At 34.0% G+C, this 57,671-nt stretch carries 60 protein-coding genes and 3 pseudogenes (2 of these 63 cut by a window edge); 22 read left to right on the top strand and 41 right to left on the bottom strand.

The window, feature by feature from the left end:
* Positions 1-222: the start of a BcII family subclass B1 metallo-beta-lactamase gene (bla2, locus tag ACUN0F_RS15840; protein WP_088122730.1), read on the bottom strand. 552 nt of this gene lie to the left of the window's left edge; only the first 222 of its 774 coding nucleotides appear in the window; its start codon is at positions 220-222; the stop codon falls past the left edge of the window.
* 196 nt (positions 223-418) lie between these two features.
* Between bla2 and ACUN0F_RS15835 the strand changes: the two genes are divergently transcribed.
* Entirely contained in the window at positions 419-709 is a 291-nt protein-coding gene (locus tag ACUN0F_RS15835; RefSeq protein ID WP_016118360.1) for a DUF3784 domain-containing protein, read from the top strand.
* A gap of 29 nt (positions 710-738) precedes the next feature.
* Here ACUN0F_RS15835 and ACUN0F_RS15830 read toward each other — a convergent pair whose 3' ends face one another.
* Positions 739-1,020, bottom strand: a complete 282-nt coding sequence (locus ACUN0F_RS15830; RefSeq protein ID WP_088122733.1) for a hypothetical protein — start codon at positions 1,018-1,020, stop codon at positions 739-741.
* A 133-nt stretch (positions 1,021-1,153) separates the two neighbouring features.
* Between ACUN0F_RS15830 and ACUN0F_RS15825 the strand changes: the two genes are divergently transcribed.
* Both ACUN0F_RS15825 and ACUN0F_RS15820 read left to right on the top strand, forming a co-directional pair.
* A complete protein-coding gene (locus ACUN0F_RS15825) occupies positions 1,154-1,348 on the top strand; it encodes a hypothetical protein (RefSeq protein ID WP_088122734.1) in 195 nt (64 codons plus the stop codon).
* A gap of 115 nt (positions 1,349-1,463) precedes the next feature.
* Positions 1,464-2,501, top strand: a complete 1,038-nt coding sequence (locus tag ACUN0F_RS15820) for a serine hydrolase domain-containing protein (protein WP_264460952.1) — start codon at positions 1,464-1,466, stop codon at positions 2,499-2,501.
* A gap of 35 nt (positions 2,502-2,536) precedes the next feature.
* Here the strand turns inward: ACUN0F_RS15820 and ACUN0F_RS15815 are convergent, their stop codons facing one another.
* The 4 genes from ACUN0F_RS15815 to ACUN0F_RS15800 form a co-directional block, all read right to left on the bottom strand.
* Positions 2,537-2,785 (bottom strand): hypothetical protein, encoded by a 249-nt coding sequence (locus ACUN0F_RS15815; RefSeq protein WP_000666938.1) that lies wholly within the window; start codon positions 2,783-2,785, stop codon positions 2,537-2,539.
* A 265-nt stretch (positions 2,786-3,050) separates the two neighbouring features.
* Positions 3,051-4,094: a flavin-containing monooxygenase gene (locus tag ACUN0F_RS15810; RefSeq protein WP_264460951.1), complete on the bottom strand. Its 1,044-nt coding sequence runs from the start codon at positions 4,092-4,094 to the stop codon at positions 3,051-3,053.
* 205 nt (positions 4,095-4,299) lie between these two features.
* Positions 4,300-4,653 carry a glyoxalase superfamily protein gene (locus tag ACUN0F_RS15805; protein ID WP_060487815.1) on the bottom strand — a complete coding sequence of 118 codons (354 nt, stop codon included), beginning with the start codon at positions 4,651-4,653 and terminating at the stop codon, positions 4,300-4,302.
* 12 nt (positions 4,654-4,665) lie between these two features.
* Positions 4,666-5,358, bottom strand: coding sequence for a cyclic nucleotide-binding domain-containing protein (locus ACUN0F_RS15800; protein ID WP_060487889.1), 693 nt, complete (start codon positions 5,356-5,358; stop codon positions 4,666-4,668).
* 109 nt (positions 5,359-5,467) lie between these two features.
* Here ACUN0F_RS15800 and ACUN0F_RS15795 point away from each other — a divergent pair, with 109 nt between their 5' ends.
* The 3 genes from ACUN0F_RS15795 to ACUN0F_RS15785 all read left to right on the top strand — a co-directional run bounded on the left by ACUN0F_RS15795 (position 5,468) and on the right by ACUN0F_RS15785 (position 6,976).
* A complete protein-coding gene (locus ACUN0F_RS15795; RefSeq protein WP_016118365.1) occupies positions 5,468-5,914 on the top strand; it encodes a DMT family transporter in 447 nt (148 codons plus the stop codon).
* A gap of 13 nt (positions 5,915-5,927) precedes the next feature.
* The gene (locus tag ACUN0F_RS15790) at positions 5,928-6,392 is read left to right on the top strand and encodes a DMT family transporter (protein ID WP_264460949.1); all 465 of its coding nucleotides are present in this window, start codon (positions 5,928-5,930) and stop codon (positions 6,390-6,392) included.
* Positions 6,393-6,496: 104 nt separating this feature from the next.
* A complete protein-coding gene (locus tag ACUN0F_RS15785; protein ID WP_445539668.1) occupies positions 6,497-6,976 on the top strand; it encodes a hypothetical protein in 480 nt (159 codons plus the stop codon).
* Positions 6,977-7,016: 40 nt separating this feature from the next.
* Here the strand turns inward: ACUN0F_RS15785 and aiiA are convergent, their stop codons facing one another.
* Positions 7,017-7,769, bottom strand: coding sequence for a quorum-quenching N-acyl homoserine lactonase AiiA (gene aiiA / locus ACUN0F_RS15780; RefSeq protein WP_445539667.1), 753 nt, complete (start codon positions 7,767-7,769; stop codon positions 7,017-7,019).
* A gap of 187 nt (positions 7,770-7,956) precedes the next feature.
* Here aiiA and ACUN0F_RS15775 point away from each other — a divergent pair, with 187 nt between their 5' ends.
* Positions 7,957-8,976, top strand: a complete 1,020-nt coding sequence (locus ACUN0F_RS15775) for a zinc-binding alcohol dehydrogenase family protein (RefSeq protein WP_070168991.1) — start codon at positions 7,957-7,959, stop codon at positions 8,974-8,976.
* Positions 8,977-9,024: 48 nt separating this feature from the next.
* On the opposite strand, the gene ACUN0F_RS15770 is transcribed toward ACUN0F_RS15775, so the two are convergent.
* Both ACUN0F_RS15770 and ACUN0F_RS15765 read right to left on the bottom strand, forming a co-directional pair.
* A complete protein-coding gene (locus ACUN0F_RS15770; protein WP_060487822.1) occupies positions 9,025-10,416 on the bottom strand; it encodes an amino acid permease in 1,392 nt (463 codons plus the stop codon).
* 722 nt (positions 10,417-11,138) lie between these two features.
* A complete protein-coding gene (locus ACUN0F_RS15765) occupies positions 11,139-12,338 on the bottom strand; it encodes a multidrug effflux MFS transporter (RefSeq protein WP_097858365.1) in 1,200 nt (399 codons plus the stop codon).
* Positions 12,339-12,703: 365 nt separating this feature from the next.
* Between ACUN0F_RS15765 and ACUN0F_RS15760 the strand changes: the two genes are divergently transcribed.
* Complete coding sequence (locus tag ACUN0F_RS15760; RefSeq protein ID WP_088081874.1) at positions 12,704-13,270, top strand: DUF5823 family protein; 567 nt, start codon at positions 12,704-12,706, stop codon at positions 13,268-13,270.
* A gap of 66 nt (positions 13,271-13,336) precedes the next feature.
* Here the strand turns inward: ACUN0F_RS15760 and ACUN0F_RS15755 are convergent, their stop codons facing one another.
* The 5 genes from ACUN0F_RS15755 to ACUN0F_RS15735 all read right to left on the bottom strand — a co-directional run bounded on the left by ACUN0F_RS15755 (position 13,337) and on the right by ACUN0F_RS15735 (position 16,623).
* Positions 13,337-13,507 (bottom strand): hypothetical protein, encoded by a 171-nt coding sequence (locus ACUN0F_RS15755; protein ID WP_060487825.1) that lies wholly within the window; start codon positions 13,505-13,507, stop codon positions 13,337-13,339.
* Between the two features lie 387 nt (positions 13,508-13,894).
* Complete coding sequence (locus ACUN0F_RS15750) at positions 13,895-14,173, bottom strand: hypothetical protein (RefSeq protein ID WP_000865003.1); 279 nt, start codon at positions 14,171-14,173, stop codon at positions 13,895-13,897.
* Between the two features lie 621 nt (positions 14,174-14,794).
* Positions 14,795-15,175: a hypothetical protein gene (locus tag ACUN0F_RS15745; RefSeq protein ID WP_000608947.1), complete on the bottom strand. Its 381-nt coding sequence runs from the start codon at positions 15,173-15,175 to the stop codon at positions 14,795-14,797.
* 419 nt (positions 15,176-15,594) lie between these two features.
* Positions 15,595-16,257 (bottom strand): bacillithiol biosynthesis deacetylase BshB2, encoded by a 663-nt coding sequence (gene bshB2 / locus ACUN0F_RS15740; protein WP_000439468.1) that lies wholly within the window; start codon positions 16,255-16,257, stop codon positions 15,595-15,597.
* Between the two features lie 15 nt (positions 16,258-16,272).
* On the bottom strand, positions 16,273-16,623 hold the full coding sequence (locus tag ACUN0F_RS15735; protein ID WP_000407039.1) for a YojF family protein: 351 nt from the start codon (positions 16,621-16,623) through the stop codon (positions 16,273-16,275).
* Between the two features lie 262 nt (positions 16,624-16,885).
* Between ACUN0F_RS15735 and ACUN0F_RS15730 the strand changes: the two genes are divergently transcribed.
* Positions 16,886-18,211, top strand: coding sequence for an ArsB/NhaD family transporter (locus ACUN0F_RS15730; protein ID WP_445539666.1), 1,326 nt, complete (start codon positions 16,886-16,888; stop codon positions 18,209-18,211).
* 171 nt (positions 18,212-18,382) lie between these two features.
* On the opposite strand, the gene ACUN0F_RS15725 is transcribed toward ACUN0F_RS15730, so the two are convergent.
* The 5 genes from ACUN0F_RS15725 to ACUN0F_RS15705 all read right to left on the bottom strand — a co-directional run bounded on the left by ACUN0F_RS15725 (position 18,383) and on the right by ACUN0F_RS15705 (position 22,458).
* Positions 18,383-18,610: a hypothetical protein gene (locus ACUN0F_RS15725; protein ID WP_001047523.1), complete on the bottom strand. Its 228-nt coding sequence runs from the start codon at positions 18,608-18,610 to the stop codon at positions 18,383-18,385.
* A gap of 98 nt (positions 18,611-18,708) precedes the next feature.
* Positions 18,709-19,260 carry a GNAT family N-acetyltransferase gene (locus ACUN0F_RS15720; RefSeq protein WP_046957845.1) on the bottom strand — a complete coding sequence of 184 codons (552 nt, stop codon included), beginning with the start codon at positions 19,258-19,260 and terminating at the stop codon, positions 18,709-18,711.
* A 216-nt stretch (positions 19,261-19,476) separates the two neighbouring features.
* A complete protein-coding gene (locus ACUN0F_RS15715; RefSeq protein ID WP_060487827.1) occupies positions 19,477-20,385 on the bottom strand; it encodes an iron-hydroxamate ABC transporter substrate-binding protein in 909 nt (302 codons plus the stop codon).
* A 21-nt stretch (positions 20,386-20,406) separates the two neighbouring features.
* Positions 20,407-21,423, bottom strand: a complete 1,017-nt coding sequence (locus tag ACUN0F_RS15710) for a FecCD family ABC transporter permease (RefSeq protein ID WP_445539665.1) — start codon at positions 21,421-21,423, stop codon at positions 20,407-20,409.
* Entirely contained in the window at positions 21,424-22,458 is a 1,035-nt protein-coding gene (locus ACUN0F_RS15705) for a FecCD family ABC transporter permease (RefSeq protein WP_445539664.1), read from the bottom strand. It lies immediately after the preceding gene.
* Positions 22,459-22,733: 275 nt separating this feature from the next.
* Between ACUN0F_RS15705 and ACUN0F_RS15700 the strand changes: the two genes are divergently transcribed.
* The gene (locus ACUN0F_RS15700) at positions 22,734-23,498 is read left to right on the top strand and encodes a DUF817 domain-containing protein (protein WP_264460941.1); all 765 of its coding nucleotides are present in this window, start codon (positions 22,734-22,736) and stop codon (positions 23,496-23,498) included.
* Positions 23,499-23,582: 84 nt separating this feature from the next.
* Here the strand turns inward: ACUN0F_RS15700 and ACUN0F_RS15695 are convergent, their stop codons facing one another.
* Positions 23,583-24,620, bottom strand: coding sequence for a DUF4003 domain-containing protein (locus ACUN0F_RS15695; protein ID WP_445539663.1), 1,038 nt, complete (start codon positions 24,618-24,620; stop codon positions 23,583-23,585).
* Between the two features lie 251 nt (positions 24,621-24,871).
* Positions 24,872-25,348, bottom strand: a complete 477-nt coding sequence (locus ACUN0F_RS15690; RefSeq protein ID WP_264462035.1) for a DinB family protein — start codon at positions 25,346-25,348, stop codon at positions 24,872-24,874.
* A 184-nt stretch (positions 25,349-25,532) separates the two neighbouring features.
* On the opposite strand from ACUN0F_RS15690, the gene ACUN0F_RS15685 reads away from it, so the two are divergent.
* The gene (locus ACUN0F_RS15685; protein ID WP_137013334.1) at positions 25,533-26,021 is read left to right on the top strand and encodes a DinB family protein; all 489 of its coding nucleotides are present in this window, start codon (positions 25,533-25,535) and stop codon (positions 26,019-26,021) included.
* 214 nt (positions 26,022-26,235) lie between these two features.
* On the opposite strand, the gene ACUN0F_RS15680 is transcribed toward ACUN0F_RS15685, so the two are convergent.
* The 4 genes from ACUN0F_RS15680 to ACUN0F_RS15665 all read right to left on the bottom strand — a co-directional run bounded on the left by ACUN0F_RS15680 (position 26,236) and on the right by ACUN0F_RS15665 (position 29,461).
* Complete coding sequence (locus ACUN0F_RS15680) at positions 26,236-26,997, bottom strand: CPBP family intramembrane glutamic endopeptidase (protein ID WP_264462034.1); 762 nt, start codon at positions 26,995-26,997, stop codon at positions 26,236-26,238.
* Positions 26,998-27,263: 266 nt separating this feature from the next.
* Positions 27,264-27,740: a DUF2690 domain-containing protein gene (locus ACUN0F_RS15675; RefSeq protein WP_445539662.1), complete on the bottom strand. Its 477-nt coding sequence runs from the start codon at positions 27,738-27,740 to the stop codon at positions 27,264-27,266.
* Positions 27,741-27,756: 16 nt separating this feature from the next.
* Positions 27,757-28,269 carry a YjfA family protein gene (locus ACUN0F_RS15670; RefSeq protein WP_264462032.1) on the bottom strand — a complete coding sequence of 171 codons (513 nt, stop codon included), beginning with the start codon at positions 28,267-28,269 and terminating at the stop codon, positions 27,757-27,759.
* Between the two features lie 298 nt (positions 28,270-28,567).
* The gene (locus tag ACUN0F_RS15665) at positions 28,568-29,461 is read right to left on the bottom strand and encodes a LysR family transcriptional regulator (RefSeq protein WP_264462031.1); all 894 of its coding nucleotides are present in this window, start codon (positions 29,459-29,461) and stop codon (positions 28,568-28,570) included.
* Between the two features lie 123 nt (positions 29,462-29,584).
* Between ACUN0F_RS15665 and ACUN0F_RS15660 the strand changes: the two genes are divergently transcribed.
* A complete protein-coding gene (locus ACUN0F_RS15660) occupies positions 29,585-30,550 on the top strand; it encodes a quinone oxidoreductase family protein (protein ID WP_445539661.1) in 966 nt (321 codons plus the stop codon).
* A 112-nt stretch (positions 30,551-30,662) separates the two neighbouring features.
* Here ACUN0F_RS15660 and ACUN0F_RS15655 read toward each other — a convergent pair whose 3' ends face one another.
* The 6 genes from ACUN0F_RS15655 to ACUN0F_RS15630 all read right to left on the bottom strand — a co-directional run bounded on the left by ACUN0F_RS15655 (position 30,663) and on the right by ACUN0F_RS15630 (position 36,542).
* On the bottom strand, positions 30,663-30,920 hold the full coding sequence (locus tag ACUN0F_RS15655) for a hypothetical protein (RefSeq protein WP_088064113.1): 258 nt from the start codon (positions 30,918-30,920) through the stop codon (positions 30,663-30,665).
* A gap of 160 nt (positions 30,921-31,080) precedes the next feature.
* Positions 31,081-31,782, bottom strand: a complete 702-nt coding sequence (locus tag ACUN0F_RS15650; RefSeq protein ID WP_264462029.1) for a hypothetical protein — start codon at positions 31,780-31,782, stop codon at positions 31,081-31,083.
* 245 nt (positions 31,783-32,027) lie between these two features.
* Positions 32,028-32,738 carry a histidine phosphatase family protein gene (locus ACUN0F_RS15645; protein WP_445539660.1) on the bottom strand — a complete coding sequence of 237 codons (711 nt, stop codon included), beginning with the start codon at positions 32,736-32,738 and terminating at the stop codon, positions 32,028-32,030.
* A 160-nt stretch (positions 32,739-32,898) separates the two neighbouring features.
* Positions 32,899-33,423 carry a GNAT family N-acetyltransferase gene (locus tag ACUN0F_RS15640; protein WP_445539659.1) on the bottom strand — a complete coding sequence of 175 codons (525 nt, stop codon included), beginning with the start codon at positions 33,421-33,423 and terminating at the stop codon, positions 32,899-32,901.
* A 6-nt stretch (positions 33,424-33,429) separates the two neighbouring features.
* Positions 33,430-35,331, bottom strand: coding sequence for an endonuclease MutS2 (locus tag ACUN0F_RS15635; protein WP_445539658.1), 1,902 nt, complete (start codon positions 35,329-35,331; stop codon positions 33,430-33,432).
* Positions 35,332-35,825: 494 nt separating this feature from the next.
* On the bottom strand, positions 35,826-36,542 hold the full coding sequence (locus ACUN0F_RS15630; protein ID WP_147786436.1) for a hypothetical protein: 717 nt from the start codon (positions 36,540-36,542) through the stop codon (positions 35,826-35,828).
* A 235-nt stretch (positions 36,543-36,777) separates the two neighbouring features.
* Here ACUN0F_RS15630 and ACUN0F_RS15625 point away from each other — a divergent pair.
* Positions 36,778-36,864 (top strand): annotated as a pseudogene (locus ACUN0F_RS15625) (exosporium leader peptide); the annotation flags it as partial.
* A 94-nt stretch (positions 36,865-36,958) separates the two neighbouring features.
* On the opposite strand, the gene amyS reads toward ACUN0F_RS15625, so the two are convergent.
* Positions 36,959-38,500, bottom strand: a complete 1,542-nt coding sequence (amyS, locus tag ACUN0F_RS15620; protein WP_264462024.1) for an alpha-amylase — start codon at positions 38,498-38,500, stop codon at positions 36,959-36,961.
* Positions 38,501-38,716: 216 nt separating this feature from the next.
* Here amyS and ACUN0F_RS15615 point away from each other — a divergent pair, with 216 nt between their 5' ends.
* Both ACUN0F_RS15615 and pepF read left to right on the top strand, forming a co-directional pair.
* On the top strand, positions 38,717-39,508 hold the full coding sequence (locus ACUN0F_RS15615) for an arylamine N-acetyltransferase family protein (RefSeq protein ID WP_264462023.1): 792 nt from the start codon (positions 38,717-38,719) through the stop codon (positions 39,506-39,508).
* A gap of 117 nt (positions 39,509-39,625) precedes the next feature.
* Complete coding sequence (gene pepF / locus ACUN0F_RS15610) at positions 39,626-41,413, top strand: oligoendopeptidase F (protein WP_193674029.1); 1,788 nt, start codon at positions 39,626-39,628, stop codon at positions 41,411-41,413.
* A gap of 35 nt (positions 41,414-41,448) precedes the next feature.
* Here the strand turns inward: pepF and ACUN0F_RS15605 are convergent, their stop codons facing one another.
* Complete coding sequence (locus ACUN0F_RS15605) at positions 41,449-42,582, bottom strand: serine hydrolase domain-containing protein (RefSeq protein WP_327988307.1); 1,134 nt, start codon at positions 42,580-42,582, stop codon at positions 41,449-41,451.
* A 253-nt stretch (positions 42,583-42,835) separates the two neighbouring features.
* Between ACUN0F_RS15605 and ACUN0F_RS15600 the strand changes: the two are divergent.
* Positions 42,836-43,045: pseudogene (locus ACUN0F_RS15600) on the top strand (hypothetical protein).
* Positions 43,046-43,144: 99 nt separating this feature from the next.
* Here ACUN0F_RS15600 and ACUN0F_RS15595 read toward each other — a convergent pair.
* The gene (locus ACUN0F_RS15595; RefSeq protein ID WP_445539657.1) at positions 43,145-44,386 is read right to left on the bottom strand and encodes an MFS transporter; all 1,242 of its coding nucleotides are present in this window, start codon (positions 44,384-44,386) and stop codon (positions 43,145-43,147) included.
* Positions 44,387-44,470: 84 nt separating this feature from the next.
* Between ACUN0F_RS15595 and ACUN0F_RS15590 the strand changes: the two genes are divergently transcribed.
* Together ACUN0F_RS15590 and ACUN0F_RS15585 are read left to right on the top strand one after the other, a co-directional pair.
* The gene (locus ACUN0F_RS15590; RefSeq protein WP_445539656.1) at positions 44,471-45,313 is read left to right on the top strand and encodes a LysR family transcriptional regulator; all 843 of its coding nucleotides are present in this window, start codon (positions 44,471-44,473) and stop codon (positions 45,311-45,313) included.
* Between the two features lie 2 nt (positions 45,314-45,315).
* On the top strand, positions 45,316-45,825 hold the full coding sequence (locus ACUN0F_RS15585; protein ID WP_445539655.1) for a DUF3916 domain-containing protein: 510 nt from the start codon (positions 45,316-45,318) through the stop codon (positions 45,823-45,825).
* A 228-nt stretch (positions 45,826-46,053) separates the two neighbouring features.
* Here ACUN0F_RS15585 and ACUN0F_RS15580 read toward each other — a convergent pair whose 3' ends face one another.
* Together ACUN0F_RS15580 and ACUN0F_RS15575 are read right to left on the bottom strand one after the other, a co-directional pair.
* Complete coding sequence (locus ACUN0F_RS15580) at positions 46,054-46,998, bottom strand: glycerophosphodiester phosphodiesterase (protein ID WP_445539654.1); 945 nt, start codon at positions 46,996-46,998, stop codon at positions 46,054-46,056.
* Positions 46,999-47,379: 381 nt separating this feature from the next.
* Positions 47,380-48,999, bottom strand: a complete 1,620-nt coding sequence (locus tag ACUN0F_RS15575) for an FAD-dependent oxidoreductase (RefSeq protein ID WP_445539653.1) — start codon at positions 48,997-48,999, stop codon at positions 47,380-47,382.
* A gap of 472 nt (positions 49,000-49,471) precedes the next feature.
* Here ACUN0F_RS15575 and ACUN0F_RS15570 point away from each other — a divergent pair.
* The 3 genes and pseudogenes from ACUN0F_RS15570 to ACUN0F_RS15560 all read left to right on the top strand — a co-directional run.
* Positions 49,472-49,813 (top strand): annotated as a pseudogene (locus tag ACUN0F_RS15570) (ArsR/SmtB family transcription factor); the annotation flags it as partial.
* 173 nt (positions 49,814-49,986) lie between these two features.
* Positions 49,987-50,985: an NADP-dependent oxidoreductase gene (locus ACUN0F_RS15565; RefSeq protein ID WP_445539652.1), complete on the top strand. Its 999-nt coding sequence runs from the start codon at positions 49,987-49,989 to the stop codon at positions 50,983-50,985.
* Positions 50,986-51,161: 176 nt separating this feature from the next.
* Positions 51,162-52,628 (top strand): protein adenylyltransferase SelO, encoded by a 1,467-nt coding sequence (locus ACUN0F_RS15560; protein ID WP_445539651.1) that lies wholly within the window; start codon positions 51,162-51,164, stop codon positions 52,626-52,628.
* Positions 52,629-52,787: 159 nt separating this feature from the next.
* Here the strand turns inward: ACUN0F_RS15560 and ACUN0F_RS15555 are convergent, their stop codons facing one another.
* The 5 genes from ACUN0F_RS15555 to ACUN0F_RS15535 form a co-directional block, all read right to left on the bottom strand.
* The gene (locus ACUN0F_RS15555; protein ID WP_445539650.1) at positions 52,788-52,988 is read right to left on the bottom strand and encodes a hypothetical protein; all 201 of its coding nucleotides are present in this window, start codon (positions 52,986-52,988) and stop codon (positions 52,788-52,790) included.
* Positions 52,988-54,082 carry a response regulator aspartate phosphatase gene (locus ACUN0F_RS15550; RefSeq protein ID WP_426966407.1) on the bottom strand — a complete coding sequence of 365 codons (1,095 nt, stop codon included), beginning with the start codon at positions 54,080-54,082 and terminating at the stop codon, positions 52,988-52,990. Before ACUN0F_RS15550 ends, ACUN0F_RS15555 begins: the two co-directional genes overlap by 1 nt.
* A gap of 137 nt (positions 54,083-54,219) precedes the next feature.
* Positions 54,220-54,567, bottom strand: coding sequence for a DUF4260 domain-containing protein (locus ACUN0F_RS15545; protein WP_431141776.1), 348 nt, complete (start codon positions 54,565-54,567; stop codon positions 54,220-54,222).
* Positions 54,568-54,579: 12 nt separating this feature from the next.
* Complete coding sequence (locus ACUN0F_RS15540) at positions 54,580-55,548, bottom strand: bile acid:sodium symporter family protein (RefSeq protein WP_445539649.1); 969 nt, start codon at positions 55,546-55,548, stop codon at positions 54,580-54,582.
* A gap of 4 nt (positions 55,549-55,552) precedes the next feature.
* Positions 55,553-56,944, bottom strand: a complete 1,392-nt coding sequence (locus ACUN0F_RS15535; RefSeq protein ID WP_445539648.1) for an FAD-binding oxidoreductase — start codon at positions 56,942-56,944, stop codon at positions 55,553-55,555.
* 624 nt (positions 56,945-57,568) lie between these two features.
* On the opposite strand from ACUN0F_RS15535, the gene ACUN0F_RS15530 reads away from it, so the two are divergent.
* Positions 57,569-57,671: the 5' portion of a MarR family winged helix-turn-helix transcriptional regulator gene (locus ACUN0F_RS15530; protein ID WP_000817662.1), read on the top strand. It continues 344 nt past the right edge of the window; 103 of the gene's 447 nt are visible here — the first part of the coding sequence; it begins with the start codon at positions 57,569-57,571; its stop codon lies off the right edge, out of view.

Raw genomic sequence — 57,671 nt, 5'->3', positions numbered from 1 at the left:
TAGACCGTTCGAAGGAACTGCTTCTCCGTTAAAATAACCTAACTCCGTATGAACCCATACATTTTTGTTTAACTGAGAAATTGAAATAGTTCCTGTCTCATTTTTTATTACTTTTTGCTCTAGCTTTTGTTCCGCTTTCACAGAAGAAACTGTACTAACAAATTGAGTTGTTCCTAGCAAACTAACACATACCCCTAATTTTAATAATGTATCCTTTTTCATTTTCTCCACCCTTTCTTTCAAACGAAATAGTTATTACCTATAATAGACAATTCCTCTCAAATATTTGTTCCATCTTTTCTTACATACTTTTCATACCATTAATAAAAAGTGCACAAAATTTTGTGCGCTTTAATTTTGTTAAACGTTAACATTCATACTATAATTTATTTATAACCCTTTAACGGAGGTGTTTTCAGTGACTCTCTTCGCTTCCCCATCATTATTCATACTAGCAATTATTTCATTTGCACTAGCCTATTTCATCGGAGTTAAACAATACACTTGGCTCTTATCAGGATTCAACGAACGCCGTGTGCCAGATAAAGGTAAGTTATCAAAAATAGTTGGTCTTTATAATTTAACTGCCGGTGCTATTGCCACAATTGGTAGTGTCTTCACTACCCCTAATGTCAAAATCTTATTTCCTATCATTATAATTGGCCACGTTATAATCGCTGCTTATGTAAATACACGCATGGTGCAATGAAAAAAGACCATCCAATCGGATGATCTTTTTTATAATTTATCGACATATTGCTTTGCTTCTAGTATCGAAAACCCAAAAGCCTCTCTTACTCTCTTAATTGCTGTAACTGTTTTTCCTTCTTCCATAAGCTGACGCAACTGTTTATTAATTTCAGGTTCTCTATCTACAATTCCCATTTCTTTCGAAATTAGCTGTAATCTATCTTCCATCCTCTTTAAACGGGCATCCGTTTTCTTTTCGATTTTATTTATTTTTTCAGCAATATAAATAAATCCAAAGACCGCTATCGGTATGATCATCCAAAATTCCATGACTATTCCTCCTCATTAGCTTTCATTTGTTTTATTTCACTAACTTATGTAAATTTTACCACAGGACACATTTAATGTATAATAGTAATATACAACACTGTTGATAAAACCTTTTATTTTAGGGGGACACTTTATGAAAAGATTTTTTAAGACGTTACTACAATTTGTAGTTCTTTCAATGGCACTACATTTATTATTTGATATCGTTGGCTGGCTTGTTTTCAATGCGCCAATTCAAAACAAACAAATCATTATTTCTTTACTAACAACCTCATGGCTAATGTACATGTACCGAGACAAATTTTTTAAAACATTCACTTCGAATTAACTAAAAGAACTTCATCGATAAAAGATGAAGTTTTTTCTTTTTCTCTCATTCTCTCTATTAATTAACTACTGTATAATAGAACTAACATTCTGTCTTTCATAAGAAAGGAGTCACTATGAACTTAAAAAGTAACAATATATACGAGAAAATGAACCAATATTCCGTTGCAGGTTTAAGCCTTGCCGTTATACGTGATGGTACACTAGACAAAGTCGCTGCTTTTGGAACACTTGAATCTGGAACAACTAGAACTGTCACTACGAATTCTATATTCAACTCTTGTTCAATTAGTAAATTCATCACTACAATGCTCGTACTAACGTTATCAGATCAAGAAATCATACATTTAGATGAAGACGTAAATGATAGACTTACATCTTGGAACATACCTACCAATCTATTTACCTCACAGAAAAAAGTCACATTACGAAATTTATTAAGTCACCAATCTGGAATTATTGATCCTCCTAATAGTTTTGAGCATTATACACTTGCACAAGGGCGACCAAACATGTCCGAAATCCTTGCTGGTAAAACATCATATTGTTCAGTACCGATAGAAATAACTTATAAACCAGAAAGTGAATTTCACTACTCTGATGCAAACTTTTGTATTATCGAATTACTACTTGAAGATATAACTGGAAAACCATTTAACCTTTTACTTGAAGAATATATCTTTCAGCCACTGCAACTGAAAAATAGTATGCTATTCCCTCCTGAAGATATAAATAAAATGGAGGCCTTTGCTTGTGGGCATAATAAAGATGGTACTGTTACAAATGAGAAGTATCCATTTTATCCATTCGCAGCTTCTTCAGGTATTTGGACAACACCAACAGACTTATCAACTTTAGTAATTGAAATCATTCATTCCTTACAAGGAAAGGGCAAACTAAAACTTTCTCAAAAATTAGTACAAGACATGATTTCTCCTCAAGGTTGCTCAAAATGGACTGGATTAGGTGTTTTTCTAGATGATTCGGATGAGGACTTACAAATTTATTCACTTGGATGGGGCGTGAGATTTCAATGTATAATGGTATGCTATCCATACCGAGGTAATGGTGCTGTTATAATGACGAACACTGACTTAGGTGTTCATCAAATGGAAGGGATTATTGGTGACGTGTTAAAAACGTTATCCTTATAATGAAAAGAAAGAAGCTGTTCTTCCAGCTCCTTTCTCTATATAACATTTTTCGCAACAATTTTTATATGTTCCGGCGCGATAATCTCCGTTATACTTTCTTGGAAATCTTCCTGCAACATTTCTTCAATATGTTCTAGCTGCACTTCAACATGTGTGCATTCTAAATTATGTATATTTAAAAGTGCATAATGATCTTTTTTCTTAATTACTAAATATTGATTCTCCTCTGTTACAAGTATAGAACCTAATCGTACTCCTAGTAGGCGTTGATCATCAAACTTCACAACCATCCCCCCTTACTTTATATGTAATAAAATAACATTTTATGTAATCTGTTCTTTATAAACTATATCACAATTTATTAAAATATAAATATCATATTTCTTTTTACTAAAAACCCCTATTCTTTTATATATTTCGATACAAAAAACTTTCTCAACACAAAATTAGAATTTTCAGTTTTTATTCTCATGAAAATCAATTATAATGAAGTTAATAAATGTTTGACCTCTCCTAATTCATGTACATATGGATGATCAGTAGTCGCTGCTACTGATCTATTTTTTTGATTTCAGAAAGTATATACGCTGCATCCTTTCCTATACCACAAATAAGTGCAGATCCCCTTTGAGATTGCCACGGCAAACCGATATAATATAATCCTTTTACTGGACTTGTTCCTCTTACATGATTAGGAAATCCATTCTCATTCACTGCCTTTTCTAGTTCAATCCACTTATAGTTCTGAATAAAACCAGTTGACCATATAATGCTTTCTGCACTATACGTGCCACCATTTTGAAACATAATATTATTTTCTGATGCACTAACCACTTTTTCCTCTAGTTTAATTGCTCCATTACGAATAAGTTCTTTGCCTTCAAAACCAAAAATAGGATCCTTTCTCTTCTGAAACCATTTTCCCCTCTTAGTATTTACTTCGGCGTACAATAAACCCAATTTTTCTAACCAATAAAAAATGCTTTTTCTAAAAAGACGTAACGGTAAAAATGTTAAAGGATGACTGATAGACATTGTAACTTCATGAGTTTTTGCAAGTTCTACTGCAATTTGCATTCCTGAATTCCCGCCACCTACTACTAGTACATTCCCCTTAGGAATTTGTGATGGTGATTTATATTGTGATGAATGTATTTGAAAAACATGCGATGAAAGATGTTGTGAAAATGAGGGGATGTATGGTTGCTGAAAACCACCTGTTGCGATAACAACCTTTTTTGCTTGTAAAATTTCTGTAGGAGTATGTAATTTGAATATCTCTTTTTCTTTCTTTATTTTTAAAACTTCGGTTTGCAATTGGACCGGTAATTTAAAGTACCTTGCATATTCTTCTAAATAAGTTGCCATTTCATCTTTATGTGGAAATCCATTTCCTTCTCCTTTTACTATCATACCTGGTAAACTACTATATTCCCTCGGTGTGAAGAGTTGCAAAGAATCATATCTGTTTCTCCATGAATCCCCGATTCGGTTTCCTGCCTCGAGTAATAAAAAATTATAACCTTCTTGCTTCAAGTAATATCCCATTGTTAATCCAGCTTGACCAGCTCCAATAATAATTACATCTAGCATCTTTTTCCTCCTTCTCATAACGTATGAATACATGCTCATTCGTTCATATGTTTTATGATACAATTTATTTATCAATAATTCAATTTGTTTAACAAAAGGAAAAAGAGTAGTTCGCTACTTTATGAACTACTCTTCATTACATTTATTTAATACCCAATTACACTGCACTATCTCTAAAAAATTTATATATTAATCCCTTCCGACTCTACCATCTCTCCTCATAAAATACGATTCTATTTGAAAACGGATCAATTACAGTTAATTCGATTGTATCCCAAGGTGTTTCTTCTATATTTGGCTTCGAATAAGCATATTCTTTATTCAATAATATAGAATGATAATCCTCTACATTATCTATTTTGACCCGAATCGCACCGCCTGGCGAAGCATCCCCATGATGTTCTGATAAATGTATTACAGCATCATGTAACGAAATTTGCATATATAATGGCATATGTTCCTCATACCGATGTTCCCAATCCATTTTAAACCCTAAAAAATCTATGTAAAATAGCTTTGCTTTTTCAACATCAAAAATTCTAAATATAGGTGTAATCATTCTAATCTCCTCCTATTTATAAACATCTGCTGCCAATTCCCTCAAAACATCCACATTTACTACTTCGAAGCAACCATTGTTCTTTTTTATTATCTCTTTATCACAAAAAATATTTAATGTACGTAATAGATGACGATAACTCGTTCCTAACAATTCCGCTGTTTCCGTTAAATTCCCACTAAATACAATTCTATTTCCATGCTGCACCGCTCGTTCCCCTGCTGCTAACATGTAACTCGCAAGTCTATTTTCAAGTGGATATAGTAAATTAATTGTACTGTTTTTTGAAAGCCGATTTAACTTATGTGCTAATGATCCGCAAATACACCGTAAAAATTTCGCATCATGAAATAATTGATTTCTCACTTTACCTAAAGGTAAACCAACACAATATGAATCTGCCATTACTTGTACGTTTGAAGCAGTCTTTTGAGAATGAATTAACTCCACATCTCCTAACAGCTGCAAACTATCATAAAAGCATAATAATACAGATTTACCGTTACTTAATGTATTAAACGCTTTCGCTTTTCCTTCAACAAAGAAAAATAAATAATCTATCTCTTCATTTTCTCTACAAATAAACTCATTCTTTTTAAAAAATATGAGTTCCATATTCGGTTTCATATCATTACTAAAAAATGAATCAATATTATTTTGTTTCATATACTCTGCTAATTTAATTGAATTACATACTTTCTTCATAGTTCCCCCGCCTTTACAACTCATCCCCATTGTAATCAAAATTTTCTTCTTCCACTATGACATATGTCATAGTAATACACAATTTCAGCATGATACAGTCATTACAAATATGAAAATTAAAGGGGATATTACATTGTATAACTTTCTTTCTGTCTTTATTGGTGTGCTCATCGCCGTTATGCTTCCACTCAATGGGATTTTATCTGAGTTAATTGGCAAGTATACAGCGAGCGTTGTCATTCACCTTGTCGGTTTACTTGCAGTTATTTTCGTTTTAATCATAAACAAAAATAAAATTCGTTTCGATAAAGGTATTCCACTTTTTCTATATAGTGCTGGAGCGATTGGGGTATTCACTGTTCTTTTTAATAATATAAGTTTCTCCGTCCTTGGTGCCTCTATTACGATCGCATTAAGTTTACTTGGTCAATCCATTGCTTCCATCGTTATTGATCATTTCGGCTTATTAGGAATGAAAGTTGCAAAGTTTGAAAAGAAAAAACTAATTGGATTATGTTTCATCTCTTCCGGAATTATTATCATGACAATTTATTAATGGAGGCAGAAAAATGTTATATATTACGATCGCTATTTTAGCTGGTGTTTCTATCGTTGTTGCTAGAATTATTAACGCGAATTTAGCAAAGGAAATTGGAAATTGGGAAGGCACGTTTTTTAATTATATTACTGGATTATTTTTCTCTACATTATTTTTAATTTTCAGTTCAGATTCATTGTATATTCCAATGCAGACGTTACAATCTATTCCTATCGCTGTGTACTTAGGCGGATTAGTAGGCGTTATCGTCATCTCTTTATCGAACTATATTACTCCTAAAATATCAGCATTTTATTTAACGTTACTCATCTTTATTGGACAATTATTTGCGGGGACTATCATTGATTTCATCTTGTCACACCAACTCTCAATGGGCAAAGTTGTCGGTGGCATTTTCGTACTAATCGGGCTTACTTACAATTTACTCATGGATCGTCCGATAAAAACTGTGAAGCATAACCAAGTTCAACTATAATACTTTATGCTTACCTATCATATATTAATAGAAAAGCTCTTCATATGAAGTAATAGAGAGGAGAATATTCTATTAAGAAAATCATTTTACTACTAGGTAGCACATTGATTATTTTTGGTATCGTATGGTTTTTCAACTCTGGAAAATCAATTCAAGACTTCTATACAGCAAATAAACCAAAGAAGAAAGCTACAATCATTTCAACTCAAAGAGACCCAAATGAACCCCCTGTCTTTTTAGGAAAACAGGAAATAAAAGATATACATGTCGAGTCAATTAAAACAAAAAAGGATATGTTTCTCACGAAAACAGATGAATTAAAAACATTCATTAATAGTATGGATACAGCCAAAAAAGGAAAATTAACATTAGATGAAGAAGGATCAGATTTAATAGATTGTGACATGTGGATTACTTTCGAGGATGGAACTTATAAAAAATATTTCATATGGGTAGTTGACCATCACAATAACGAAGTGATGATTGCCCAGCAAGATACTCCTGATGATGTAAACCTTACGTACTATCAATTAAATGAAGATAGTTCTAAAAAAGTTTATAACTTATTTAAAAAAATTATTTAAGAGAAAAAGTCATGAGCACGTAAGCTCATGACTTTTTGCACTATATATATTCAGGGAACACTTTACATCCCTTTTCCTGCTCTATATCATGCCCAAAGAAAACAATCGGCTTCTCTTTTATCACAATTTCTTTTAAACGTTTAATTGAAGATAAAGCTAATTCTGGATCAAATCCAGCAAACGGCACTTCATCTTCAAAATTCTCTTTCGTATAAGATGCATCAATCGTTAATAATACAGGACCGGATTTTTCTGTCTCAATTAATAGCGATTGATGCCCTGGAGTATGGCCTGGTGTATGCAATAATTGAACTCCTGGTACGACTTCATAATCACCTTCAATGATTTTGTAGTTTAAATTCGGCAATATACATTCTTTCAAATATTCTTCGCTATGCTGCGCCGCCTCATATTCAGCACGCTGTACAATGATTGGTGTATTTATAAAAGCGCCATTTCCTCCTGCATGATCAAAATGCAAGTGAGAACTAATAATATAAAGAAGGTCTTCCGGCTCATAACCAACCCGTTTTAAAATATTCACGATTCTATCTTCTTCAGTCATTTTCGGTAAAACCTGCCCTTCGACAAATGTACCGTTAAAAAGACCTTCATTATTAACTGCACTTTCTGGCATACCTGTATCTACTAAAATAGGTCCTTCTTCCGTCTCCAAAAGATAACACCATACAGGTAAGTTCAATAAGTTCCCCGGCGTGAGCCTACTATTAACTGAAGAATGATCTAACATACAACGACCTGCTGGGACGAAATAAAGCTTCTTTACTGTCATTATGTATCCACCTTTACATTTAGTTTTAGATAAAGTAACACAGTAAAAAATTCTGCTTTTTAGAAACAAACTCCTTCCACACTTTCATACCAGCATAAATAAAAAAGAGTGTACTTTTTTACATAATGGCATTTCACCATCTATAATAAAAGAGTAAATGACTCTTACTTTAATGGAGGGAATACAAATGAAAGCAATTGGTTTACATGAATACTTACCTATTGAAGAAGAAAACAGTTTAATTGATATTGAAGTTGAAAGACCTGTTGCTACAGGAAGAGATATACTTGTTAAAATTAACGCTATTTCCATTAATCCAGTTGATACTAAAGTTCGCTCTCCGAAAGATAAAAAAGAAGACGTAGCGAAAATACTTGGCTGGGATGCTAGTGGTGTTGTTGTACAAACTGGCGAAGGTTGTACATTATTTAAAGAAGGCGACGAAGTGTTTTACGCTGGAAGCATTACGAGACAAGGTACATATAGTGAATACCATTTAGTTGATGAAAGAATTGTTGGTAAAAAACCAAAAACGTTAAATGATGCTGAATCTGCAGCAATTCCTTTAACAGCTATCACGGCTTGGGAAGGTTTATTTGAACGTTTAGGTATTGATTATAATAAGAAAGATGAGAATACATTCAAAAACATTTTAATTATCGGCGGTGCTGGTGGTGTTGGCTCAATTGCCATTCAACTGGCGAAATGGGCTGGACTGAATGTAATCACAACTGCATCCCGTAATGAAACGATACACTGGGTTGAAAAATTTGGTGCCGATTATATCATTAACCATCACCAACCTTTACAAGAGCAAATATTAGAGTTTGGGCTAAAAGATGTAGATTATATTTTCTGCTTAAACAATACAGATCAACATTGGCAAGCAATTTGTGACCTCATTAAACCACAAGGAAAAATTTGCTCCATCGTAGAAAATGAACACCCTCTTGAAATGGGTATTTTAAAAAGTAAAAGTGCTACATTCGTTTGGGAGTTTATGTTTACAAAAGCTATGTATGAAACTGGCGACATGATCACGCAGCACGAACTATTAAATAAAGTAAGCGAACTATTAGATGAAGGTATTTTAAAGACTACTCTAAATGAAACATTCACACCAATTAACGCTGAAAACGTAAAGAAAGCACATGCACTGCTTGAAAGCGGAAGTACCATTGGGAAAATCGTTTTAGAGAAATTTTAATAGTAAAAAATCCGATTTTCATATGAGAAATCGGATTTTTTACTTTCTTTATTTACTTGAAATCTCTTGATCATTTTGAACATCTAACGGAGGTCTTTTCCCTATTCCGAAAGCATAGAAACTAATTGTGACGATAGCTAAGAAAACAATACCTACAACTAATGAAATACGTGTATCATCGTTAAACCACATTCCGATTAATACCATAATTAAAAAGGCAATTGTCAAATAGTTTGTAACAGGAGCAAATGGCATTTTGAATGGATGATCTTTCATCTCTGCTCCCTTTTCTTTTCTAAAATTAATTTGACTAATTAAAATGACGAACCATGGTACCATACCAGGAAGTACGCTCGCACTATATACGTATACGAATAAGTTTTTCGGTGCGATATAACTTAAAACAACCCCAACCGCTAAACCGATAATTACGCCAACTGTACCGAATAAAGGTACACCATTTCCAGAAAGTTTCGTGAAATATTTCGGCGCTTGTCCATTTACACCTAACGTATAAAGCATACGGCCCGCACTATAAATACCACTATTACAACCCGACATTGCCGCTGTAATAACAACGAAGTTAATCAGTCCAGCTGCTGCCGTAATACCAACCTTCGCAAAAGTTGCTACGAACGGACTACCAATTGTACTTAATTGATCCCACGGATATACAGTTACAATAACGAAAATAGCACCAATATAGAAAATTAAAATACGCCAAATTGTACTTTGAATCGCTCTTGTAAGTGTCTTCTTCGGGTTTTTCGCTTCACCAGCAGTAATACCAATTAATTCCACACCTTGGTATGCACCAACTACAAGTGATAATGCAAAGAAGAATCCTGAAAAACCACCTGTAAAGAAACCGCCATTTGACCAAAGATTAGATATGCCAATCGCTTCTCCACCGTTACCAATTCCAAAGAAAATAAGTCCAAATCCCGCAATAATCATTAATAGAATCGTAACGATTTTAATCATCGCAAACCAAAATTCAAATTCACCAAATGACTTAACAGAAATTAAGTTAGCTGCGCCAAGAATAACCATTGCGATTACGCCTGGTATCCAAGCTGGTAATTCCGGGAACCAATATTTCATATATGCTCCAACCGCAATAATTTCTGACATCCCAACGATAACCCACTGGAACCAGTTACTCCACGCTGTCATATAGCCAGCTAGCGGATGAATATACTTATGACCGAACGTCGCAAATGAACCTGTACTCGGCTCCATATACAACATTTCACCCATCGCACGCATAATGAAGAAGATAAAAATACCTGCAATTGCATAAGCAAGCATTACTGACGGACCTGTCCATTTAATCGTGCTGGCCGACCCCATAAACAAACCAACACCAATCGTTCCGCCTAAAGCGATCATTTGAATATGACGTGCTTCTAAGCCCCTTTTCAATTCCTTGTTTGCCACTTCACTTCCCCCTCTTAGATGATTCATAGCCGCATTTTAAAACAAGATGCTTTCCCCTAATTCCTTTCGGCCCTGAAAATGATGAAGCAAACGTCATTTTACACTAGCTTTAAAGCTATCCTAAAATCGTTTTTTGCCTCTTACAAAATTCTCAAAACCTTTCATCTTCCAATATTCTATAAATCTTAAAATTACTTACCTTATATTAATTCATTTATCTGAAAAGTTCAATTATTTTTTCAATAAATTATTATACATAAGTCTGATTAATTTTTAACTAAATTAACAATAAAATACATCTATTCAATATGATTCCGGTATGAATATTATTACAATATAAATAACCGAGGAGATTTTATCTTCCTCGGTTTCATACCACATATACTTAAGTAATTATAGTTTGTACTATGATTACTTACACATACAATTAACACATCACGCAAAAATTTAATATATTAGTAGAACTACAAAGTCACTAGCTTCTATATCTCTTATTTATCCCGTTCTCACAGCTAAAAATTCTCTATCCCATCTCCTACCTTAAGAAAAATATAACTACACTTAAATCAATCAACAATACACCAGAAAGAGGAAAACTTTTCTCTTCAGCTTTTATCTTTTCCTCAACAATACCTTTAATTTTTGTTCGTATATCCACTAATCATTTTCATAAAATATAAAAGAGTCTCATTAGAAAATGAGACTCTTTTACCATTTCATATTTAAATCATTTTTGAAGTTTGTTTACCTACAATAAACACTTTAGTAAACACCATCATGATAACTACAATAGCCAGAAAATAAAGTGGCATCACCAGTAACGAGCCCGTATGAAGTTGACTCATTCCCCAAACTGTCATCGTCACAATTACATAGTACCCTAAGCTAAACAATGCTCCGGCTGTACCAATGACATCTTGAAAATCTACTAATGCTAAACTTAAGCAGTTAGGTAACGCTATCCCAATTCCTAATAGTAATATAAACATCGCTACTAAAAATACACTCATATATATTACATTCGGATTTGATCCAACAAACGTAATAACAGATAAAAGGATAGCTCCTCCTGTCATTACAAGACAACCAATATATATAATCTTCTCTGGTTTATACGTGGCAAGCAATCGTCTCGAAACTTTCGCTCCAATAATAGAAGCGGAAGCAACAACAATTCCTAGAAGTCCATACATACTAGGCGATAACTGAAAGTATTCAATAAAGATAAACGGCGCTTCTGCATAATAGCTAAATAAAACACCATTTGCTCCTCCAATTAATAACCCATATGTTACTACTTTCGGATTTGTAATTAACCTCTTCAAGACTAAGAATACATTTATTTTATTCGTTACTGAGTCCGTCTTTGTTTCGGGAAGAGAAACAAACGTATACAGAAAAATCCCGATACTCATAACTACTAAACTTAAAAATACGATTTTAAATCCAAACATTTGATCAAGAAAGCCACCAATTAACGGTCCTATCGCTGGTGTAAAAGCAATGACTGCCGAGATTTGAGCAAACATAACATGCCTCTTATGCCCTTCTACACTTTCACGTAAAATCGTTTGTGTCACAACTGAACCAGCACTTGCTCCAAACGCTTGAATAAAACGACTTAGCAATAAAACTTCAATGGAATTTGCAATAAAGCATAAGAAACTCCCAACGCCATATATGACAATTCCAAATAACATTGCCGGGCGACGGCCAATTATATCTGACAACCATCCAATAAAAAATACACCTAAAGCAAATCCAGCAAAATACACACTAAGTGTTAACTGTACCTCATTATTACTTACATGTAACGCCTTTGAAATATCAGGTAAAGACGGTGTGTAAATCGTTTCACTAATTTGCGGAAATGCGACAAGAATGATCATTAACAAAAGTGATGGTACTGAGACTTTTTTCATTTTTCATACCCTCCTATAACTTTGAAAATCTCAGAAATAAAAAGACTTTCCTTAGCTACGGAACAGGAGGGGCCATTATAGAAATTCGATCATAAAACAACAAAGAAAACACCTCAATTACGTATGTTAATACTTATAGGAGGGTAATATTAACATTGATTTTAAAATATGTTTTTTCAATTATATTACATATTGCGTTTCTTTTTCTAGTGTTTGGCCTTAGAGTATTTGTTAAAAAGATAACTTGATGCTACCACCTTTTTATGGAATAATTAGGAATAGTTTGAACTGATAGTTCTAATTATGAAACGACAGACTAGCATATTTTTAATATCTTAAAGCTTACAAACAGGAGGCCTTTCGTAATGATTGAAATTTTAAGGACAGTAATAAACTTCCTAATCTCTCTATTCTCAGGAGAATTACCAATTGTATATTATGTATGGATTATTACCCTATTCCTAATTCAAATAACCCAATCTACTCTGAACTATAAGCTCTTTAACAAGAAAGATAATTTCAGTACTTATATATCTGAAGGATTACTCGCTTTTATTATTTTATTGTTTGGAGGCATGTTAGTTTCTAAGTTACTTGCTTACATAATAGATGATCCTACTATTAGTATGACAAATGTAACACATTATTTTATTTCTCTTATCATATTAACTACATTTGTCGTAATAACCTGTATTAAAGACTTTATAGAGACATCTATAAAGAATAAAAATATATCACTTTTTAGCTTTTTAGTAATTTCCTTAATAACAAGTATACTTTCATTCAAGTTTTTATCACATTTAATTGAAGGTTCTTTTTCTCTTTCTAAATCTTTTATAACCACTTTAATCATTCTTGTAACTATATCAATTCCTCTATTAATTTCCTTAGAGGATAAATATGCAGATGAAAAAGAAACAGAAAATGTATAACTTCTCATTTACATAAAAGAAAGAGGGAGCTCCCCTCTTTCTTTTATATCGTCCTATTTCACAAGATTAAATAATCCCTTTTAATATCAATCCTAAAACTGACATTACTATCGCACTAATAATAATCCGCAAAATCCAAGTTGTGTTTGCACTTATTTTTTCTAATTGCTTATTGATTGTTGCTATGTCTTTCTCATTAATAATGGTACGCGTTTCTAAATTTCGAATGTCTCTCATAATTTCTTTTTACTCAGCCTTGAGACTGTCAATTTCAGCATAAACATCTTCCGTATATTCATAACATCTTTTTATCCCAATATACACACTATTAGCCAACCCTCTTACCCGTGAATACATGCCGTATATCCGCGCGCCAAATTATTTGTACAATCTAATTGAATTACTCACATGTTTCCTTTCTTATATATAAATCAGCGTTAAGATAATATGCAATTAAGATAAATTAAAATTGGAAAAGGAACCCCTTGTTTATTTAACAACAAACAAGGTGCAATCCAACATCCGGGAGCACCTACGATAATTTCTATTGTTTTAATCAACACTTTCACATTTACAACTCAATATAGTCAGTATGATTTTATGAAGAGTCTACTTTTTAGCTGCTTAATGTATACTAATATTAATACGAAACAGCTGTATTGATAAACTCTCTAAAACAATAAATATACTAGCTGAAACGAACCTATATCCCATAGTTTTCCCAGTAACATTAATGGTTATTTCTGATAAATTCATTTGTATATCATTGTTTTCAAAAATTTCATCCTCAACCTTTACAATATCTGCTTCACAATCTACTTCTTTAAAAGTTTTCAATAATTTTGTTTCCAATAAACTACAATCAAAGTTCTCATCTTTTATTACGGCAAATTTAACCTTCATATTGATTTCCCCATTTTTAACAAACTATAATCATTAAATCAATATAAATATATATTATTCTATTAAATAATTCAAAATATATGTTTCTCGCAAATCATTACTAAATATCAGTTCTAGGGATTGTAATGCCTTTTATGGATTTCCCATCAAAAATAGAACTTAATCCACGAATAATCACGTGTTTCAAATACAATATCTTTATCTGTTGAACGACCCTATCTCTCCTTAAAAAGTCTTGTTCTTACCCTATTTCTTAACAAGGACTTTAACTCAAGTTGTCTTTTCTTTATAAAAAATAGCCTACCTATTTCCGTAGGCAGACTATATCTTTATTACACCATACAAAAGTATACTCTCTACTCGAACTTTATGTAATGATACAGATTACAAATAAATTATTATCTTTTCTATATTCTTATCACTGATTTTTTGTTCATAAATTCGTAACACATATATATGAGTTATCATGCTAAAATTAGTTTATTCAAAAGAAGTTATTCTTAATGCATCGATAATTTTTAATACCCTGTTTAAAGCCTCGCCCCCCTGCGAGGCTTTTTCCTATTTAACTAGAATAGTAGTTATCAACCGTTACTATGCTGCTACACATCCTACTTTTAGCTATTCAGCATCAGCACACGTAAAATTCTTTCCTCCATCATTTGATTTACAAATATTATTTATAGATTTTTCGGTTATTCTTTCATTTTCATTAGAAACTCGATCTAAGTCCATTCGAAATACTTGTTCCGGATTCTCTTTTGAATTCCCTTCAATATGAATTGTACGATCGAACATCTCAGCCGTGAAGCTGCTAGATGTATTTATCATTTCTACTCCATTATTTTCACCTACATAGCGCTCAACTACTTTTTCGGCTTCTTTAAGTTGTTGAGATGTAGGATATGGTATAGATTCCGCTAATATGACTACACCTACTAAATATGTAATATACAAACCACCTGCAATCAAGATCACTTTCTTTACTGTTTTATTAATCATGCTCTAACTCCCTTTGCTTCTTTTGCTATTAAAATATATAACTTTCCTAATTTCTATCAATTTCTTTTTAGTACATAACATTTGTTTTACATTTTATAAAAAACACCTCTCTTACTAATTTCCAATTTGATATTAACATGTTATTTATTGTTTTTCAATAAATAATTATTATTAAACGATTTATTTTTGCTGTTTTTTAGTTCTAATTCAATCTAAAAACAACCGACTTATTTAATTCCACTACATGATGCTAGTTTTGTTAATGGTACAACACTTCTTGTTGATGGAGGCTATACTGCACATTAATTTTAAAACTTTAAAGCATATCTCTAAGAAATATATAGTCTTCAACAAAAAAAGCACCGTCACAAGTGACAGTGCTTTTTCTATGTAAGAGCAGCCAGAAGATATCTTCTAGCCTACTCCCATTTATAAGTCCAAAATTGTTCAAGTTGCAGCCATTTTAATGTTGCTGCATCTTTATTTTTGATTTTTGCATGTGTTTCTTCTAACATCGCTTCTGTTTGTGAACGATGCGCGCCTAGTGCAGCTAATTTATGCTCGAATACTTCACTAATATTATTTACAACATCCGGCTCACCTAATACAGCTTCGCGATTTCTCGTAATCGCAACGGCATGAATGACTGGACGCTCTTCTTTTTGCATACGTGATACAGCGCGAACAACTGCGCGGCCAAATGCATCATGATCTGGATGTACGCCGTGCTCTGGATAAAATGTAATAATTCGAGATGGATTTACTTCTTGAATGATTGCTTCAATTTTATCTGCAACGAAATCAACATCTTCAAATTCTAACGTTTTATCATGGAAACCAAGCATTCTTAAATCTTGAATTCCCATCGCTTCACATGCATCTTTTAATTCTTTTTCACGGATATTTGGAATCGTTTCACGGTTAGCGAATACGTTTTTCCCCATGTTACGTCCCATTTGTCCTAAAGTACCACATGCATACGTTACAGGTACTCCTTGATCTGTTAATAAGCGAATTGTTCCTCCAGCAGCAAATGCTTCGTCATCTGGATGCGGAAATACAACAAGTACATGTCTCTCCATAAGTTTCCCTCCTTCTTACTTAAATGGCGTTAAGCTTAACTCAAGTGCAACTGCTAAGCGACCTTGATTATCGTGCCCTGCAAGTAATAAACGCTCTTTATCGTCTACTTCCCAGTGCGTAATACCTTCTGCATATACCCAGCCATGATCCATTTTTAAACCAACTCGGTATGGATTTGTTCCAGTAATCTTCCCACGTTCAAAGCGAATAATTGCATTTCGAATGAATGCTCCAACTGTCATCATCTTTTCGTTAAAGTGTGACGCATACGCTCCGTTCGTTGTTTCTAAATGAATATATACATCTTTATTTACAAAACGTTCAATTTCATTTTGAATAAGAGAACTATCTTTTACTATTTCCATCGGAATTCACCTCTTTAAACCATTTTACGCAAAAATAATGTAAATTGCTATCTCTATATTAGAGGACAACACCCACTTTTCCTAATAATTTGCACTGTGTTTTTTATATTTTTTATATGATATGTAAAAAATATATTTTTTCCTTCACTTTGTTAAATAGTTTTCTTTCTTTTTTGAATTTGCTACAATATATTTTATCCCGTATTTATGCAGCGAGATACATTTTGACAATTGAATACATACTTTAAAGAAGGTGACATGATTGGAACAATCAGCACATGAAGTAGCAAATTGGCAATATTATTTTGCAATTGCCGTATTTTTAATCACGTACGGATTTATTATTTCTGAGAAATTGAATCGTGCTGTAATCGCACTATTCGGCGCTGCTATTATGATTATTTTTGGAGTTGTAGATTTACATACTGCTTTCACATCACATATTCAATGGGAAACGATCACCCTTTTAATTGGGATGATGATTCTCGTACATATTACGAGTCAATCAGGCGTATTTGAATTTGTGGCCATTAAAGCGGCAAAAGCAGCTGGCGGAAAACCAATCCGCATTTTATTATTACTATCCTTATTAACCGCAGTTGGTTCTGCATTTTTGGACAACGTAACAACCGTTTTACTAATCGTTCCTGTTACACTGTCCATTACACGTATTTTAAAAGTAAACCCTGTTCCTTATTTGATTTCAGAAGTGCTATTTTCAAATATAGGCGGAACAGCAACATTAATCGGTGACCCACCGAACATTATGATCGGATCAGCAAACAAGCATTTAGACTTTAATGCCTTTTTACTAAACTTAGCTCCAATCGTAATCATTATCTCTATCGTTACACTTGGTATTATTTACTTTATGTATCGCAACAAACTAAAAACAACACCTGAACAAATCGAAAAACTAATGGCGTTGAACGAAAAAGATTATATTAAAGATCAAAGCCTCCTTTTAAAATCCATTTCAATTTTAGGACTAACTATTTTAGGCTTTGTACTTCATTCTGTTATTCATGTAGACGCTGCCGTTATCGCGATGACAGGCGCTACACTTCTTATGCTAATTGGCGTGAAAGAACATGATATTGAAGATGTATTTGCCCACGTTGAATGGGTAACCATTTTCTTCTTCGCTGGATTATTCGTTCTCGTTGGCGGGTTAATTGATATCGGACTTATTTCTTCACTCGCAAAAGAAGTGCTCGACGTAACGAACGGTGATATCGGTTTCGCTGCGATACTTATCTTGTGGGTATCAGGCATTGCATCTGCAACAATTGACAATATCCCCTTTGTCGCAACGATGATCCCGCTCATTCAAGATTTAGCTACAGGACTCGGACTATCTGTCGACTCTCCGCAAATCGAAGTACTATGGTGGGCGTTATCACTTGGGGCATGCTTAGGAGGAAACGGAACATTAATCGGAGCATCCGCAAACGTAGTCGTTGCTGGTATTGCAAAACGTGAAGGACATGCTTTCTCATATATGGACTTCTTAAAAATTGGTTTACCGTTAACAATTATTGCGTTATTGTTATCACATGCTTACATATATTTACGTTATTTAATGTAAAAGTTGTATTGTGTGAAATTATATCGACGATTTTTAAAATATATCGATCGTTTCTTCGGATATATCAACGATTTTCTAAGTATATCGACGATTCGACAGAGAATATCGACTTACCGACAAATAACGACAACGAAAAAGGTATGCAGCTCTAAATTGCATACCTTTTTTTCATCACCAAAATATACCAATAATTGCTAATCCACCTAAAATCATACCACCAATTTGTCCAACGATTGCTGGCGATAATTGAACACCTTTCCTCACTTCAACAACTGGTCTTTCATGCCTTAGTTGCTGCACTTCACTTTGAAGCTGATGTACACTTCCGTGCAATTCTTTAATTAGTTCCTTCAATTCAGCGACCTCTTCATTTACTGGTTTACTTTTTTCTAAATTCATTTTTCATACTCCTTATAAATTCAATCAACACACTGTAAATTTTCGCCAATTATCATTATATCTCCTGCATACTACATATATAATTTCGAATGTACTTTCTAACCTTGCAGCTCCATCCATTCATCCCTTAATATCCCCATAATGATACGATCAAAACACTTCCCATCTCTTTGAACCGCTTCTCTCATACAACCTTCCATCTGAAACCCCATCTTTTTATACAACTCAATAGCAGCTTTGTTATAAGAAATAACATCAAGACCAACGCGGTGCAAATTCAATTCATAGAAAGCATATTTTAAGATAAGATGGATCGCTTCTCTTCCATATCCCTTCCCTCTATCATTTGCATCTCCTATACCAATGGCTAATAAACCCATTCTGTTATTCCACTCTATGCCATGAATTGCAACAAAACCAATTAAGTGATCATCTTGAACTGTCCTTACCATAAAAGAAACACTATTCGATCTTCGTCCCTTTAATAGCCCATCACTCGCTATTTCATGTAACGATTGCGGAAATGCTATATCTGTATCGACGTTTCTTAAATACTCACTATCTTCTTGCCATTTAGCCATTACTTCAGCGTCTGCTTCTCTCATAGCTGATAATTTAATCGTTTTATTTCGAAAAAGATTCATTGTCATTTCAAACTCCCCCTTTATTAAATAACGGGGATACTTATTTCAGCCTATTTATCCCCTTGTTCCATAAACTGTTTTTTAAATGGGATACTTACAATAAGCGCTAACATTGGCACATCTCCTCTGCATTAAATTACATTCATTGTATAATTTTTTATTTATTCTAACAATAAAAAAGACCCTCAAAATTTAGAGGATCTTCCTAACGACGAATCGATATTATTTCGTAAACATTTTCTCTGCTTCATCCATTGCCATTTTGTTACCTAAAGCAGAATAGTCAAGCCATGGTTGGTCATTAATAATGTATACGTGCTTTCCTTTAACAGCTTTTAAGTCTTTCCAAATTGGTGTTTCTTGAAGTTGTTTAAATGCAGCTTTTGCCTTATCGTCTCTATTTACAACAACGAAAATAGCATCTGCATCAAAGTCAGGTAATACTTCTTGTGAAATGACTTCGAAAGGACGATTTCCATCAATTTTCTCTACACCATTTGCAGGTTGTAATCCTAAGTCTTGGAATAAAATTGGTCCCATCGGTCTTTTCGTACTAAATACACGTAATTCTTTTGCAGTAACACGAATTGCCATTACTTTTTCGTTATTACCTAATTCTTTATCTATTAAACTTTTTACTCGTTTTGATTGCTCTTCGTAATCTTGAATATATGTATCCGCTTCTTTCTCACGGTTTACAAGTTTACCAACTTGTTTTAACTGATCTCTCCACGTACCTTCATCTAAATTGAAAGAATGTGTTTTTGCAATTTTTTCGTATTTCGCTAAATCTTTGCCCGCGTATTTTTCATCCACATAAATGTCAGTTGGCTTCAATTGAAGTAATGCTTCCATATTCGGATCCGTTACAACACCAAGTTTCTTCGTATCTTTCAACTGCTCTTTTGCATGCGGTAAGAAATCTTTTAAATCTCCACCAATAACGGAGCCTACAGGTGTAATTCCTAATGCCAGTAAATTATTCGTTAAATGAATGGACATAGAAGCGATTTTCGGCTCATTACTTTTTTCAGTTTTTTTCGTTGCCTCTTCATTAGATTTCGTTTGACCACATGCTGCTAATACTAAAATACACATCATGCTAAATAAAATAGTAAGTTTCTTTTTCATATGTTCTCCTCTTTGAAGTATTTATTTTGTTTTTGTAAGTAAATAAAGAAAATACGGTGCTCCTAAAGCTGCCACTACTACACCAGCTGGAATAGAATTTGGCTCGAATATAGAACGACCTATCGTATCTGCTAGTACTAAAACAATCATTCCGATAATGCCAGCTAGTGGAAGGAAATGTTGATACGTAGTACCTACTAACTTTCTTGCAATATGCGGAGCAACTAAACCGATAAAACCAATCCCTCCTGCCATCGATACACTCGCGCAAGATAATCCAACCGCTGTAGCTAAAAGGAGTAACCGTTCTTTTTGAACAGAAACACCAAGTCCCGCTGCCACACTATCACCTAGTGACAATGCATTTAACGTTTTAGATTTTAGCCATGCATACGGGGCTAGTATGCAAATCCAAGGTAATAATGCTAGGACATGAATCCAATCCCTTCCCCACACGTTACCAACTAACCATCTAGAAGCGAATGTATACGTCTCATCATTTAACTTGAGGGAGAAAAATAACGAAATCGCACTAAAGCCAGCTGAAACAGCAATACCAATGAGAATAATTCTAATAGGAAGTAAACCTTTTGATCGATCACTCGCAAGTATAATAATTAAAAATGCAGCTAGTACTCCCCCGCCAAATGTAAATAACGGTATTAAAATCGATGCATTCTCATCAATAGAATGAAAGAAAGTAACGAATATAATTAGCCCGAAAGATGCACCTGAATGTAATCCTAAAATACCAGGGTCTGCAAGTGCATTACGTGATAACCCTTGCAAAATCGCACCGGAAATCCCAAGGCCAATACCAGCTAACATTGTAATTATAATTCTTGGCATACGATAATCGTATAGCACGGTTGCACTCTCAAAATCACCATAGCCAAAAAGCGTTTGAATTACTTTGAATGGTGCAATACTCAGTGTACCTGTATTTAAGCTAATCAAAACTACAGCGATACTTATACATCCGAAAATTGTAGTTACAGTAATAGCCCTCTTTTTATCTGTGTTAAAAAGATTCTTCACTTATAGCTCACTCCCAACTTTACGTGCTATATAGAGGAAGAACGGAACTCCAACAAGAGCTACCATAATCCCTATCGCAAGTTCTTTAGGAGGATTTACTGTTCTTGCTCCTAAATCAGCTAAAACTAATAACATAGCTCCTAATAATGCTGACATAGGAATAATAAGCCGATAATTCACACCAACTAATTTTCTAGCGATGTGCGGAATAACAAGTCCTACAAATCCAATGGAACCAACAGTTGAAACAGATACACCGGCAAGAATGACTACTATAATCATCCCTAGTATTCTCGTTCGGTTCGTTTTTACTCCTAGATTTGTAGCGACGTCATCCCCCATTGATATGAGTGAAATAGACCGCCCTATCACTGTAGCAAAAAGAATTGTTATGAGAATAATAGGAACTAGAAATTTCAAGTGTTCCCACTTAACGCCTGCAACACCACCAGCGTACCAAAAAGCTAAATCTTGACTTAAGTCATAATAAATCGCGACACCTGAACTTAACGAATGCAAAAGTGCGGCCATAACTGCCCCTGCAATCGTTAACCTCATTGGTGTTAATCCGCCTGATGTTGCTGATCCGATAATAAAAATGAGTACTGTACTTAAAACCGCTCCAATAAAGGAAACAATCATTAAATAGGAATACGGCATATGCGGGAAAAAGGCAAAACTAAGTGCTACTACAAACATCGCACCTGCATTTATACCAAGCACACCTGCATCAGCTAAAGGATTTCGTGTTACCCCTTGCATTACAGCACCAGCGACTGCAAAAGCTGCTCCTACCACTGCTGCGCCAATTACCCTTGGGAGCCTTAATTCATAAATAATTTGGTGCTGCGTTAATTTCGGATTATAATCAAAAACCGCTGCCCATACGGTTTGCAAATGGATATCCTTTGCACCGAATGCAATAGCTAAAAATATAGATCCGATTAAACATAAAATTGTTAAGCTCATGAAACATATGAACTTAATATGTATCCAGCGATTATTGCCAGCATGTACAGCAAACTTATGTAACATGTTTCATTTCATCCTTTATATGCAGTTGTTTTTTATAATTATTTTTAATTTATAATCATTACTGATAATAATTATCATTTTCATTTAGATATTATATCCCCACTTTTTTTAAATAGCAAACTATTTTTTTACTTCGTTACATATTAAAATATTTATTACAATTCCTTTCTAAAACTTACAAATACATGAAAAATAGACTACTGGCTTATTTTTCAAATTGTAGTATACTTAGTCATTATTTTGAGTTTTCCAATACAAATATCGAAGGTGACACAATGGTCTATATAAAACAACTACTACACTTTACTTACGAGCAAGCATTATCTTGTTTATTCCCTGTCATTATTTTTTTAACATTAGCCCTTTCAAAAATCATTTCGATCCCAGGGTTGTACCGATATGATTTCATACTCATCGTATGTCTTCTTATGCAGTGGATCATGTACAAGACTGGACTTGAGACGAAAGACGAACTAAAAGTAATTACTGTCTTCCACCTTATCGGGCTTTTACTAGAAATATATAAAGTACATTTCGGTTCGTGGAGTTATCCGGAAGAAGCATATTCAAAAATTTTTGGAGTTCCACTTTACAGTGGTTTTATGTATGCAAGTGTCGCCAGTTACATATGCCAAGCGTGGAGAAGATTGCATTTACAAATGCATCATTGGCCAAGGGCTATTTTTGCAATACCTCTAGGAGCAATGATTTACTTTAATTTTTTCACACATCATTTTCTATATGACTTTAGATGGGTATTAACTTTACTATTATTCATCGTTTTCTTTCGGACATTTGTGGAATTTTCATTACGAGGCGTTACATATAAAATGCCACTCGTTCTTTCATTTTTCCTTATCGGGTTCTTCATTTGGATTGCGGAAAACATCGCAACATTTTTCGGAGCATGGCAATATCCAAATCAGCGGGAAGCGTGGAATCTCGTTCACTTAAGTAAAATTAGCTCATGGTTTTTACTCGTTGTTATTAGCATTATGATTGTTACACAACTCAAACATTTGAAGGAGTCAAAAAGATAATGCTGATTATGTAAAAAATAGTTAGCCCATCACTCATTAGAGAGTGATGGGCTTTTTTACCTTCCTTATTAAAGGAGTTACACATTATGAGCTACTACTAGCAGAAGATGTTGCTGCAGATGAAGCAGCAATCGTTGCCATCATAGCTGCCTGTTGTGCCTGTATCAGGACTTCTATCATTGTTTGTAAACCTGTGTTGGTAGTTTTACTTTCCTCACCTTTCTGACTTACGAACAGTTGAATAGCAATAAGAATATTCGCATCTGTATGCCAACGGAATAATTTCTCCCCCTGCAATTTTTCAATCAATGCTTTAATAGAATGAATCTCTTTTTCTCCATCCTCAAGTAATGCTAGTAGCCCGATTGCTGGATAATGCATCTGTTTCACTTTTACCTTTTCTTGTTTTAACAACTTCCATATGTTTGTACATGTTGCAACTAACATTTCTTCACGGACATCCTTCTTTAGCGAAAGAATGTGACTTAAAAACTGAAGATCATTCCCTTTACGCAAACCAGCTTTCGCTAGTTTCTGATACAGACGTTCCACTCGGTCCATAAGTGTTTCTACATTCTCTAATTGTCCTGCTAGTAAAACCGCGAGCGGATAATCATTTGTACCTGTAAGAAAAAGATGATCCTCTTTCATACGTTTATATACTTGCATCGAACGCTGAATGTGCGTGCCATGTTGTTCATTTTCTTCTGTTAAAAGCACAGCTGCTGCGAGATAAGTAAATATACTTCGGCTAAAACCACCAGCAACCAATTGTTCGTATAAATCTAAAAACTTCCGAAAAGCTTTCTTATAATCTGTAAAGTGAATATCTAAAGTTGCGGCCACCACAAAGCGATGATAAGACTTCAAGTATGAAAACATCCCTACCTGATTCTTAATATAACTACTAATTTCTAAAAAACGTCCAAGGTCAAACAATTTATCACTACCTGTATACATAGCAGCAATCATCATTCCTGTTCGAGAATCACTCGTTTTCCATTTTAGCTCTCCCTTTAATTGTCCATATGTATGTGTGTATTGCTCCAACTTTTGTTCTAATGTAATCATAGTATTCACCCCTATTTCTAGTTCTTCTCTACTATTATACTTATATACCATATAGATTCCGTAACCTTATTTCTGTATTTTCTTCAATATTTTTCTATTAAGTAATAACTATTCCTACTATGGTAAGCACTCATAATCCTTCAAGAAGTTCAACAACAAAAAAAGTAGATAATAAATTATCTACTTTTTTTGTTTATATATTATTTCACATTACACCTGTATTGTGAAAAATAAGGTTGTAACTACTTACACCTCAATTTTGACAAAACATCTGTACTTTCGTTTTTTAAATACAATTACAACTAAAGAACCTTAATAATACGTTCCATCGCCTTCATTTGTCCAATATGATCAGCTTCATGATAAAGCATCATACCGTAAAGCTCCCCTACTGTTTCCAATCCTAGGAATGGCTCTGGGAGTTTATTTTCAAATGCTTCTGCTGGAATTTCGTTAATACGTTTCGCTTGTTCTTTTAATTGAGCCGTTAACACTTCTAACGATGGTCCTTCTGTTTTCCATTTAGACGGTCTTGATCCATATCCAAACATACCTGGATATTCAGTTGGTAATTGTTTGAATTCTTTTCCAAACATGAAAACTTCTGCTGCCGTTAACACATGACCGATATGCCAGCGAATTGTATTGTTAAAACCTTCTGGCTGCGTATCCACAGTTTTATCGTCTAGCGTCTCCATAAATTTAAGCAATTCCCCACGCGTTATTTCAAATTGTTTTAAGCCAACTAGTCTATTCATTTGATCGTTCCCCTTCTTCATGTACCATTTATTATGAACTAAGAATGTTCAACACATTAAAGTTTTACCTTGTTTAATCTATCAGAAACGATTAAGAAAAACATCTAATATGCTTAGTCAAAATATTTAAAAGGTTCACCCCTAATAAATATAGAATTACTTACTACAAAGTTAGTTTAGTAAATAATAGAGGAGTGTTAATTACATGTTACATGTTTTAAAACAACAATATAATCTTATTAGCTCTACAAGAGAAACTCTATTTTCGTTTTTGGAAGAAATCCCACTAGAAAAATTACATAGTACTGTTCCGAATTTCGGTAGCGGTAGCATTATAAAGACGCATATTCATGTAGCCGATTGCTATCGATACTGGCTTGGATCATTCGCATTCAAGCAAAAGCGAGCAGATTTTTCATTTGCTAGTGATTATGAAATTGAGCATGCAGATATCACGAAAGTCCGTGCTAGATTTAAGTTAGTAGATGAGACTGTACAACGTTTTTTAGATGAATACAATGACCGCTGGCTCGAAAATATAGCAAATGAAGTAAAATGGCAAAAAGAACCTTGGAGTACAACTCCGCTATGGCTTTTAACTCATACAGAGACACATGAGTTTCATCATAAAGGACAAATTGTATCAATGGCTCGTCACCTTGGATACAATCCTCCTGATACAGATCTTAGTTAATTCGATTATTCTAACAAATGAACTACCAGAACTGTCGTTAACATTGTTTATGTATACGGAAAGGCTCTTCATTCTTTTTAATGTTGTTGATAGTTTACAAATTTTTTTGCGGCACAAACTTGTATTATATTTTAATTATGTTTGTGTCGTGTTCTTATTAATTAGTTTCATATCCATAAAAAATATATTAATATGTTTCCTTTTATTATTTCAATTACCTAATCAATAAGAGGTTCTTTCTTTTCATTACGACTTTATACAAAATAAACACGAAAATTCCGAAAACAAAAGTTGAAAATGCTGGTAACACTTTATCATTTGGCACGTACACACTCCAAAAAGAATTAAGAAGCGCATGGAAAATTAGACACATAAAAATACTTTTAGTTGCGTTAAAAATTGTAGTTAATAAGAACGATATGGCAATTGTCGTAATTATAAAGGCTATAAAATCCCTTTGAGTTTGATTCGTGCCTGGAATAAACCATAACGGCCAGTGCCAAATAGCCCATATAAAGCTCACAATAACCGTACTAAATAATTCCGAAAACCTTTTCTGAAGGGCAGGTTGTAAGAATCCTCTCCATCCAATTTCTTCAAGACCACCACCAACGATCATTATTGGAAAACTAAGCAATGCCACGTATAATGGTTTTTGCATCGTTGCTCCACCAAATATTATTGGCAGATAACAACTAATAAAAGCCAAAACAACGATTAGAATATACCATAAAAAATGATACTTAGGATTAACAACATTTTTTATAAAAACTCTGAACTCTTCTTTTGATCCATATTTTTTCTTTAAGCTAATTGCAACGATTGTCGGCATGATTCCCCCGAAAACAAATAATATCATCGCTAGCGGTGTACCAAATGTCGTAAAGTTAAATTTTATTAAGTTAATTAGTAGCCCCCATAGTATCCATGTAAATATTAAAGTGCACATTACATATCGTTTAACTTCTTTCCCCATTTACTTTCCTCCTTTGTTTTAATTAGAGCATAAATAAGGAGATATGAAAACTACTTATGTTAAATTATCCCAACACCCCAAAGAAACATCCATACTTAATTAGATCTTTACAAACAATCCCGCTACCTGCTTTACTTCAGTTGAGGTTCGAAGTTAAAGTCTTACTATTTATTAATACTGGATAAACAAACAAAAAAAGGGCATGCTTTGAAAACCAATCAAAACATGCTCTTTAAATATGCTATCTTAAAATTCTTATAATATCATCAATACCAAATTGTCTCCGCATAATTATATGCATCACTATTCGGAATGGCATGTTTCCCTTGCGCTTGTGCCTTCCTTGGATCTAAATCATATACCATTGGCGTATAGCATGATGTTTGCCCTTTATTCACAACACCATTTCCTCCAGCACTCCCGCAAGTGTATGCCTTTCCATCTGTTTTTCTAACAATCCTTGCATCAGCTTCGTTATTATATACTGCTGCACGAGTTACTGTAACTTTTGCCCATGCTGTCTTACACGTTGTGCTAAATTTTAATTCCACGTAAGAATTGGAATCAATCCATTTCTTTTCTTTCGTTACTGCGGATTGATCACAACTATTGTAATACGGACTTTTCCCATCATACGAATGGTCTTCTGCATATGCTTTATCATTACCAGTCGTACTAAACATACTAGTTAAAACGAGCAATGATAGAAAAAAACATGCGCTCAGCTTTTTTAAAAGTTTCATAGCAATCCGCTCCTTTTTAATAGCGTCCAGTTTTCCCGTAACCATTATTAATCGTCACCGCTTCGGCATCAGCTGTATAACCAAAATCAGCAGTTAAATCAAATACCATTCCTGTATAAGTGCTCGTTTGACCTGTTTTTATTGCTCCATTACCACTATTAGAATCTACTGATTTTTGGAATACACCGTTTTTATATTTATTAATAACGGCGTAAGCATATATTCCCCCAGAAACAGAAGGTGCTGGTTGATCTAAAACAAGCTTAGACCATGCTGCATGACATTGATTACTATAACGTAAATACACTGTCCCTACTTTTTTACTCCCTTCATATACAGCTGTAGACTTTGCATTAAATCCATCTGCATCACACGTTGTACTACCTCCGTATACTTTCGTTGTTGCTGGATTTTTTCCGTCATAATAACTACTTAAATCAGTAGCTGCAAATGTACTTCCTTGAAAACTAAATAATACACCTACACTCACTACACTTAAAACACATACTTTCATTAACTTTTTAAACATTGTAAATCTCCTCCTTCAAAATAAGTACGTATCATAAAGACAATCTATCCCCTATGTAAGCCCTCCTTTCATCTTCCTAGAGGCATCTTACAGAAACGAATAAACGTTGTAAATTCCCTTATGGTTATTGGAATATACGAAGAAATTTACGTATTCGTCTAAGAAAAAAGTTGAGAAATACACATTTTATTGCATCCTTATTTAAAACATAAAAGAACCGATACTTATTTCACTCAAGCATCGGTTCTTTATACAAAATTGTCATTTTTTCTTTTATATAAATCAAATATTTCTCCACTTAATCCGTCGTAAAAAACTCCCTCGTCACATCAATAAATTGCTGCAGTGGCACTGTCATCCATTTATCTTTATGCCAAGCAATTTGCGTATAAATCGGTGAGATTGCATTTTCTACATGTAACTCTTCTATCGTCCCCTCTCGTATATCTTTTTCTACTACTATTGCTGGTAACACGGCTATACCTAAATCTGCAATAACACATTGTTTAATTGCCTCGACACTAACAAACTCAATCTTATTTGCTGGATACACATCTTCCGTACGAAATAGCTCTTCAAATAAAGTCCGATATGAGCACCCTAGTTCTGTTAGCAAAAGTGTCTCACTTTCTAACTCTTTTATAGAAACGGAAGTTTGCTCGAGTAAATGATGCCCTGAAGCAGCTACTACTTTTAATTCTTCTTTCATAAGCGGCTCCACATGTAAAATATCTTCTGTTTTACATTCATCCAAAATAAAGACGAGATCAACTTTTCCCTCCATCAATTGTTCCTTCGCATCTTTATTGGAATGCGCTGGTTTAAATATAAGCTTTATTTGAGGAAATTTTGCTTTAAACCTCTTTAATATAGAAGGAAGTCTATATGTACATTGGCTTTCTTGCGCACCGATTATTAACGTACCTGCTATTTCTTCATCATCTTTCACAGCCATTTTCGCTTCGTTGCTGAGTGCAATCATCTTGTCGGCATATAGTTGAAACTTCCTGCCTGCTTCAGTTAAGAAAAGGCGTTTTCCTAATCTTTCAAATAATGGCGTACCTAGCTCAGCTTCTAACGTTTTCATTTGCGCTGTTACGCTCGATTGAGCAAAGTTTAATTTCTTCGCAGTTTGCGTAAAATTCAAAGTATCTGCCGCTATTTTAAATGTAATTAATTGTTTTATCTCCATTTATCGTCCCTCTTTTCAATCGATATTTCCGATCGATTTCATCGAAATAATCCTCTTTGTCTATCGATATTTGTATTGTATGATAAAGAGCATCGACAAACAATACAAATGGAGGTATTCCATATGAAAGTACTTTGTTTCAAACAGTTTGGAAGTCCGGATGTACTACAATATAAAGAAATACATGATCCAATCATAAATCCAAATGAAATTCTTGTCCGTACGAAAGCAATCGGATTAAACTTTGCTGATATTTATAGACGCCGCGGTGATTATCATCTCGCTGGCAACCCGCCTTATATATTAGGTTATGAAGGCGCTGGTATTGTTGAAAAAGTAGGAGCTGACGTTATAAATATTAATCCTGGGGATCGTATTGCATTTGCTGACGTTCCATTTGCAAATGCAGAACTAGTTGCCGTTCCATCGGAGAAAGCAATTAACCTTCCAGATTCTATCTCTTTTGAAACAGCCGCTTCTGTCTTATTGCAAGGTCTAACAGCACATTATTTAACGAAAGATAGCTATCAAATAAAACAAGGTGATATAGCTTTAGTACACGCTGCAGCTGGTGGTGTTGGGCAACTTCTCATTCAAATCATTAAACTACTAGGCGGAACAGTAATCGGCCTAACGTCATCAAAAGAAAAAGCAAAGATAGCCACGTTAGCTGGCGCTGATGACGTATTTTTATATACTGAAGCATGGCATACGAAAGTAATTGAAATGACAAACGGTGATGGAGTAAATGTTGTATATGAATCCGTAGGTTCTACGTTAGAGGAAAGTTTTAGCGCTACTAAAACTGGTGGTACTGTCGTATTTTACGGAATGGCCGGCGGTAATCCTGCGCCCGTTGATCCGCGTATGCTTATGGATACTTCAAAAACTTTAACTGGCGGAGATCTTTGGAATGTACTTACTACGTATGAAGAACGTAAAAAGCGATCTACTCAATTATTTGATTGGATCGCTACTGGCAAATTAAACATTACGAGCCCTACTACATTCCCCTTACAAGATGGTGCCCGTGCTCATGAATTATTAGAGAGCAGAAAAAGTACAGGGAAGATTTTATTAATCCCATAATCGTTCCAATAAAAAAAGGAAGCTAGAATGTATTTCTTTGCTTCCTTTTTAAATGTCATTTATGTTCAATTTCGCTTCTTTTCAATAACCCTGTTATTTATATTTTTTCTGTCTAGGCTTCTCTTTCTAGGCCCCTCATTTTTAAGTTTATATAATAAACGAATCTAAATATTAAAGGAAAGAACAAACCTCCTGATATCAACGATCCAATAAATACAGTATCAATAAAAGAAAAAATCCCAAATAATAGCATTCCAAAAAAATAAAATACAACTGCACTCCAATAAATAAAACGTGGAAACTTAGTTTGGAACGAATCACCTTTTTCACACGGTTTTCCAAATAACAAATGAACGAATTTAATCAACATAATCACTTCTCCATATAATTGTTAATATTCTTTTCTTCTTATAACTGAACATACATCACATACTATGTACCTTCTTTAAATTTTCCGACACCGAAGTTATTAACTATGTCGAATACGGTAGCCTTTTACTCATATATTTCATAAATGCAATTATATATTTTTATTTCAATACAAATCGTCTATCCCCTTTATCATGTTGCAATTCAAACAATACTGGATTACTAACAAATCTTTTTAGCAAAACATACGCCTCATGATCAGATATTTCATTAGGAATATTAATTCCACTAAATGATGTTGAGGTAATTAGTGTATAAAAATCATATTTAAATTCATAATCACCAATATACGCTAGTGCCAATTTCCCTTTCCATTCAATTTGATATGTCTGCCCTTCTAATCTAGTAAACTTAATATTATGAAAGGCTGACGCATCATGACCAAGTAAATAAACGTCAAATGCAGTTAACTCTAAATCAAAGTCCTGCTGCTCATCTTCCGATAAACAATCAATTGCAAATCTTTTCCCATTTAGCGTATCCAAATTAAAAGGCGCCTCATCACTTCCTACACGAAACCCTTTAAAATCCCATTCTTCTGATGATAAAGTGCATCTATGGAAGTTGTTCCATACAATCTTAGCGTGCCAATCATCTTCTTCCTCATCTTCCTCATCTTCTTCATCTTCTTCATCCAAATCTTCCTCATCATAATCCGCGGTCTCTAAATGCAAATCAAAATACAAACCAGCCATACCATTTAACTCTTCTTCCTCTGCATATTTAAAATGTGCACTCCACTTAAAATTAACAATTCGATGACCATTAGGCCACGGGTTGTCCACAAAATATATTCGATCCATATTCACACATTCCTTACTTTGTTTTATTTCTCGTATACTTACTTTACATTCCGAGATGAAATGTAAGGCTAGACTAATGTCCCTCCAATACACTGCAAACTAATTTGTTGTTCCTACTCTCTAATTATACCATTACAATAATTTTCATAGTTTGTTTTTAACAGAATATTCCGTTTAAAAATTAATGAATGATATACTGAAAAATAAAAAGGAAGCTAGATTTCTCTATCTTCCTTTTCTTATTTTTATATTTCCACACTTTCTGTCCCTTTTGCAACATAACTCATATCTCCAACAGACTCGACTGTGTATGTTCCATCTTGATATACAATCTTCGTCACACTAGCATTTTCTACTCCAAGTTTTGTTTTGCTACTGTCTAACATTTCGATTAAGGTAGTAATCAAGAGCCCATGAACGACAACTAAAACGTTACCGCCACCATTTGCAGCAGATTCTTCACTAATTTTATCAATCTCTTCTTTTATACGAGTAGAAAATAATTCCCAATCTTCCGCCTGTTTCGTAGGGTCTGCTGCTCTAATAAGATTAATCACTTCTTGAATAGAAAACTTCATAAGTTCTTCTGGTGATGCAACGCCTGCAGCTTTTCCAACCACATCCCACATATTTTCAAGTTTTTCACCTTCAAAAATACCAAAGTTTAATTCTCGTAATTTTTTTCTTTTCTCAAGTTTTAACTTTGATTGCTCACTATATTTTAATACTAAATTAGCAGTTTCAATCGCTCGGCCGCTATCACTACTATATGCATTCATAAAATGAACATCTTTTAATCCCGTTCCTAAATTAGAGGCAACTTCCACACCTTTTTCTACTAACGGGGAGTCTGCCCAGCCTTGCGCGCGATGATTCGTATTTAATATTGTTTTTCCGTGTCTTGTAACATATAACGTAACTACATTCTCATTGCTATCTGTTTCTCGATTCTTCATCATATTCTCTCCCTTTACATTTCTATATCAATTTTACCACCTTAATTATTCATTGAGCAAAATATACGTAAGTGAATTCGCTTAATAAAAAAAGCTATCTTTCTGTATATCCCTACAAAAAGATAGCATCTTTTATGATTATATTTCTTAACTGATACTCCTACTCAGCAAAAGCACTCGAATATTGTACAATTCCTTCTACACCTTCAAGAGCATTTTCTGTTAATTCCATTACCATAAACACTTCTTCAGGCACTTCAAATGGCGCTTTTATATTCCACTCACTTGCTTTCTTAAAACCAAATTTCGGATAGTACTCTGGATGTCCTAACACTACAACTGACCCGTATCCAAGTTCTTTCGCTTTTTCTAACGCAGCTCCAATAAGTTTTCCACCAATTCCTTTTTTCTGATAGCCCCTAGCAACTGAAACCGGTGCAAGTGCTAATGATTCTACAGAAGTTGCACCTTGTTCTATCTTTATTTTTGATAACAGAATGTGCCCAACAATTTCTTCATTTACCGCAACGATTGATAATTCAGGAATAAACGCTTCACATTTTCTAATACGACTCACAAGTTCATGTTCTGTTTTATCACTGAATTCTTCTTTTAAAAATGCTTTTTGTACAACTTCTTCTGTTTTTTTATAATCACTTTGTTGTTCTTGTCTAATCGTTACCATTTTAACTTATTCTCTATTCTTTCTTATTTCTTTTTGGATTTTACGAAGCGCTTTTTTCGATCCACGCTCAATATCATGTTGCATTTTTCTTTCTTTATAATCGACAAATAGTGTATTTAAATCGTATCCCTCTGGGTATAATTCTTTTGCTGCTACCTCTAACGTAATACGTTTTACATTCACTTCAACGAATTCACCGTTATAATATACAACGACGTTATAGAAATTATCTATTTCCTTATAGATGATACCAAAATCATCATAATCTAATACATTTACACGATCGCCGATTTTGTACTCGTAATGATTTTCTCTTTTTTCTTGCACAAATTTCGGTTTTCTAATTTTGCTTTCATTCAGTTTTTCAAAACGATATTCTTTATTTCCCATATACTCTTTCGCTCTTTGCAGTACACGCTCTCTTACGTTCATTTTATTCGCAATCCAAAGCGCATTACTTTCACCTGATTTACCGATCACTAATTTATAAAGCGGTTCTAGTGTCGCACTATTAAACTGCATCGCTGCATTCATAAAATCATCATGCATTTCTGAGAATCGTTTAATTTCACCGTAATGCGTACTTGCAACTGTAATACATCCTGCAAGATAAAACTCCTCTAAAATAGAAATTGCAAGTGCTGCCCCTTCATTCGGTTCAGTCCCGCTTCCTATCTCATCAAATAATAGTAGCGTATTATTATTTGACATCCTCATAATTTCAGATAGATTTTTCATATGAGATGAAAATGTACTTAGTGCATTTTCGATACTTTGATTATCACCAATATCTACAAATACATTTTCGAAAATAGCAATTTCTGTTTCTTTATCTCCAGCGATGTGCAAGCCTGACATTGTCGCTAAAGTTAACAATCCGATTGTTTTTAATACAATTGTTTTCCCGCCCGCATTCGGTCCTGTAATAATTAAACTACGGTAGTTTTGACCAATTTCAAAGTGTAACGGTACTACTTTTCCACTTAAAAGCGGATGCTTACAATTTACTAAACGAATGTAGCCATGATCATTTAATTTCGGCTCTATTCCATCGATTGATTTACTAAACTTCGCTTTTGCAAATACCATATCATACTGACTAATTAATTCCATATTAATTTTTATATGATAAATATTTTCTACTACCATCCCTGATAAAGTCGCTAAAATTTGATACTCTTCCATCGCTTCTTCTGCTTTCAAACTAGCGAGTTCCGCATTTAACTTTGTAACCGTGTGTGGTTCTATAAATACAGTAGAGCCTTTAGCCGACGCTTCAACTATACTTCCCGCAACTTGATTTTTATAAGAAGATTTAATTGGAATTGTATACCGATCATCCTTCTTACTAATAAAGAACTCTTGAATATACTTCTTATTTGCACTACTATTTAAAAACTTCGTTAAGCGCTCCTTTATTTTTCCGTCTACCGAATCAATGTTATTGCGAATTCGTTTTAATTCCTTACTCGCAGCTGCATCAATACTATTACCTTTAATGGAAAAGTTGATTTCCTCTTCAATACTTTTATATTCAGTCATTGAATTCGCATAAGAAGCTAATACTGGCGCAAAAAATTCTTTATCTAACATAAATTTTTTAATCTTTCTACAGCCGCGTAAAAAGTCAGAAACACTTACTAACTCTTCAGGATCTAAAATCATCCCTTTTTCTAATTTTTGAATTGTACTAGCAATATTTGAAATGCCAAAGAAAGGAACATGCCCCTCTGCATCTACTATAGCTCGTGCTTCTGTTGTTTCATTCAAACGATTCCTCACTACTTTCATACTCGTACTCGGCTCTAATTTATTTAATAATTCTTTACCTAACCCACTTACACAATAAGATTTCACTATATCCTTCAATTCATTATATTGTAACTTTTCAAAAGTCATCGTATTCATTTTGTTTCTCCTCACTATGATTGATTTTTATCATAAATGAAGATACCTACTCATTAGATTCCAATGAGTTCTACATGATTCATTTACCATTTTTATACATTCGAAAAATATACAAAAAAGCTGCGGGGATACCGCAGCTTTTACATTTACAAGGCATGTGTAATAACATATGAGGAAATAAGCCATAAAAAACGGATGGCACTCCCCTTATTACACGCTTTATAAAGTATTGTAGGTATCTTCATAGGTATCGAAATAAATCCATGACAAAATTAGGGGCATGGTATACATAAAAATCCCCTGTTCTTATCCGATTTATTTCATTAAATTTTTCCTATTTAGTACCTACCGCACTCACAAAAAGCACCTCTCATTAATTTATATTATAGTCATTGAAATCTAATTTACTGAAATCATCATACTATATGTTTTGTGAGAAGTAAAGGTGTCCCTTTCACACCTTACTAAGGACATTTTTTTCTGATAATACTATTTTACTTTATAGATTGCAAAATCTTCATATACTCATTTCTTTTCTCAAGGGTATTCTTCGCATCTTCAGCCGTTACTAAATGCTCTACCGCAATATATTGTAAAACATCCTTATTAATATTTGGTAGCTGGATCGTTATCTCTTCCACACTACTCTTACTATTTTCAATTATCTTATTAAATTCCTGAATACTTCTCGCAAGCTCCGCTAACGTTTCCATATGTGCACGGTTGTTTACGTTCAAAAAGATATTACTTTTGAAAACTGCCGTAACATAATGCTTCGGATGTTTCTTCACTATTCTTTTCTCTGTATCCTTATCGAAAACAATATCCCCCGTCTGCATTTGCTCGAAAGTAAATAGAGTATTATTTCCTTTTTCCTCATAATATGTATTGAATCCTTCTCGTAAATCATTTGCTCCTTTTTTTATTTTATAGTTATCATTATTTACCTTTGGAGAACTTCGTCCATCGAAGGATATTTGAAACTGTAAATGCGGTTCATCTACTTGCTGTACATAAGCTGTTCGTGTGTTTGGACCTAAAAAATCCTTACCTTGGTCGGCTATTTCAATTCGATCTAGTTTTACAGAAATACCATGCTCCAATTTTGTATAACTTTGTGCTTTTTGTTCAATTTCTTTATCCGATATATCACATGATGTTAATAGGAATAAACTAAACATTATGCTATATTTCATTATTGTTCTTTTCATATTGCCTCTCCTTTTGCTACTACTGCCTATACAGAAATGTCCTTATGGATTTTAAATTACGATTTATATAAAGAACTTCTTCTCATAACCACAAGTGTAAAAACACCCATTAGTTATCACTTTACACTTATAGTGTAATTTTACACTATAAGTGTTTTATCGTAAAGCACATATAATATCTATGAAAATCACGTTAAAAACATACTAATATTTAGTTCTATAGCAATCACAGTAAGGAGATGTTCTTCGAGTACGAATAAGAGAAGCCACAGGTGACATTATTTATTCCAACGCATCTCTTGTTGTCTCAAAAGTCGACTAGTTCATTTATTAAAATAAAGATTTAGGAATGATAATAATATAAAAAGAAGAGGAAAACTTATATTTCAGTCTACCTCTTCTTTTCTATTAACAATTCACTGCTGAACATATATGGAAACTGATCCTCCACTTACATGGAACTGCCCCCATCCATCCCTATTAATTGTTACAGTATTTGTTTGATTACCCGTCATATCGTGCCATACTTCCCCTGCATTATTCTTTCCAACATCCATCCACTTTGATCCTCCCGGTCCATCAGAGATTAATGTCGCTAAACCAGAATTAGCATGTACACTATCACCTTCTCTTGTCCATCCAATCACATCTGGATGGTCTAAATAATCACGCTGCGTACCATATGCAAAGTTTTTTCGTGCCGTCAAAATCGGATCAATTTTATCTTTTAATGCTGGAATTTCATAACTACTATTTCCGTTTGTCCCATAGTAATCACCATAGAAAACTGAAGGATAGCCCTCTGCACGAGTTAAAATAAATGCATATGCCAACGGTTTAAACCACGGACTTACTACAGATTCTAATGACTGTCCAGGCTGAGAATCATGATTCTCAACGAGAGTAACTGCAAGTGCAGGGTGATTTTGCATTACTGTTCCATTTAAAATATTTCTCATATCATAATTCCCATTTCCTTTTGAAGCATAATGAAAATTGTAATGCAGTGGTGCATCAAATACAGATTGATTATAATTGACCTTCGCTAAATAATTATTTAAAGTTCGAATATCATTTTGCCAATATTCAGCTACTGTAAACATTTCTTTCCCCGTTTGCTGCCTGACATGATTTACCCAATCGCGTAAATATTCATGATCAATATGTTTAACAGCATCTAAACGAAAGCCATCTAAATTTAGTTCATTCGCATACCACGTTCCCCAATTCTTCATCTCATTCGCAACATCTGGATGATCAAAATCAAGATCTGCATACATCAAATAATCATAATTTCCATTTTCGCTAGACACTTCCCAGTCCCATGCTTTACCTATCCCCCTAAATTTATAAATTCGATTTAATTTCCTTCCTTCATCCCAATCCGTTCCGTCAAAATGATACCATTTCCATTTGAAATTAGAATAAGCATCTCCACGCCCTGGAAAGTTAAACCCTGTCCATGCATTAATTTCATAATCACCTGATACTTCAATATTTCGATTGTTACGGTCTACCTCAACAGCTGTTACAGTTTCAGTATAATCTGCTCCACCTTTATGATTCATAACTACATCGCCATATACATCGATGTTTTGCTTATGTAAAGCTTCAATTGCAGATTTCAACTGTGCTTTTGTCCCATATTTCGTCCGCACCGTTCCTTTTTGATTGAATTCACCTAAATCATATAAATCATACGCTCCATATCCTACGTCATTTTGCGTAGTTCCTTTATATGCAGGCGGTATCCAGACAGATGTAATTCCTTTCTGAGCTAAATTTCCAGCATCCGAATGCAAACGATTCCAATGATTCCCATCATTCGGAGCATACCACTCAAAATACTGCATTAACGTTCCATTGTTAACCGTATCTGCATATACTTTACTCCCCCCATATATACTAGGTAAAAACAAAACAACCAACAAGCCGACTACTGTTATTCTTTTCAACATATTTACATCATCCCCTTTCAAGAAAACGTTTGCATAGTTTATCGAAATTATTATAATATTCGTTCTACAATTAGTAAAGTAGCAATCTCTCAATCTCCCACATTATTTTTTAGTCTAACTTCACATATTCAAAAAATACTTCAAAGTAGTTTTCATTTCACATCTTATTCAAGATTGTTTACAATTTATCTATAAAAGCATGACGGAGGGATTTCTATGACCGACTTTCAAAAACAATTTTTCGCACGATTACATATAGAAGAAAAACAAAAAGTTTCATTTGAAGATTTACCTAACATTATGTACGCGATGGCACAAACTGTCCCTTTTGAAAACTTAAATATACTCGAAAACAACTTTACAGAAATATCAAAAGAAAATCTAAAAGAAAAAATTTTAGTAAACAACCGTGGCGGTCTTTGTTATGAACTCAATCCTACTATGTACTACTTCCTTAAAGACGCTGGATTTGATGTTCATCTCGTTTCAGGAACAGTGTACAATGCTGCAAATTCTATATGGGCTGTTGATTCTGGACACATCGCAACTGTTTTAGCACATCATAATGAACTTTATTTAATTGAAGTAGGATTCGGATCATACTTACCTCTTACACCTATTCCTTTCTCAGGTGAAGTCATTCACTCCGTTACAGGAGATTATCGTATTCGTAAAGAAATGACCGAAAAGGGAAATTACATGTTAGAGATGCGTAAAAACAATGAGTTTTTGGATCAATCTTCTGCTGATGATTGGACGTTAGGCTATGCATTTTATATAGAAGAAGTGGATGAAGAAAAAGCAAATGCAGCACAAGAAATTATCGTTGAACATGAGGGCTCACCATTTAACAAAGTACCTCTTATTGTAAAATTAACTGAAGATGGGCATGCATCTTTAACAAAGGATAGTCTCACAATAGCGAAAAACGGTAAAAAAACGAAAGAAAACGTTACAGATGTGCAATATAAAAATCTTTTACATTCAAAATTCGGAATTACATTATAATTTTTTAAGCCTTGTCATTTTAGCAAGGCTTTTCAATTTTCAGCAGGGATTTTTTGCAATTTGTTGTATTTCATAGTTATATAGGAATATAACTACATATTTAGAAAGGAAATGATTATGACAGAACTTAAAGATCGACTACAAGTAGATGATAAAGAGAAATGGGCTTTAACGGATATTTATCATACAATTGAAGATTGGGAAAGCGATTTTCATAAAATTGAAGTATTAACGAAAGAATTACATGAGTTTAATGGACATATTCACGATGGCAATAGTTTATTAGCCTATTTAACAAAGAGCGAAGAAATTTCTAGCATAATATCTTTAATGTTCGCTTATGCACGATTACAATCTGATCTTGATACGCGCGATACTGACGCTCAATCTCTTGTCGATAAAGTATCACAATTACACGTGAAAGTAAGTGCGGCTAAATCTTTCTTTTCCCCATTCTTACTTAGCGTAGATGAAAACACATTACATTCTTACATAGAAGAAGCAGAAGGTTTACAATATTATAAAGAAGACTTATTTGAATTATACCGTTATAAAAAACACGTATTGAATAAAGACCAAGAAGAGATTTTATCACAAATGGGTGAAGCACTTTCCTCCCCACAGCATACATACGGCATGTTAAATAATGCAGATATACTATTTGGTGAAGTGACTACTGATGAGGGAGAAAAAGTTACTTTAACGCGCGGAATGTATGCAAAGTTAATAGAAGATGAAAATCGCGAGAAACGTAAAGAAGCCTATAAAGCTTATTACAAACCATACGTTCAATTAAAAAATTCTATCGCTTCTACTTTATCTGCTGCTATTAAAAATAATGTTACTGTTTCAAAGCTAAGAAAATATCCATCAGCTTTAGAAAAGTCATTATTTGGCGACATGGTTCCGAAAGAAGTATATGAAAATTTAATTGAGACGACGAAAAAAAATATTCAATCACTACATACTTATAATGAACTTCGAAAAGAAAAATTACATGTAGATGAACTACGCCAGTACGACTTGAGCGTTGATTTAGTAGCGGGTGTAAAACAAGACATTCCATATGACAAAGCGTTTGACATGATGATCGAATCACTAGCTCCATTAGGTGAAGAATATATTGAAACATTAAAAAGCTTTAAAGATAAGCGTTATATTGACGTGAGAGAAACGCCAGGAAAACGTTCCGGCGCTTATAACTTTGGTGTATACGGTGTTCATCCTTTCATTCTTTTAAATCATCACGATGATTTAAATAGCCTTTTCACTCTTACTCATGAATGTGGACACGGCATGCATACACATTACTCACACGGATACCAACCAAGAATTTCTGCACACTATACTATTTTTGTCGCAGAAGTCGCTTCTACAGTAAATGAAGTGCTATTAATTCATCATTTATTAAAAGAAGCAAAAGATGCTAATGTACGTAACCATTTAGTAAATCATTTCATCGATAAATTTAAAGGCACTTTCTTTACACAAATTATGTTCGCTGAGTTTGAAAAAATCACACATGAAATGGCGCAGCAAGGTAAACCATTAAATGCCCAAGTCTTTAGCGAAGTTTATGAAAACTTGTTTAGAGAGTATAATGGCGACTCCCTAGTATTTGACGAAGAAGTAAAATACGGCTGGGCTAGAATACCGCATTTCTATCGTCCATTTTACGTGTACAAATACGCAACTGGTTTCGCTTCTGCAATCCAAATTGCTGATAAGTTATTGAGCGGCGATCCAAATACTCAAAAACATTATATTGAATTCCTTAAAGGCGGAAGTTCTGACTATCCATTAAACTTACTGAAAAAAGCTGGAGTTGATTTAACTACGCCAGAACCGATTGAAAGTGCACTAAATCGTTTTAGCTCACTTGTTGAAGAGTTTTCAGCTCTATAAAAAAGAAGAGCCTCTCGCTAGAGGCTCTTTCTCTTTCATGCTCCCTTTCCTTCTATTAAATCATTCGCCATTTTCCTAAACTCCTGATTAAACGTATCATTCATACCATTTTGTACGTTAGAAAATAATATTACAAACGTTCGTTTATCCCGGTTAAAATTATTAAATGTATTCCAACCAGCTAATACACCATGATTATGATAATAATCTGGATTCGTATAGAAACTAAATCCATATTTTCTTGCAGGTGATGCAGTAAACATATCTAATACACTTTGTTTCGATAACAGTTTTCCATCCATTATTGCCTCATCTAGTCTTTTCATATCTTCAACAGTCGTATACATTTCACCACACCCATACAACCAGTTCATTTTTAAGCGGGGTGCAGCTATTAACTCATTATCTTTTCTCGTATAACCTTCTGCTAAAAAAATATCTTCAGGGAGAGTTGCACCCATTCCAGATTCATGCATTTCAACAGGCGTAAAAATATTTTCTTTCACATATTCAGCGAGCGGTTTATTCGATATCTTTTCTACAATATACGCAAGCACCATATAATTATAATCTGTATATTTCCACCCAGTCCCTGCAGGAAATTGTAATTTTTGCGCTCCAATCCACGTTACTAACTTTAATCGTGACGCCACATCAACCCTACCTTGTCCCTGATCTGGTAACCCAGACGTATGTGTTAACAAATTTCGTAACGTAATGTTTTTATCAGCCGGAAATGATGGAATATACTTATTTACATTGTCTTCAATATTTAATTTCCCTTTTTCTTTTAGCTGCATAATAGATATTGCAACGACTGTTTTCGTAATAGAACCAATGCGATATTTCGTTCTTGGCGTTGTTACTACTTTATCTTTCACATTCGCATACCCATAACCTTTTCGTAAAATCACATGATCTTTACTAGCTACAAGAACACTCCCATTAAATCCTTTATCTTTTAAATATTGATCTAGTTTTCCAGCTGCAACTTCATAGCGCTTTTTCTCATTTGCATCAACTTCCTGCATATCGTCCTTTTGCTTACTATTTACATTAGAAAATGCCTTTATATCATATTTCTTACCTTTATTTGCATGTATTAGTGCAACGACACTCCCACAAAAAATAGCAAAAATAAAGAAAACAATTAACCATTTCTTTAGCATAATAGGAACCCTCTTTTATCTAGTTTCACTTAACGCGCATCCATTCTATTCTATATCTGTTAATTTTCAAATACTTTATATTATTATATTCACCTAATTAAACTAGATTCCTTTTTCTCATATTCAGTTTTTGGCTACTCTCTATTGTATTTCTTTCTTGCAAAATTTCCACCTTACAATCGTATACACCCTACTATAATTTTGACAGCTTATGTAACATTTGTTACACATAATAAAAAACGGAGTTGTTACGATGAAAAATACTGATAAACGCAATCGTTTAGATGATATGATGTTTCATTATCCTACAATAAAATATATCTAAAATTTAATATTAAGTAAAATAGATTATAACTTTAAAGGGACATGATACTGAAAATTTTCAAACAAAATAAACCATGCACATAATGATACAGAAAAACAACTCATTATGTCTAAAATTACAGGCAATGAACATCATTGAAAATAAATCTCATTTACATTGTGATTATACAACATATAAAAAAAGAGATGTCGCTCATTCGGCATTTCTTTAGACTTTCTTCATAAAAAATTTACATTGCTAACTTTCTTTTATTTTTTTTTTACTATATAAACTCACTGCCGAAATGCTTAATAATACCACTATACATAACCACGCATACGTATACCCTTTCTCATCTACAATATAACCAAATAAAACAGGTGCAACAATAATAGCAATTTGATTGAATGTAAGTGCCAAACTAACTGTTATTCCAACAGATTCTTCACTTGCCGATTCAGCAACTTCGGCTATAAAAAGACTAAACCATCCAATTGAAAAGAAGCCTAACAATGCACTTACACCATACAATAATACACTCGTTACTGTATGTATGCTCATGACTAACAATAGAATCAAGCCGATAGAAGCACAGACAGCTATAAATAATGGTGTGCGCCGATTCCCCTTATAAAACAAATCACTACTAGCTGCTAATACAACACGGCCAATCATTCCAGAAAAGAACATCACTGAAAATACTGTTCCAGCTACAATAGATGTAATAGATTGTTCTCTTATTAAAAATTTCATGAAGTGTCCAACTAACACCATTTGCAATGAGATCATGCAAATACCTGTTATATATATTGGATACAAATCTTTTTTACATATCACTACTTTTAACTCCGTCCAAAAAGAAATTTTAATATGCTCTTTTCTTGCATCCTCTTGGACATATGGCTCTTTATAAAACATAAAAAATAATAAACCTCCCATTATACAAATGCATGCCGTACTATTTATCGCGTAAGTCACATTATATTGTATTGTAAGAAACGGGATTAAAACTCCCGCTAACGCGCCACCAATCGGTATACCAGCTTGCCTTATTCCCATCGCTAATCCGCGATTTTCTTTTGGAAACCATTTCAAAATCACTTTACTTCCTCCTGGCTGGGAAACACTATAAAACATTCCTACTAATAAAAGTACAAATAACAGTCCATTCAATCCACTTACTATATTAGTTAATAAAAGCGAACCTCCTAGCAAAAATGAACTTATAGAAATTAGCAACTTTTCATTATATTGATCAAGTAGCCGCCCAACAAAAAGCATAAAAAATAATGGTCCAACATTTACAAAACTTACTAACAATCCACTCTCCATATTCGTAAGCGCATATTCTTCTTTCCAAAATAACGCCAAAACTCCAACACCATACGTTATAAGCGTCGCTGTTGTTTGAGCAATCGTCGCAACAATTAACATCATCCACTTATAAGTACTTTTCATCCTTTCTTCGATTAACACAATCATCCCTCCACCCCCTTCCATTGTATGAAAGTTCTGATATCATATAAAATAAATATTCATCATATAATCCATCAAAAAAAATGATACCTTTCGGAGGGATGATACGTGGACATAAAAGATTTAACTGTATTTTACGAAGTTGCGAAGGAAAATAATATTTCTCACGCAGCTAAAAATTTGAACTATGTACAATCAGGCGTAACAATGCGTATGAAACAACTAGAAAATGAATTAGGTGTGCCTTTATTTTACCGTAACGGAAAAGGTGTAACTTTAACTTCTAACGGTGAGATTTTATTAACATACGCTAAACAAATTATCCACTTAATGGATCAATCTATAAAAGCGGTTCAAAGTAATGGAACTGAGCCAAAGGGCACGTTGAAAATCGGATGTACAGAATCTACAACTGCGGTAAGGCTTCCCTCTATATTAACGGCCTACTATGAGAAACACCCAAAAGTCGAATTGATTTTAGAAACAAATACGACCGAACAACTAATTAGGCTAGTGCTAGAACGAAAACTAGACGGAGCGTTTATAGCTGGATCTACTCAACATACTGAACTTCATACAAATATATTTCGTGAAGAAGAATTAATCCTCATTAGTAAAAAAACTTTATCCTCTATTAAAGACATAGGAGATATGAATTTACTCGCTTTTAGTCAAGGTTGCTATTATAGAAGTTTATTAGAAGACTGGCTTCAAGAAGAAGGCATCTCACCTAAACGAGTATTAGAGTTTGGAACAATTGAAGCGATACTTGCATGTGTAAAATCAAATATGGGCGTAGCAATTATGATGAAATCTATTTTAAGTGGTCATGCACATAACTTATCATTTAATCCTTTACCAAATAGATTCAAAAAAGTTCCTACTACTTTTATTACTAGAAAAGATATATATTACTCAGCTGCATTACAAAAATTTATGGAGATGATTTAACAATGCATAGAAAGAAAATACGTGGGATAAAGCGTAAGACAAACACTATGATAGAGCGAATTGAAGAACGTACAAAAACGTTCCCTTCTGCTTTCTATAACGATGAATATTGGTATATGCCTTTACCAGTTTCCCAAGCTTTTATCGATTCGTGTAAAACACCTAGAAAAGTAAAACGATTGTGTATACAATCCTTATTAAATCAAGCACAGCATTTAATAAAAATAAAACCGAGCGATACACATACATATCGAGTCGTTGTTTTAATTTCTATAGAAAGTTTGTGGGATTCGCAAATTATTGTATTTAAAAATGAAGAGCACTTTCATAATTTCTTTAAGAGAAATAGTGAATTTCAAAAATGGATTCCTCTTTCAAATGAGTCTGATTTTTGGAATACATGGGGAATTTCAATTTGTCCTACTGTCCAAACATTGCACTTTCAAGAAGTCATTTATGATGAGGATACAATCGATGAAAAAGAGATTTGGTTTGTTGGAGAATTATCTTAAAAGGAGAACTTTACTTCTATCATCTAGCATAATAGAAAAGGTATACCTAAAACAACGGTATACCTTTTCTCCTATTTATCCCGCTTTAATGGGCAGTAAGACCCCCACCTCAAAATTCAGCGAAAGCAAAGAAGTTAGGTGGGGGTCGGGCTGCCCATAAAAGTCCGATTGGTTCAACTAATAATCAGTGGGGGATGAAGAACCCCCCCCACTGATTAAAGTTTCACTTTATTTTTCTTTTAACACACTATGTAATCGATCAGGATAATTTGTAAACATTCCTGTAGCACCCCATTTAATTAACAATCGCATATCTGGTTTCTCGTTAATTGTATATGGGTGAATTAACAGCCCATTTTTCCTAGCCATTTTCATATATGACTCATCGATAATTAGTTCTCCGTTATCATTACGTAAGTTTGGCCCAATACCAACTGCATACTTTTTAATTTCTTGAAAATCATCATTCGTTACACTTTTCGGTTCATGTGTAATACCAGACCACTCAATAATCTCATTGTTTTCATTTGGATAATACCAAAGCAGTTGAACTAACGGAATATTTTTATTCATACTATGAATCTTTGTTAAACTATCTTTACTAAATGATTGAATCATAACACGACTAGATGACATGTTTTGACCTACTAAATTATATTTATTTAACAATGCTAACAATTTCTCTTCCATTCCTGGATACACATCTGGTGATTTTGTTTCAATGTAATACTTCATGCTTCTTCCGTACTTTTGGAAGATTTCTTCAAGAGTCGGAACTTTTTGACCAACATACTCTTGCTTAGCCTTTTCTGGATAAGCTTTATTGAACCAAGATCCTGCATCTAAGCTCTTTATTTCACTTAACGTTTTATCTCGTACTTCCCCTGTACCATTTGTAGTACGGTCAACTGCTGTATCATGCATTGCAATCAACTGGCCATCCTTAGTTAACTGAATATCTAACTCCAAATAATCCGCTTTCATTTTTTTCACTAAATCATAAGAAGCAAAAGTATGCTCAGGTGCATGTCCACTTGCTCCGCGATGTGCAATGTTTAAAAACTTATTCGTATTCCATTCATGCTTCCCTTCTGCTTTCGCATGAACAGCTCCCCCAGCAAAGATACTTCCCATCATAAAGAAAATAACGAACGCGCTAATAATCTTTCTCATCCTTCTAACCCTTCCTACGTTGCAAATTTCAACAAGTTAATGAGATTTACACGAAATAGAAGATATACTTTCATTATTTTTATAAGCTTATATGAAAATTCCAATCTTACAAATACAATTCCCTTATATGATTACTATACTATTTATTTTCTATATCCCTCCTATTTACATGTAACTCCTTATTGATTACAGTTCATCAATAAAAAAAAGCCATAATTTATTTAGAGGACACTATTGCATCCCTAAATAAATGTATGGCTTATCTCAAATATCTCCGGCCTCGATTAACTTGTCGAAATTAATCATACCAAACCTATTAAACTTTGTGAATATTATTTTTTCAGTAAAGTGAAGCATATAAGACAATTCTCCCATAGTTACTTAAAAATCACATAATAAATTACTCATTACCTCCTCCAGCATTACAGCTTGATTTACCACCGCTTTTTCCGAACGCCATCCAATAAATCCATCTGGTCTAATTAGTACAACTCCTTCATTCTCTATCCCATATAATTCACGAAAAACATTTTCTTGAGCAATAAAGTCTCCGGTTAAACCTACTCGATACACTTTTATATTTATTCCTAATTGAGATGAAACATCTTGTGCACACTCGGCCCAAGCGTGATTTTCTGCTCCAATAAGTAACACAAAATTATTTCCTAATAAATCAAGTATAGAAATTTCTTTTCCATTATACGTTCCACAAAAGTGTGGTGCTCGCGTTCCAGGTCTTCCGTTCAACTCTACGATATCCATTCTATGTGGAGTAGCTGAGTCATCTACTATCGCCTCTGAACAATAGTGATACCCAACAGTTACAGCTAATCCATCCATATTATTCAAACTGCCTTCCTCTCTACTTGCAGCACGGAACAATAAACTACTCGCATACTCTGTCGTTAATTTTGCAACAGGATATCTCTCTTTATGATATGTTTCTAACAATTTTGGATTTGCTTTCCCTTTTATAACAGCTGCTAATTTCCAAGCTAAGTTATGCGCATCTTGTATACCTGTATTTGAACCGAATCCTCCAGTTGGGGGCATAATATGTGCTGAATCACCAACTAAAAAAATGCGATTATCTTGAAATTTTGTAGCAGTACTTTCTGTCGCTTCCCACGGTAAAACACTTACTATTTCTGGCTCAACATTTGTGCTTCCAATTGCTGTTTGAATAATTTGTTTACAACGTTCTATAGTGAAATCCTCTGGTCGCTCTCCTTTTAATGGATCGTAGGATACATGATAAATCCATCTTCTTTCGTTATCAACTGGAATAAGCGCACCAAGAACTTCCGAATGAAGTACCATAGTAAAACCAAATGCATCTCCTTGTATAAACTCACTTAAATCCACTTCAAAATAAATATTCATATAATAGCCACCGATTGTACCTCGTCCCTCAGTACTTATCCCTAGCTGCTCACGTATTTTACTTTTCGCTCCATCTGCTGCAATTACATAGTCACAATGAATAATACTTTCTTCTTCCGTTTCACGATTCCGAATCGTTGCTATTACTCCGTGCTCATTTTGTTCATAAGAAACTAATTCATGATAAAAAGATAATTCTCCGCCTAATGTTCTCGTTTCTTGTAACATCATCTCTTCTAAAGTAATTTGATAACAAGCTGTTTGTTTTGATGGACTAATCTCTTCTATTTTTTGAAGTAACTTTTCATCATTTCCATACTGAGTCGCCCGCATTTGTGCCAATTCTTCCTTATTCGCCTCAGCTATTGTATGAACTGCTATTCTTCCTCGGCAATTTTCTAATGCTTTACCCGCCGATCTAATTCTTTGTTCTAAACCCAATTCTCGAAATAACTCCATCGTACGAAAAGTGATTCCACCTGCTTTTGGATGAATTGCAGTAGACGGGTGCCTTTCAACCAGCGAATAATCAACGTTATGTTTTGCAAGGAATAGCGCAGATGCTAACCCTGATAATCCTCCTCCAATAATTAAAACTGGTACGTAATTCGATTTCATATATTTACCCTCCCATCATTGTTCTAAGCTCAGTGACATAAATATAATCAAAAAGACAACAAAGATATAGACTTATATTTCATTTTAAATTATCATATAGATAGATTACGCCCCAAATTACTTTTACTTTTTCATATATCTATAATCTGCTTGCATTATGCATGTATGAAAGAGTACAACGAAACATTTCACTTTAGTAGACACTAACATAATAAAAACATGATAAGCGGTCGTAACCCTATAAGTTATTCAGGGTACGACCGCTTATTTTTTTAAAATCCTTATCCTTTCTCATCTGTAAACAACATATCATTAAAGCCTTTTCTATCTCCTACCATTTTCAACTCATAAAATTCCATTCGTCTCGATTTTCTTTCCCAATATTGCAGCTCATTCAACAATAATGTAGCATTACCGTATTGATGTAATGGTTCATCATTTTAAACCTTTCGACTAATTACCAGGAGGTAAAGTGATTGAAATGAATAAACAAGAACAATTAAATGTTATAAAAAAAGATTTTATTGATTCCCAAAAAGTATTATTGGCAATTGGCGATGAAACACGTCAAGCTATTTTGTTAGTTCTCATGGAAACGGAATGTCAAACCGGATTACGTGTAGGAGAAATTACGAAACAAACACACCTTTCTCGTCCAGCGGTATCACATCACCTAAGGATTTTACGAGAAGCCGGTATTATTTTAATGCGAAAAGAAGGTACAAAAAACTTTTATTATATTGATATACGTACAAAATTAGGTGTATTAAAAAATCTTGTATTAAATATTGAAAAGCTATTGCACAACTTTTATCCCGCTTTAATGGGCAGTAAGACCCCCGCCTCAAAATTCAGCGAAAGCAAAGAAGTTAGGCGGGGGATCAACTGCCCATAAAAGTCCGATTGGTTCAACTAATAATCAGTGGGGGATGAAGAAAACCCCCACTGATTAAAGTTTCACTTTATTGAAATTTGGAGGTATAAGAAATGAAAGCAATGATAATTGATAAATACGGGAAAGTTCCAATGCGTATGGCAGAGGTACCTACTCCTGAAATAAATGAACATGAAGTGCTCGCAGAAATTCATGCAGCTAGTATTAACCCGATTGATTTTAAAATACGCGATGGAAAAGTGAAGATGTTACTTAAATATGAAATGCCCCTAATCCTTGGGAATGACTTTTCCGGTGTCATTGTAAAGGTTGGATCAAAAGTGACTCGTTTTAAAGTCGGCGATGAAATATATGCACGTCCAAGAAAAAATAAGATTGGTACTTTCGCGGAATATATAGCCATTCATGAGGATGATATAGCTTTAAAACCAGTGAATTTAAGTTTTGAGGAAGCGGCGTCAATTCCTCTCGTTGGCTTAACATCATATCAAGCACTACATGACATCATGCACTTACAAAAAGGACAAAAAATATTAATTCACGCTGGATCTGGTGGTGTTGGTACTTTCGCAATTCAGTTAGCAAAAATAATGGGTGCTACCGTTACAACAACTGCTAGTGAAGCTGGTTCCAATTTAGTAAAGTCTCTTGGCGCAGATGAAATTATTAATTACAAAACCGAAAAATTTGAAGAAATACTAAAAGATTATGATGCGGTATTTGATACAATCGGCGGGACAACACTCGAAAAATCATTCAATATTATAAAAAGCGGCGGCAACATTGTTTCCGTTTCAGGAATGCCGAATGCTCGTTTCGGTAAAGAATTTGGTTCAGGATTTTTTAAAACACTCTTATTTTCATTAGCAAGCAAAAAACTTACTGCACTTGAAAAAAAGCATAATGCGCAATATTCATTTTTATTTATGAAGCCAAGCGGAGATCAATTACGTACTATCGCAAATTATATTGAAGCAGGCAAAATCAAACCGGTAATCGATCGAGTTTTCCCTTTTGAAGATGCTCAAAAAGCAATGGAATATTCAGAGGCTGGAAGAGCAAAAGGAAAAATAATCGTAAAAATTAAGTAATAATAAAAACTCCATTTAAAAAAATGGAGTTTTTATATTTGCTGTTAAATAGACATAGTGCAGTGAAGTCCTTACAATAGATTGCAAGGGGAAATATCATATTATACTTTTAGCTAACTTTACAAAGAATACATACGTACAAATACATAATAAAAAATAAACAAGGAGGAGATAAAATGACTAAAAAAAATGAAGCTGGTTGGAATTTAGATAATAGTTATACAACTTTACCACAATCATTTTATACAGAAATCCCCCCTACTCCAGTAAGTTCACCGGAGCTAGTTAAACTAAATCATTCGCTAGCAATATCTCTTGGCTTTAATCCTGAAGAATTGAAAAAAGAAGTTGAAATTGCTATTTTCGCTGGTAATGCACTCCCAGAAGGAGCTCATCCATTAGCACAAGCGTATGCAGGTCATCAATTTGGACATTTTAATATGTTAGGCGACGGTCGCGCGCTTTTAATAGGTGAACAAATTACTCCTTCAGGTAAACGTTTTGATATTCAACTGAAAGGTTCTGGCCCTACTCCGTATTCACGCCGTGGTGATGGTCGTGCTGCACTCAGTCCGATGCTACGTGAGTATATTATTAGTGAAGCAATGTATGCACTTGATATTCCAACTACTCGCAGTTTAGCAGTTGTCACAACAGGCGAGCCAACATATCGGGAAACAAAGTTACCTGGAGCAATTTTAACTAGAGTCGCTAGCAGTCATATACGTGTCGGCACATTTCAATATGCTGCTGCTCGAGGTTCCATCGATGACCTTCAATCACTAGCTGACTATACGATAAAAAGGCATTATCCAGAAATTGAAGCACATGAAAATCGATATACTGCATTACTACAAGAAGTCATAAAGAAACAAGCAAGTCTCATCGCTAAATGGCAACTTGTTGGATTTATCCATGGCGTAATGAACACTGACAATATAACGATTAGTGGAGAAACGATTGATTACGGCCCTTGTGCATTTATGGACAATTACGACCAAGGAACTGTATTTAGCTCTATTGATACACAAGGTCGCTACGCATATGGAAATCAACCATATATGGCCGCATGGGACCTGGCGCGACTAGCAGAATCTTTAATACCAATTCTGCATGAAGATGAAGAAGAAGCATTAAAAATTGCTCAAGACGAAATTTCAAAATTTAGCGTACAGTATGAAAACCAGTGGTTCCTTGGAATGAAAAAGAAATTAGGACTATTTAGCAACGAGGAACAAGATCACTCACTTATTGAGCAACTTTTAAAAATGATGGAGAAACATAAAGCAGATTACACAAATACATTCCGTTCATTAACTCTTGATACTATAGAAAATACAGCTCTATTTGAAAGTCCTGAATTTAAAGAATGGTACAAACTGTGGCAATCTCGATTAGAACGACAAGAAGAATCGAAAGAAAACGCCTACGAAATGATGAAAAATAATAATCCATCCATCATCCCAAGGAATCACCGCGTAGAAGAAGCACTAGAAGCAGCTGTCACAAATGACGACTATAGCGTAATGGAAAAACTTCTTGAAGCTCTATCAAATCCTTATGCGTATTCTACAGATCAAGAAGAATACTGCGTTCCACCTGTACCGACGAATCGTCCTTATCGTACTTTTTGTGGGACTTGATTGCAATTTAAAGAATGTTTCTAGTTATATTAACTGTTAACAACAAACTTAAAAGGTGTTTTCAATATTGAAAACACCTTTTAAGTTAAATTATTTAATGTTCATTTTTAAAATCAACTAAAAATGCCGACTTCAAATCAAAAATACTTCATTCTATATTTATCCACGTTCTACTACTAAAAAATCTGGTTTTGCAGGTGCAGGCGTATCTCCATGAGCGGCATATTGTTTAGTATCAAAGTTTAATACCGAAAAATTTTCATGTGTCGCTTGGTTTGGCTCAGCTAAAATACCGCCAATACTCAAAAATACAACACCAGCAGCCGTTAACCCCATAATAGTTAATCCGATTTTTCTCATTATTTCAACGCTCCTTTGTCAAATATTCTTTTTCTCATTTCATAAGCCTTATAAAAGTACTTTTCAGCCTGTTCTATATTGCCTTCTTTATGAAACTCTATTGCCAGCTTTTCAGCATATTCGCAGATATATTCGGTTAAATTTTCTCTTTCAAAGTAAGAAAAACTTTCGAGCATAATTTTTTCTACGTTTTCTGCTTTCAAACATTGACAAAATTCATTTAGAATTAAAAAATGATACCTATATTCATCATTTTCTAATTCTTTGCAAACTTTCAATCCAATTTCAATTAATTCTTTTGCCTTTTCTATTTCTCCTATTTTATAATATTCTCCTGCCTCTATAAAAATAGCTTTATAATGATTCGGCATTTTTTTAGAAACCTCTGATAAGTGTCTAATAGCCAAGACTGAAAGGTTTTGACTCGCATACAATAATCCCAAATTATGTCTTATTCTTAAAACTAGTGTTTCAGCATCATTTTTTTGCAAAGTATTTAATGCTGAAACAATATACTCCTCTGCTCTTTCATGCTGTTTTAATTTTGAAAAAGATAACCCCAAAACATTTTCACATAGTGCTACATTCATTTCATGCCCTGCATGTTTTACAAAGATATCCCTTGCTTTCGAAGCATATTCAATAGCTGAATACGCTTGATACATTTGATATTTTAATGTAGAAACTCTGTAGTTAAACTCTGCTTGTTCAACTTCATCTGGAATATTCTTTAGTAATCCTTCCGCTTTATCAACATAGTTACTCGCTTCACTATAATTTGAGAGAATTGTAGAATGTATAGATTTAAAGAAATAATAATAATATTCTAAAAACTCCACATTCGGTTTAGGAAGCGAATCTAGTTTATCAAAAGAATTTTTTGAAATACCTATACCATCAATTAGCACTTTATATCGAAAATCTAAAAGATAATAGTGAAATAAAACATTTATATCTCCTTCGATAATATGTAGCTTTTTATCAATCTCTTCCTTTAATTTTTTCGCTTCACTTACTCGTTGTGCTCTGATGTTTTGGTACCAATCATTCAGCATCTTGGTAATTAATTTATTACCCGTGATTTGTATATTCATTGAAACCCTCCTCATCTATTTAAGTATTCTAAAAGTAACACAATTCAATTATCTATATCCATATTTATATATATTTCTCAACAATTGTTTTGAATTCAATTCCTCAATTGATTATTTGTTCACATTACACCCATCTTTTATAACCTCTGAATATGAGTATCTTTAAAATCCGTCTCATATTTCAATCCATATCCAAACATTCGATCCATCCCAATATGTGCTGTCCATATTAAGCCAATCATTATAACGGTATCTATCTTAAAATAGACACCTATGATAGCTATTAATATAGATATAATATATGTGTGACATATATTATAAACTTTAGCACCAACACGATTATTTATACCATACGCTAACATGGATACATCCGGGGCTAAAAGGAATACCAAAAATATAATCCAACTAAATTCATATATTGAATACGCATAAATTGTGGCTAACAAAACAACCAGCCCTTCAAAATGTACAATACGTTTTTGCATTCTTTATCATTCCTATTTTTCTATATTTACCGATAAATTTTCATCACTGAAAGTATTCTTTGCATTTTTTGACCAGATGGTTGCTAATATCGGCCCTGCAATATTATGCCATACTGCTGCTAATACACTTGGAAGTGCAGCTGCTGGTCCAAAATGTGCTGTTGCCAGCGCAACACCTAAGCCTGAATTTTGCATTCCTACTTCTATTGAAATAGCCCTTCTTGTTCCTTCGTCTAGTCCAAGTACGAACGCTGTTATATATCCGAGTAAAAAACCAAATGCATTATGAAGCATCACTGCAATAAAGATAAGCAGGCCTGAAGAAGTAATGCTACTTACATTCGCTGAAACAACTGCAGAAACAATAATAATAATTGCTACAACTGATATTAAAGGAATAACAGTCATTCCTTTCGTAACAGTTTTAGGGAAAAATTTCTTCACTACTAATCCTAAAATAATAGGTAAGATAATGACTTGTACGATAGAAAGAAACATAGACATAGCATTTACTGGCATCCATTGTCCCGCAAGTAATAATAAAATAAGAGGTGTAGCAATGGGTGCTAGTAACGTTGATAATGAAGTCATTGCAATAGACAACGCTAAGTTCCCTTTTGCTAAATAAACTATAACATTTGATGCAGTGCCACCCGGTACTGAACCGAGTAACACTAATCCAGCTGCTAACTCAGCTGGCAGATTCATAACGTAGGCTAGTACGTATGCGACAAGTGGCATAATGATAAACTGAGCACATACACCGATAATAACTGGCAATGGTTTTGTAGCAATGATTTTAAAATCAACAGCCTTTAATGTTAATCCCATCCCAAACATTACAACCCCGAGTAAAATTGTTATGTAACTAGTTAACCCGAGAAATGGTCCAGGAATGAAATATGCAATAGCTGCAATACAAATAACCCAAAATGCAAAATACTTTCCAGCTATATTACTTATCGCTTCTAGTACTTTCACCCAATCATCCCCTATCCTTCAACTGAAAAACTTTATTCGGATTCAAAATGTTTTGTGGGTCAAGAGCTTTCTTTATTTTTTCCATTACGAGTAATGCCGCCCCATGTTCTTCTTCTTGATACTTTCGTTTTCCGATTCCAACGCCATGTTCTCCCGTACACGTTCCACCTCGTTTAAGAGCATATAAAACGATACTTTCATTTATTTCGTCCGCCTTTTCCACTTCTTCTTTATCGTTTGGATCAACCATTAAGAGCACGTGGAAATTTCCGTCTCCTACATGACCAAGAATACCACCGACAAGACCACTCTTATCTAACGTCTCTTTCGCATGTTGGATTGCGCCAGCTAATTCTGAAATGGGTACACATACGTCTGTACTCATAAGCTTTTTGCCAGGATAGCTATGAACGTAAGAGTATGCTAGATTATGCCGTGCATCCCATAATTTATTTCTCGCCGCAGTTTCCGTTTCAAAAGCAACTTCTTTACATTTATGATCAAAAACAATTTCCTTCGTGAATTCAATATCTTGCTTTAGCCCTGCTTCATTACCGTGAAACTCTAAAAACAGTGTAGGCTCTTCCCTGTAACTTGTTTCATTATAGTGATTTACTTGTTTCATAGATAATTCATCTACAAGTTCAATTCTTGCAATTGGAATACCCGCCTGTAGTATATTAATAACAGCTTCTACTGCATTATTTATAGTTGGAAACGATGCTCTCGCAGCCATAACATGTTCTGGTATGCCGTATACTTTTAATGTTAACTCTGTAAAGCATCCAAGCGTACCTTCTGATCCTACGAAAACACCATTTAAATGGTAACCTGATGACGACTTCGCTGCTAAATTTCCAGTATGTATTACTCCCCCATCAGCAAGAACGACTTCTAAATCACGAACTTGATCACGCATTACACCATACTTAACTGCTGTCGTTCCGCTCGCATTTGTGGCTGCCATTCCACCTAACGTTGCATCTGCACCTGGGTCTACACTAAAAAACAATCCATACTTTTTCAATTCTTTATTAAGCTGAGAACGAGTCACTCCTGGCTGTACTCTCACAAGAAAATCTTTCTCTCTTACTTCGAGTATTTTATTCATAAGCGAAAATTCCACTGTAATTCCTTTTTCATATGGGATAACATGCCCTTCTAAACTAGAACCTACCCCAAAAGGAACGACAGGTTTTCCATGCTCACTCGCTACTTCCATTATTCTACTAACCTCTTCGGTCGTTTTCGGAAAAACAACTACATCAGGTAAACTACTAGTATGATAAGATTCATCTTTACTATGTAACTCTCTTACTGTCGTATTCACAACTACTCGATCGCCGGGAAGTATACCCTTTAATTCATTTACTAAACGCTCTACTGTTATCTCCATCGTACATTCTCCTACTTTCTATAAATTAGAATTACAAAATATGTTAAGTATTTTATACATAATAATCCGAAAAATTAAATAATTCAAGTTTTATACATATGAAATTCGTTTCCTACTATCGAATAAGCAAAAAGAACTTGCAATTAATTGAATATAGGGTAAATAGTATAATAAAACAAAACCAGACCTTATATTTAGAGTTTTTGAGTTTGATTATATATAATCAAACTTTTTGTTTGTATGGGGTAGCACCACATACCCATCAAGCTAAAATTTTATAGTACCCCCCAGACCGAAATTTTGTGCTATCCCATGCCCATCAACTTAAGAATTTAGAACTCCCCCAAAAAATTATGAGTTTTTTGTTACAAGTTATCACAAAATTTTCGTTTTTTGGGTAGTTTTATTTTCTTAGCTTGATTGCGATGAGCGGTCCCCCATAAAGGCCCCTGATACATAATTGATGTTCTGCCATTTGTAGAAAACAATCCACTTATACCATTTTAACAAGAAGAAATATCTCGTCCATGTTGTAATATTGGCTTACGTTAAGCTTATGAAAAAAACATATTCATGTATAATACAATTGATGTATGATACATTAGTTGTAGGAGGGTGACCTATTTGAAAAGAGAAGATGCCTTAAAACTAAGAACAGATATTAAGAAAATGATTATAATAACTGGGGTTTTTGAATCTCAAAATTTGCCCAATGGACCATTTGAAA

The sequence above is a fragment of the Bacillus sp. 1A genome (assembly GCF_052682215.1).
This window is presented reverse-complemented; position numbering and strand designations above follow the sequence as displayed.

Bases quoted from the DNA above. Each gene is read 5' to 3' on its own strand.
- ACUN0F_RS15660 (WP_445539661.1), top strand. From the start codon at position 29,585: ATGAAAGTACTTTGTTTCAAACAGTTTGGAAGTCCGGATGTACTACAA.
- ACUN0F_RS15685 (WP_137013334.1), top strand. From the start codon at position 25,533: ATGTTACATGTTTTAAAACAACAATATAATCTTATTAGCTCTACAAGA.
- ACUN0F_RS15795 (WP_016118365.1), top strand. From the start codon at position 5,468: ATGAAAATTAAAGGGGATATTACATTGTATAACTTTCTTTCTGTCTTT.
- ACUN0F_RS15565 (WP_445539652.1), top strand. From the start codon at position 49,987: ATGAAAGCAATGATAATTGATAAATACGGGAAAGTTCCAATGCGTATG.
- ACUN0F_RS15745 (WP_000608947.1), bottom strand. From the start codon at position 15,175: ATGATTAATAAAACAGTAAAGAAAGTGATCTTGATTGCAGGTGGTTTG.
- ACUN0F_RS15695 (WP_445539663.1), bottom strand. From the start codon at position 24,620: ATGGTATATAAGTATAATAGTAGAGAAGAACTAGAAATAGGGGTGAAT.
- ACUN0F_RS15790 (WP_264460949.1), top strand. From the start codon at position 5,928: ATGTTATATATTACGATCGCTATTTTAGCTGGTGTTTCTATCGTTGTT.
- ACUN0F_RS15775 (WP_070168991.1), top strand. From the start codon at position 7,957: ATGAAAGCAATTGGTTTACATGAATACTTACCTATTGAAGAAGAAAAC.
- ACUN0F_RS15635 (WP_445539658.1), bottom strand. From the start codon at position 35,331: ATGAATACGATGACTTTTGAAAAGTTACAATATAATGAATTGAAGGAT.
- bshB2 (WP_000439468.1), bottom strand. From the start codon at position 16,257: ATGGAGAGACATGTACTTGTTGTATTTCCGCATCCAGATGACGAAGCA.
- ACUN0F_RS15640 (WP_445539659.1), bottom strand. From the start codon at position 33,423: ATGGTAACGATTAGACAAGAACAACAAAGTGATTATAAAAAAACAGAA.
- ACUN0F_RS15550 (WP_426966407.1), bottom strand. From the start codon at position 54,082: ATGAATATACAAATCACGGGTAATAAATTAATTACCAAGATGCTGAAT.
- ACUN0F_RS15755 (WP_060487825.1), bottom strand. From the start codon at position 13,507: ATGAGAGACATTCGAAATTTAGAAACGCGTACCATTATTAATGAGAAA.
- ACUN0F_RS15675 (WP_445539662.1), bottom strand. From the start codon at position 27,740: ATGAAACTTTTAAAAAAGCTGAGCGCATGTTTTTTTCTATCATTGCTC.
- ACUN0F_RS15760 (WP_088081874.1), top strand. From the start codon at position 12,704: ATGATTGAAATTTTAAGGACAGTAATAAACTTCCTAATCTCTCTATTC.
- ACUN0F_RS15545 (WP_431141776.1), bottom strand. From the start codon at position 54,567: ATGCAAAAACGTATTGTACATTTTGAAGGGCTGGTTGTTTTGTTAGCC.
- ACUN0F_RS15575 (WP_445539653.1), bottom strand. From the start codon at position 48,999: ATGAAATCGAATTACGTACCAGTTTTAATTATTGGAGGAGGATTATCA.
- ACUN0F_RS15615 (WP_264462023.1), top strand. From the start codon at position 38,717: ATGACCGACTTTCAAAAACAATTTTTCGCACGATTACATATAGAAGAA.
- ACUN0F_RS15715 (WP_060487827.1), bottom strand. From the start codon at position 20,385: ATGAAAAAGAAACTTACTATTTTATTTAGCATGATGTGTATTTTAGTA.
- ACUN0F_RS15650 (WP_264462029.1), bottom strand. From the start codon at position 31,782: ATGGATCGAATATATTTTGTGGACAACCCGTGGCCTAATGGTCATCGA.
- ACUN0F_RS15690 (WP_264462035.1), bottom strand. From the start codon at position 25,348: ATGAAGAAGGGGAACGATCAAATGAATAGACTAGTTGGCTTAAAACAA.
- ACUN0F_RS15705 (WP_445539664.1), bottom strand. From the start codon at position 22,458: ATGTTACATAAGTTTGCTGTACATGCTGGCAATAATCGCTGGATACAT.
- ACUN0F_RS15655 (WP_088064113.1), bottom strand. From the start codon at position 30,920: ATGTTGATTAAATTCGTTCATTTGTTATTTGGAAAACCGTGTGAAAAA.
- ACUN0F_RS15585 (WP_445539655.1), top strand. From the start codon at position 45,316: ATGCATAGAAAGAAAATACGTGGGATAAAGCGTAAGACAAACACTATG.
- ACUN0F_RS15630 (WP_147786436.1), bottom strand. From the start codon at position 36,542: ATGAAAAGAACAATAATGAAATATAGCATAATGTTTAGTTTATTCCTA.
- ACUN0F_RS15645 (WP_445539660.1), bottom strand. From the start codon at position 32,738: ATGAAGAATCGAGAAACAGATAGCAATGAGAATGTAGTTACGTTATAT.
- aiiA (WP_445539667.1), bottom strand. From the start codon at position 7,769: ATGACAGTAAAGAAGCTTTATTTCGTCCCAGCAGGTCGTTGTATGTTA.
- ACUN0F_RS15560 (WP_445539651.1), top strand. From the start codon at position 51,162: ATGACTAAAAAAAATGAAGCTGGTTGGAATTTAGATAATAGTTATACA.
- ACUN0F_RS15765 (WP_097858365.1), bottom strand. From the start codon at position 12,338: ATGAAAAAAGTCTCAGTACCATCACTTTTGTTAATGATCATTCTTGTC.
- ACUN0F_RS15595 (WP_445539657.1), bottom strand. From the start codon at position 44,386: ATGGAAGGGGGTGGAGGGATGATTGTGTTAATCGAAGAAAGGATGAAA.
- ACUN0F_RS15825 (WP_088122734.1), top strand. From the start codon at position 1,154: ATGAAAAGATTTTTTAAGACGTTACTACAATTTGTAGTTCTTTCAATG.
- ACUN0F_RS15700 (WP_264460941.1), top strand. From the start codon at position 22,734: ATGGTCTATATAAAACAACTACTACACTTTACTTACGAGCAAGCATTA.
- ACUN0F_RS15820 (WP_264460952.1), top strand. From the start codon at position 1,464: ATGAACTTAAAAAGTAACAATATATACGAGAAAATGAACCAATATTCC.
- ACUN0F_RS15535 (WP_445539648.1), bottom strand. From the start codon at position 56,944: ATGGAGATAACAGTAGAGCGTTTAGTAAATGAATTAAAGGGTATACTT.
- ACUN0F_RS15725 (WP_001047523.1), bottom strand. From the start codon at position 18,610: ATGAATTTAGAAAAAAGTAAACCAGTAAATGAAGAGGTCGCTGAATTG.
- ACUN0F_RS15580 (WP_445539654.1), bottom strand. From the start codon at position 46,998: ATGAGAAAGATTATTAGCGCGTTCGTTATTTTCTTTATGATGGGAAGT.
- ACUN0F_RS15810 (WP_264460951.1), bottom strand. From the start codon at position 4,094: ATGCTAGATGTAATTATTATTGGAGCTGGTCAAGCTGGATTAACAATG.
- pepF (WP_193674029.1), top strand. From the start codon at position 39,626: ATGACAGAACTTAAAGATCGACTACAAGTAGATGATAAAGAGAAATGG.
- ACUN0F_RS15750 (WP_000865003.1), bottom strand. From the start codon at position 14,173: ATGAAGGTTAAATTTGCCGTAATAAAAGATGAGAACTTTGATTGTAGT.
- ACUN0F_RS15720 (WP_046957845.1), bottom strand. From the start codon at position 19,260: ATGACAATGAATCTTTTTCGAAATAAAACGATTAAATTATCAGCTATG.
- ACUN0F_RS15665 (WP_264462031.1), bottom strand. From the start codon at position 29,461: ATGGAGATAAAACAATTAATTACATTTAAAATAGCGGCAGATACTTTG.
- ACUN0F_RS15605 (WP_327988307.1), bottom strand. From the start codon at position 42,582: ATGCTAAAGAAATGGTTAATTGTTTTCTTTATTTTTGCTATTTTTTGT.
- ACUN0F_RS15555 (WP_445539650.1), bottom strand. From the start codon at position 52,988: ATGAGAAAAATCGGATTAACTATTATGGGGTTAACGGCTGCTGGTGTT.
- ACUN0F_RS15800 (WP_060487889.1), bottom strand. From the start codon at position 5,358: ATGAAGAAAGTATGTAATTCAATTAAATTAGCAGAGTATATGAAACAA.
- amyS (WP_264462024.1), bottom strand. From the start codon at position 38,500: ATGTTGAAAAGAATAACAGTAGTCGGCTTGTTGGTTGTTTTGTTTTTA.
- ACUN0F_RS15830 (WP_088122733.1), bottom strand. From the start codon at position 1,020: ATGGAATTTTGGATGATCATACCGATAGCGGTCTTTGGATTTATTTAT.
- ACUN0F_RS15670 (WP_264462032.1), bottom strand. From the start codon at position 28,269: ATGTTTAAAAAGTTAATGAAAGTATGTGTTTTAAGTGTAGTGAGTGTA.
- ACUN0F_RS15735 (WP_000407039.1), bottom strand. From the start codon at position 16,623: ATGGAAATAGTAAAAGATAGTTCTCTTATTCAAAATGAAATTGAACGT.
- ACUN0F_RS15680 (WP_264462034.1), bottom strand. From the start codon at position 26,997: ATGGGGAAAGAAGTTAAACGATATGTAATGTGCACTTTAATATTTACA.
- ACUN0F_RS15805 (WP_060487815.1), bottom strand. From the start codon at position 4,653: ATGATTACACCTATATTTAGAATTTTTGATGTTGAAAAAGCAAAGCTA.